Origin of the sequence: uncultured Paraglaciecola sp. (genome assembly GCF_913020055.1) — a bacterium.
In the GTDB taxonomy this organism is placed as follows: domain Bacteria; phylum Pseudomonadota; class Gammaproteobacteria; order Enterobacterales; family Alteromonadaceae; genus Paraglaciecola.
In genome coordinates this window covers 1-44465 of sequence record NZ_CAJWCF010000029.1, presented here as the reverse complement: position 1 = coordinate 44465, position 44465 = coordinate 1, and the positions used below count along the sequence as shown (strand labels likewise).

The following is a 44465-nucleotide window of genomic DNA, read 5'->3' as shown; positions in this document are numbered from 1 at the left end:
GCGGTGCCGACTGTTTGGTGCAAACACACCATGAAAGCGCGTCAGGTTAACTCTGGGTTTGGGCACCAGTGCCGCTAAACGGGCAATAAAATCCAGCGGTTCAAAGATCACATGAGTGGTGCCGTCATGGTAGGGTGTTTTTAGTTGGTAACGAACCTTACCGTAAGTCGTCATTGCCAACCTTTTTTCTGATACCCCAGAGCGGGTAATATAACGGCACAGCCTTTCGAGTTTACCCCTATCCTGTGCGTTGCTCATGACACCTGCATGGAGACTGAAGCCTGCCACGTTTGCGGCACAGCCTGCCGCAAGCCCTTGTTCTGCCATAGGTGCAATGGTTTGCAAGGTAAAGACCTTTCGTCCTTGCTGTTTGCCTGTAGCGATGCGATAAGTAATGGAATACCCGTGAATTTGCAACATCGGATCGTCTTCCAGCCCATCCAAAGCCAGGTAGTCATTGTCATCATCCCTCACTAATAAGCCCTCGCGCTCAAGAAAACCCGCCACACGCTTGCTAATGCGGTGAGTAAGACTATTCAGTTCACTTTTTGTCGGGGCTTTTATCGGGTGAAAACGTGTTTTGCCATAGTTATCTGCGGCATATACACCATCAAGGTAGAGCATATGAAAATGGATATTTAAATTCAGCGCTGAGCCAAATCGTTGGATCAGTGTGACCGCACCCGTTTGTGCCGTCTGTTTGTTGTAGCCTGCTTTTTTAGTGATATGTGTGGCAAGTGTGCGATAGACAATACCCAGTACTTTTCCCATGATCTGAGGATAGCTGGCAAACAAAAATCTAAGTTGAAAAGGGAAGCTCAATACCCATTGCCTAATGGGCTCATGGGGCAACACATCATCAACTAGCAAGGCAGCGCTTTCTGCCATTCGCCGCGCACCGCAGCTGGGACAAAAACCTCTGCGTTTACAACTGAACGCAACCAAGTGCTCATGATGACAATCTTCACAACGTACTCGCAAAAACCCATATTCCAAACGACCGCACTTGAGGTACGCTTCAAATTCTGACCGCACATACTTGGGCAGATATTTATCTTGTTGCCCCATGTGGCTCAGAAACTGCGGGTAATATTTTTCAATAATTTGATAAAGAAGGGTTTGCTCTGGTTTATGACGTTCATACTTTACCGTCCCCTCTCTTCTGGCATCCTTGACAATAGACATATATCACCCCAATCGCTGTATTTTTATACAGTATAGGTGTGTTTTTTTATTGTAGGTATGCTGATACTTTATAGCGCAAAATATGGGCATTAACTGTTGAAAAACTAATTAGCCCACCGACCGCTTTTCGCTCATTTTTTCCGTTCGATTCAATAATTCGTTTGGTCCGCTTTGGGCGTTTAGCCGAAGTAACAATCAAGGATGCCCAATGACCGCCTCCTATCTCAGTTATTAAGTCTAATTCAACACTATAGACTTTAGCTTGAAATCGAGCTTACCAATATTTATGGCTAACGGCTCAATGTTGGCAACGGATTGTGACGTTATTTCTGCCAATAATGGTGTAACACTCAAACCAGCCGTGGTGAGTTAACCTGAGCTAGAAAGTCTGTTTCAGTAGGTTCAGCATGTCATCTACCGACAGCTTAGTCACCGCTTCATTACCCGATAGTAGCTTGTCTGCTAGGTCGCGTTTGTGTTGGTGAAGTGCGACAATTTTTTCTTCTATTGTATTTTGGGTAATTAGCCTATAAATGGTCACTGGCCGCGTTTGGCCTATGCGGTGGGCGCGGTCAGAGGCTTGCTCTTCTACGGCTGGATTCCACCAAGGATCCATGTGTATGACGTAGTCTGCTGCAGTTAAATTTAAACCTGAACCACCCGCTTTTAAACTGATTAAAAATATATCACCTTCACCACTTTGAAACGCGTTCACGCGTTTTTGTCGTTGTTTTTGCGGTGTGGAGCCATCTAAATATTGATAACTCATCCCTTTGGCTTCGATGTGTTGTTTGATTAATTGTAAGTGCCCAACAAACTGGCTAAAAATGAGCGCTTTGTGATGGTTGAGTTTCAGCTCTTCTAGTAATTCATCAAGGGCGGCTAATTTGGCGCTGGGTATGTTGGCCTCTGCCATGACCAATTTAGGGTGACAGCAGGCTTGGCGTAATTTTACTAGCTCGGCAAGCATTTTAATTCGCTGTTCGCCTGCATTGGTTTGTTGGTCGTTTTGGCTAATATTGTCTATTGCATTGAGTCGCAGCGCTTCGTAAAAGTCACGCTCTTGGGGACTCATTTCTACCCGAATATTGATCTCAGTGCGGGATGGTAATTCAGTTAATACTTGGTTTTTCATGCGCCGTAAGATAAACGGTTGGATCAGCGCTTTAAGTGCTTGGCTGGCTTTGCGCGCGGCGAGTGGGTCTTCGTTTGCGTTTTCGATTGGCACTGAAAAACGCTCGCCAAAGCGTTTGATATTTCCCAGCAAACCAGGGTTAATAAAGCGGAATAAACTCCATAACTCGGTTAAATTATTTTCAATGGGTGTGCCAGTGGTGATCATTTTAAAATCGCTTTTTAATGCGATGGCAGCTTTTGTACGTTTGGTTAATGGGTTTTTTAATGCTTGGGCTTCGTCGGCTACTATACTGTGCCAGTGAACGCCTTTCAGTATTTCATGTTCCCTTTGAAGCAGACCGTAGCTTATGATCACGCAGTCAAACGGACTTAATTCGTTTAACAATTTTTGACGCTGGACGGTATTAGCTGAGTCGGAAAATATTTTGATATTCAGCGTAGGTGCAAATTTTAACGCTTCCTGTTGCCAGTTAAAACAAACAGATGTGGGTGCTATGATTAAACTGGGACCTTGGTTAGCCCGCGACAATAAAACAGCGAGCGCTTGTAACGTTTTACCCAAGCCCATGTCATCGGCTAAACAAGCGCCTGCGCCCCAATGTGCAAGACGCGATGCCCAGTCGAATCCTACTAATTGATAGTCACGTAATTGCGCTTGAAACGTCGAGGGGATCTGCGGTTCAAGCGTATTCGCTTGATGCATTTTGAGGGTTTGCTCATCCCAGGCATGAATTGTTTTCATGCGCATCCCGGTCGTGGCTTCCTCCATTTGCAAGCTAGCTAATGGGTGAAATTTACCATCATCGGTGACTTGATTGATTAATTCGAGCTTGTGGCGTAAATCATCAGACAAGGCGAGTATTTGATCTTGGCCAAGCTCTATAAAGCGACCATGACTGGTTTTGACCAGCTCCAGCAGTTTTCGTAGGTCGAGTACTTGCTCATTGTCTATTTGTAAGTCGCCAGTAATATCAAACCACTCGTTTTTATGACTAAATGTAATGTGTAAGTGCGCGCTGTCTAATTTCTTGGTTAAGCTTACTTTTTTGCCTTTTGGCCAGCGTAGCACTAAATCAAATGGCGCTTGAGTGGTGGCCACCTCTAACTGCTCTAACGCGACTAGCGCAGTTTGTAGGTCGTCTAATAGTAAGATGTTATCTGGCATATTTAAAAAAGCGGGACAAGCTTGGTCGAGTTGGTCCAATAATGTTTCTTCGCGCACTAGGTCACGTTGAGTCGCCATGCGCTTACCGTTTAAGTCAGTGGTCAAACTGGCATTACCAACCGCTGGTTTGAATGCAGGCCCTGTTTCACCAAATGGCATCACCACACAGGTAAATGTTAGCCCGTTTTTGATTGGATGAATATTCACCACTAAATTGGGATCGCATGCATGGGTTTCTAACCCAGTATCAAGCTCTGTGATATCAGATTGAATATCTAAAAATGGCGCAATGGCCGCTATGCCTGCTAACGCTTTTTGCTTGGCACTGATGGGAATTAGCAAACCTGCCTCGCCAATGATGTCGGCCACTTTAAGATGTTCAGGCGAAAACACCGTGAGCTGATATTGTGTATCAGTAATAGACCTTAAATCGTAAGCGGGCTGCCCCCCGTCACTGCTCATATCATCGGGTAAATCCGCGATACTTAAACAAAGTTGATCTCCATGCTGACTAACCAATAATTCAGGCTCGCGTTTGATGATTTCAATCACTTGGCTTAAATCATCTGATTGGTATAAGTTGTCTATTCCCACTGCGGCTTCTAGAGCTGGCAATCCTTGAAGTGTGTATTCAAGCTTTGAGTAATATCCCCAACTTTGATAAGCATCGATTGCACGACAAATGTTCTTATCACTTTCGCTTAAGTAGTCAAATAAAGCAGTTTCTTCTTTCAAACGCTTTAACGAAACGACTCGACCTTTGCTCCAACCTGATTGATTAAACTTTTGCTCACGAGCCGTCAATGAATGGCCATAACTCTTTTCAAATTCCCAAATTAAACGCACTGGCTTGATTGTCTTTTGTGCAGCCGGTGCCGCATTTTTTTCAGCATTTGGATTGAGTGCAATTAATTTATCTAGGGCTAAGTCCCACTGTGACTTGGTAACTATTAGACTGGTAACATCAATTAGTTTGGTTTCTTGCTCGGGCGGTTTATTACTGAAACTCGCCGCCATTTGTTGGCACATTTCTGCAAATAAAGGATAGCCAAGTTGCCTAAAGTTCCCCTGATATTTTAATGCTAACTTAGCAAGCGCGGGATCTTTACTTTGATTGCACCACACCTGCGCCAATAAATAATTAAAATAGCAGAGCTGATGAGAAAAAAAATCAATCTCATCATCAACGCTATTAAATTCAATATTTATATTATATTTTTCGCCCGACAATAAGCTCTGAATCGGTTTAACGACACCTTGTCCTATATAAAAAAAATCATTATCGGATTTACGGTCGCTGTCTTCAAATTCGACTTGTTGCAGGGCATTAGAAAAATAACTTACATCCCGTTGGTTACCATGAACCATCAATGCCAATTTATAGAAATACCCCAACACATCATTTAAATATTGTTTTTTGCGTTTTGTTAGTTTGTTTTTAGCGAGCATAGCTTGCTCAAAATAATCGATAGCTTGCTGGTTTTCACCGGTTAAAAAGCAATAAACACCTCGCAACTGCAATCCATAACTGCTGGTGTCTTGAATATCTTGGATACGTTCAAAATCGTCAAAACGCATTTGATATAAATACTGCTGGGCAAGTAAATGATGGCAGTCGAGATTATATCCGTGGTTTGTTCTAAGCGGATTCGCAGCGCACACTTGCTCTAATAATTGAATGGGGTAAGTACAGCTTTGCCCATGTATTTGAAACGTTCTAAAAAGAGTTGCAAACGCTTGGTATTGCAGCACTTTGGGCAATTGTAAAAATTTGCCTAAATTAAAAGGTAAAAAAAGAATCTCAACTAAAATAGTGTTTTTTACATGGTCGATAACTTGTGGGTTTTTATTGAATGTTAACTCAGCTTCAAGCTGTTCTATTTGGTTCAAATAGTAGAGGTCTCGAAAGACTCTTTGTTCATCGGCATGTTTATTCTGCCAGCTGTAACTATTTATCACTGGCACAATTTCTTCGGCAGCCTTCATTATTTCAAGTAACTTCTGGTTTGCGCTAAGCTCAAACGCTGTGCGTAATTGGCCAATTTCAGTGATTAAACGATTGGCGAGCAATCTATTGAGTTGTAAACCCTCTTTGCTAACTGTTAATAACGAAAGTGTAATGAATTGCTCTCTTTGCCTCGCAGATAAGCGATATTCTTTTTTGGGATTGGGTAAAAGGCCGCTTGTTTCTAATACTTCGATTACTTGCGCAAACTTTGTAATTTCAATAGGTTTATATATCACAGCCAATACTATCAATAGGCTCCGTTCGGATTCATGAAGTCTTAAAAAGGTTTGATACAAAGTTTCAATTTGTTGATGGATGTGTGGCTGGATTAAAGCAGCAAGCTTCATAGTTGTGGGTTTCTTAATGAACTTTGATTTTTCAATGGCATGAAATTAACAAAAATAACATGGGTAAACAATGAATCTCAAAGATACAGACCGAGAATTATTGCTTAAACTTAATGACAGTAACCTTTAAAAAAAGCCTAAACTGACAATACCTATAGACAACTTTGAAGCCTATTTATGCCTAAGCACTTTTACAAAAACATCAAACCTTACGTTGAGCAAGAGTTGATATTGGCGAAACAGGCAAGAAAACAAAATAATGCGGGTGTTGAGTTTAAACATTTAGAAAACGCCCACGTGCTTGGGCAAGCATCCACCTTGTTACACACAAAGGTGCATGTTTTGATGTTGTTTTGGGCAGTGAGGCAAGTCAATATTAAAGAAGGCTTAGGTCAAGTCATGCGTATAGTCGGCGCGGCAACAAAAACGGCAATTGGGTTTATTCCCGCGGGGAATACAGGAGGTGCAAACGTGAGCCCTTTTAAGGTGCTACCTGTGTCACCTAAACTCGCATCTATCATAACTAAGGCCAATAGTGCACAAACTGGTTAACTCAAGGCTAACCACACACCTACGCCTATCAACAAGGTGCCAGAAATACCATTCATCCAACGTATATTGTTGCCTTTGTTGAGCAGGGTTTTTAATCCCTTGCCCCCAGTTGCATAAATCATCATACAGATAAATTCGCTAAGCATGATAATGCTCACAAGGGCCAAAAGCTGAAAGGTAATAGGTCGGGTTGCATCGATAAAAGGCGGCAAAATAGACAACATAAATGCCCAGCCCTTGGGATTGGCTATAGCAGTGACAAAACCTTGTGATATTAAGGCATAACGACTAAGTGTTAAATCCATCTCAGTGGCAAGAGACAAATGCCTACCTGACCAATACATTTTGCATCCTAAGTACATGAGGTACAGCCCGCCTATCCACTTAAACCAAGTGAACACAGTGGGGTAATTCAGCATAATGGCAGCTGCGCCCATTACAGCCGAAACAGCGACTAAGGCAACGCCAAATACTTCACCAAGCATCATCCACATGGTTCTACGCAGGCCAATTTTTAACCCCAAGGTCATAGCCAAAGTCATACACATACCTGGCGTGATAGAGATAAAAAATATGGTGGGAATAAATAAGGCGAGTGTAGCTAAATTTGGCATATAGGGTATTTAACAGAGATATTTAACAAACAAACTATCCCTGTTGATACTCACTCCATTCTAACGTGTGGGGGTCAAATGCTTCATTTAACGTCGGTTTGACAATATTAAAATACGGCGACATATCAAAATCTCTAGGCACATATAAAGAATGATGACGAATTTGTAATACTTCGTTGTAATACGCCTTATTCTGCTTGCTTTTAGCTTGGTCAAAAAAAATGTTGGGCAATATAGGATAACGAATTGACTGAAAAGTTTTGGCAATAAATGAACTACAAATAGCACGCGTTGGGTCGCCACTACCAAGCACAATCATTTGTCTGCGCCAACGAGTAGGTATAGGTGGTGTTTGCACTAGGTAACGCATGAGATCAAACACGTTTTTCATATCGTACTGATGGCCAATTTGAGCCTTAGCAAACTCAATAGCAGTTTGTATTTCTTCATCATTCAGCCCTACCGGGCGACAAATTCGGGTGTGTAAATCTGCGTAATGACTCAGAGGTATAGTTCGTATGCCGTCGAGTACATCCGCTTCAACTAAGGTTATCTTGTCACAACTTGGGTTTGCACTCTTACTGTCATCGGCGATACACAAAGCGGCATGAGACCAAGTGGATTGCGTGAGGTACTTAATTGCAGTGCTGATCCGACTGGAGCCATCCACTAACAATACGTCACCCACTCTTATTGTTGAAGCCAACAAATCCGGTTTGCAGGTTGATGGTTGAATGACCCCACTTGGCTTTTCCAAAAACGCTGCTAACTTGCGGCCAATTTTATTCATTAAACTCATTCAACTCTCAGTCTGGTGTTCGTACAATTAATCATTCAATTTCAAGTAACTTGTTGGGAATTGTCGGGTTGACGTTGCTAATTTTGCTTTTACCCTCGACGTCCATGCTTTGCAGACTGGTTTGTCTGCACTCTCTGCAAAGTCTTCTTATGATATCGTGAATTGGGTTGATACAGTAGGGGCTGTTGACTCAAATCTAATGAGCAATAGCTTTTCTGGAAAACAATGATGGGGGCATACTGTACTGTTCCTGAAAACGACGATTAAAATGGCTCAAGCTTGTATAGCCTAATGAAAAACACACCTGACTTACAGACTCACCAGCGGTTAGGCGTTTGGCGGCATGTTCAATACGTAAATGTTGTTGTAATGCTAGGGGGGTGCAACCCAGTTTTTGTTTAAATTTTTGATAAAAACGGCTGCGACTCATACACGCCATTTTGCACAAAAAATCAATATCCAGATGTTCACTTAAGTGGGTTTTAATATAATGCACACAAGCCTGTAATCCACTGTTATCCGAATACTCAAGGGACTGCCTTAACACAAATTCTCGGGCTTGATGTTTGAGTATTCGCGCTACTAACTCAGACACACCAAAATCAATCGAGATATTTCGTTCACTTTCATTTTCATTTTCCACAAAACTATTAAAAAGCCGTTCGAGTAACATTTGTGTGCCATGTGAATGCTGGGTATGTAAATGCATGTTAGATAATACCTGCCAGCTATCTAATTCCAACGGTGCGCTCAGCTGGCTGTCTAATTGTTCAGCTAACAAAACAAGGTGTTCATTGCTGATTTCGACAGTCAAACAACGGGTAGGTTGGTGCATACAGGCTTCTGGAAAATCAATTTCTACCGAGGTATCAGCAGCCATCACAAAAGATTGATGTGGAATAAACTCTTGAGATTGCAGAGTATTTTGTTGTGGATGTGTGCCGTGCAGTACTTTTTTACCTTGGCTCATACCGCAATAAAATAAACCTGAAGAGCGCAGCAATACTTTTTCAGCGGGTAAATAAGTATCGTAAATACTTAACTCAGAATGGGGGCCAGCGAAACTGACGCGATTCTCTATTAACGTCTTGGGTTGATCTAGCCCTAACCGACTTGTACGCACATCATTATTCATAGTGTTTTCCAAGCTAAATTAATCATGGATTGTCAGGCAAGTGATATGCACTCCCAGACAAGTACTTCTTAACAGCCTCAGTTTATATTAACAATCAATACGAGTTTATTTAAACATTTTTTAACAAACCCAATATTGAGGAAATATTTATGATTTATGCAAATCCCGGATCAACGGGTTCACTTATGACGTTTAAAGATCAATACCAAAACTTTATTGGTGGGCAGTGGGTGGCCCCTGTCAAAGGCAAATATTTTGACAACGTTAGTCCTATTGATGGCGAAAAATTCTGTGAAATACCACGCTCTAGCGAAGAAGACATTGATCTAGCTTTAGACGCGGCCCACGCAGCAAAAAGTGCATGGGCTAAAACCTCTATCACTGAGCGTTCAAACATCTTACTTAAAATAGCAAATCGCATTGAGCAAAATCTTGAATTATTAGCAGTTGCAGAAGCGTGGGACAACGGTAAAGCAATACGCGAAACCCTTAATGCAGACATACCTTTGGCGGCTGACCATTTCCGATATTTTGCTGGATGTATGCGTGCTGAAGAGGGGACTTTAGGTGAAATTGATGCAAATACCGTGTCCTATCAGATCAATGAACCTCTAGGTGTGGTTGGACAAATTATCCCTTGTAATTTCCCCATTTTAATGGCTGCATGGAAACTTGCACCCGCCCTGGTCACGGGAAATTGTGTGGTACTCAAACCAGCAGAACAAACACCCGCCTCAATATTAGTATTGGTTGAGTTAATAGCCGACTTACTGCCAGCGGGAGTATTGAATATCGTCAACGGGTGCGGCGTCGAAGCTGGGAATGCTCTTGCGGTTAGTAAACGCATAGCCAAGATTGCTTTCACCGGTTCAACACCAGTAGGTATTCATATTTTAAAATGTGCAGCTGAAAACATTATTCCGTCTACAGTAGAGCTTGGAGGAAAGTCACCTAACCTGTATTTTAAAGACATCATGGATTTTGAAGATAGTTACTTAAGCAAGTGTGTTGAAGGGCTAGTTTTAGCCTTCTTTAACCAAGGCGAGGTGTGCACTTGCCCTTCTCGTGCCCTGATACAGCAAGACATTTACGAACCTTTTATGGAGCTAGTTTTAGCTCGCACCAATAGCATTGTTCGTGGCAACCCCTTAGATACTGATACACAAGTAGGGGCGCAAGTATCTAGCGAGCAATATGAAAAAATCCTCGGCTACATAGATTTAGGCCGCAAAGAAGGGGCAAAAGTATTAACCGGTGGTGGTCCAGCTAATTTAAGTAGCCCCTATCACAAAGGGTATTATGTACAACCCACCTTGCTCGAAGGCAATAACAGCATGCGGGTATTTCAGGAAGAAATATTCGGCCCTGTTGTAGGTGTGACTACCTTTAAAGACGAAGCCGAGGCCATTGCTATCGCCAATGACAGCGCGTTTGGTTTAGGTGCAGGATTATGGACTCGCGACATAAATCGCGCATATCACTTAGGTCGTCAGATTGAGGCAGGCCGTATTTGGACCAACTGTTATCACGCCTATCCTGCCCATGCTACATTTGGCGGTTATAAAAAATCAGGTATTGGCCGCGAAACCCACAAAGTAGCGATAGGTAACTACCAACAAACCAAAAACTTGTTAGTCAGTTATGACACTAATCCGTTAGGATTTTTCTAAAAATCCTTAGTGTTATGCACTACCCCCCCAAGAATTTGGCGGCCCATTGTTCGCCAAATTCTCTCTCCCCTAACAACTGTGTAACAACGAATAAACGTATATTACGGGTTCGTATATAACTATAATCAAGTCATAGGTGATAACTTTTCCACTATCAGTTATATTCGTTTTAAGCACATTATTTAGAGCTGTACACAACATAATAATAAGCAGCAACAATATGACACTATTGAATATAACATTATCATTTTTACTGCCCACATTATCTAAAGACATAATCTTTGTAGATAAAACGCGGGGGGAGTTTTGCTAATAAAAGATACCCGTCTTTTTTTCCTCGGAGATTGGCAAGTCAATCCCAGTACTAACACCTTGCGCCGTGGCGAGTTGATTAAGCAGCTTGAACCTAAGGCAATGGATGTATTGCTATTGTTGTGCAAACAACAGGGTGATGTATTAAGTGCCGATGAGATTGCCACCCAGTGTTGGGGCGGTATGGATATTGGTGACAACCCAGTGCATAAAGCCATTACCCAATTACGCAAAGCACTAGACGATAAACCCAGTACACCTACTTATATAGAAACTATCCGTAAACGTGGCTATCACATTATTGCCAAGTTAGATTTCCCTCTTGATGACGAGCTTAAAGCCGAACAAAGTAGCTGGCAGGGCGCTTCCCCTTTTCCGGGTTTAGTGGCATTTGAAGCCAAAGACGCGCAAGTGTTTTTTGGCCGTAACACGCAAATTTCCACCCTGTTAGAACGACTATCCAACCAAGTCAGCGCCCAACATACTTTTTGTTTAATCCTAGGCCCCAGCGGCACCGGAAAATCATCTTTAGTGAATGCCGGTTTATTGCCAGCGTTAACCAGTTCCAATGGGTATAACGGTATTGGCGTGATATCACATACCAGCATCGATTTTGCCGACATCAGCGCCGAACGACTGTTTATCGATTTAGCCTCTGCCATGCTCGACTGGGACGTAAACGATCAGCCAGTATTCGCAGGTATGAGTGCTGAAAACTTGGCCCAGCAGCTGCAAAAAGACAGCAACACGTCAATCGAACAATGTATTCAAGCACTTAAACAAACACAACAAAGTTACAGTAAACCGCAGTTTTTATTATTTATCGACCGGCTTGAAGTCCTGTTGTCGTCACCTGTTTTTAGTGATGATGAACGAGTCGCTTTTTTAGAGTTAATTGAAAAGCTCGCCACCAGCGGTGCCATTATTGTCATCAGTGCTTGTCGTAATGATTTTTATCCTTTAGTGGTGAATCACCCAAGTCTAATGGCAAATAAAGGTAACGGTGGGCATTTTGACTTATTAGCCCCTACCCGCGCCGAACTAATGCAAATGATCAGGTTACCTGCAGTAGCAGCAAACTTAACATGGTCGCTTGATGCTGATTCAGCCACACCTCTTGACCAAATATTATGTGCAGAAGCTGCCAACAATCCAGACGCTTTACCCATGTTGCAATACACCTTACAAGAGTTGTATTTACAACGCAGTGAGACTGATGAATTGCAGGTGTCTGTATATAAATCACTAGGCGGTATTGAAGGGGCGATTGGTAAAAAAGCGGAAGAAATTTATCAACAATTACCTAAAGAACATCAACCACAATTAGCCGCGGTGTTATCACGCCTAGTCACATTAAGCCCAGACGGCGAAACCATTACTAGCCGCGCCGCTCGTTGGTCTGAATTATCCCAAGCCAGTGAAACCTCTTTTGTGCAAGCCATGGTTAACAGCCGATTATTTGTGTCTCATCTGCAAAATAACGAACCTTGTTTCAGTTTGGCTCACGAAGCGTTATTAAAGCGCTGGCCCAGAGCCAGTGAATGGATCAGTGCTCACAAAGATAGCCTAACAATTAAAAGCCGCTTGCAACAATTAACCGAGCGCTGGCTCAAAGAAGACAGAAGTTTGGCTTATCTGCTACCCCAAGGTAAACCTTTAGAAGAAGCACTTAGTTTACAAAGTATGCCTATATTTACTTTGGATAAAGATGAACTAGCGTTGCTAAAGGCCTCACAACAAAAGGTTAAAACTAAGCGTTGGGTAACTCGCTCTACCATCACCCTATTATGCTTATTAACCTTTACCGCCATTTTCATGAGTATCAAAAGTCAACAATCTGAAGCATTCGCTCAGCAAAAACGTCTTGATGCTGAAAGTCTTTTAGGTTTTATGGTGGGGGAATTTGCTGACAAGTTGCGCAGTGTTAAACGTATGGATTTGTTGGATGGTATTAGTAATAAGGCGTTGGAGTATTTTAGTCAGCAGGAGGATGATTACAATGATAGTAGTTTGTTTTCTTTGTCTGACAGCTTACTTAACTTTAAAGCAAGGTTTCAGCATGCGCAGACCTTAGGGGCTATGGGGGAGGTGGCTTATTCTAGGGCTAAAAATGATGAAGCGAAGCAAGCTTTTAGTTCTGCAAAAGTAATTTTAGTTAAGCTTTATGTTGAGCGGCCTGATAATCAGGAATTGTTAAAAACGTTGGGCGCCAATGCGTTTTGGTTGGGCCAAATTGCTTATGATTTAAAGAGATGGAACAAGGCTAGATTGTACATGAAAGAATATCTGGCTTTGAGTGAACTGTTTTTTTCAATTGATCCTACCTCCTCAGATGCTTTACGCGAAATATTCTATGCACATAGTTCGCTTGGCGCGTTAGATGTTGGTGAGATGAATTACACTGCTGCTCTTGAACGTTTTCAGCAGGCGCTTCTTCTAAGCGAACAACTTCTTACTTTACTGCCTGAGGACGCGCAAACTTTGGCCGATCATGGCGACACACTTTCCTGGCTGCGCAGAATATCTTTGGCGCTTGGCGATGTAAATCAAGCAAAAAATTATATTAAAGAAATTATTACGCTTTTAGACCAACCTACAATTTTAAATACTCAGAATGTTCAAGGTCGAGTAGATCTAGCCGTTGCGTTACATAACTATGCAAATATTCTAATCACAGAAGATCGTGCCGTTGATGCCTTGCCGCTTGCGCAAAGAGCCTATGAGATATCAAATTTAATATCTAACGAAGACCCTGACAATACGTCATTACAAATGGATAGAGATAAGCATATTAATCTATTAATCAACCTTCAGGGCCGAGAGGGTATTGACATGTCTCATAATCTTAAAAATATTCTTAATACCCTACCCTCATTGCCTAAAAGTAGTCCGGACCAAAAGGAAGTGTATATAAAAAGACTTTGGGAATTTATTGGTTTGTACCGCAGAACTGGTGACCAAAATAAGGTCAAATCACTTGCCAATGAGTTGGATCGCGAGTTCATCGAACTAAATACAGGAGATGACGAACTTTTATCCATACACGCAAAACTTAAACTTATGGTATACCAATTAGGCTGGGACACCAATGGCTGTAGAAAGGCCAATGATTTACTCGCCAATATTGCAGAATCGAATTTATCACCAAACATTCAACAACCCTACCAGCAGGCCATTGCCTGTATAACTTCACAAGGAAAACACTAATGAGCGATATAAATATAGATGTTACGGTAAATAATGGCATTTTCAGTTATTCGCGGGATGGTGAACCATTCGACGGGAGTGTGGATATCAATTCTCCGACCAACATTATTTATCGACTGACTAATACTGACGGTACTGTTTTTCTCCAACCAAGAATTAGCGACGACGTCAATCACGATATCACAAGCCATCAAATCAGCGATGGAGGACTAACCTTAACCCTAGTGGATATTGATAAAAGCACCGAAACTATTTGCTTACAACTACAAGTTAAGCTTCCTGACGGTACTAGTCTTTATAGCCCAGATCCCAAAATTCGCGATAAAAACTAACCATCATTTTTGCGATGTTTTATATTTACATAGCCTTTTGTTTTTAGGTTGGAAACAGTCGATTATCGAAGGCTATGCTTATTCCTAAGTGTGTGTTCTTCTATCAATACTAGGCCAAATACTGAAGCCCAATGTTGTAGATTTAAATTTCCCCCTCCCAAACACCTAAAAACATTATTAAAACTTTCAAATAAATTCAATTAAAACAAACAGTTAAAATCAGAAGGTTACCAGAAGGTAGTTGATTGATTTTTTCTTTAGAGTGTTTGACATCAATTTGATGCCGTAAACATGCTAAGGATTTATCAATGACTCCAGCTAACAATCAAACACAAACTAACAGCCACAATCTGGACTCTTGTTCAGTAATTGAAAAATTTTCTATTTCTCTGTCTAACGAAAAAATGGGTGCTTTTATCAATATGATACATTCCATTGCGGAAGGCATATTTGTAGTTAATTCGGATGGTGTGATTGAAGTTATCAATCCAATGGCCGCAAAATTTTTTGGCAATTCCCAAGACGCGATTGTTGGACAGCGATGGTTTAACTTTTTACACGACCGTCATCGTGAACAGTATGAGTACATATTCCTAAACTGGAAGGACAACAAAAAGCAGCCATTAAGTCATGGCCCCAAAGAAGTCTTATTGACCCGTGCAGACAGCACTTGGTTAGAAGCTGACTTATCAATTTCTTGCTTGCCCGAATCATTGACTGAAGGCAATCCGATGTTTGTTGGTGTATTACATAACTTAACAGAACATAAGGCCGAATATAGCGAGCTACGCAGGCAAGCTAGCACCGACCATTTAACAGGTTTGGCTAATCGTTTTAACCTTGAAAAAACCCTGAACAAAAGCTGGAATGACAGCATTGTGAACGATCAACCTATTAGTTTGATCTTAATTGATGTGGATTATTTCAAACACTTCAACGATCAGTTTGGCCATGTTAACGGCGACAAGTGTTTGCAAAAAATCGCTACCGTTATAGATGACTGTTTACCTTCCAACGATAGTTTAGCCGCCCGTTATGGTGGTGAAGAGTTTGCAGTTATTCTGCCCCGTAGCCGTGCAGCGGATGCAGAGTTGGTGGCCAAACGCATTCAGCAGCAGATCAACATCATCAATTTTAGTGAGTTGGGTTTACCCTCGACCCTCAGAGTGAGTGTTAGCCAAGGTATTTCATGCGAACACAACGGTCAATTTCGCACGCCAGAGGCACTTATTTGCTCCGCAGATACCGCTTTATATCGCGCTAAAGCAGAAGGAAGAGACAGAATTAATCTCAGTTTGTAACAGTTGACGTTTAACGGCCAAGGGGGAATGGACTCCAAAATCACCCTTGGCCTTTTTTAAATTCACTGCATTATGAATGGACTAAATACTCACTCGCTTGTAGGGACGGTACTCTGGCATCCAAAAGTTTCGCTCTATTCGTTCTTTTAATATCTCATCAGACACTTCTAAGGCCAAATTTTGTTGCATGGCAATTTTCGCCACATCAAAAGCAATTTTTTTGCTCAGCTGGGCTATTTCACCTAATGCTGGCAATAATTCACCTTTACCGGTTGCAGCAAGAGGAGAGGCTTCGGCCAATGCGGCACTGGTTGCCATTAACATTTCGTCGCTGATCAAACTGGCTTTGGAAACGATCACGCCTAAGCCCATACCAGGGAAGATGTAACTGTTATTACACTGCGCAATGGGGTAAGTTTTGCCTTGGTACTCTACAGGTTTAAAGGGGCTGCCTGTAGCAATAATCACCTTGCCTTCAGTCCATTCAATGACTTGTTGCGGAGTAGCCTCGACTTGGCGAGATGGATTGCTCAACGGGAAAATAATCGGCAATTCACAATGTTTTTTCATGTTGCGAATCACTTGCTCGGTAAACAAACCAGCCTGCCCTGACACGCCAATTAAAATATCGGGTTTGGCGCAATTAATCACATCAAGTAATGATGGGAATTCGCTGCTAAAAGACCATTCGTTAATTGCATCGGTTGATTGAACAAGGCGCTGTTGGAAATCACGTAGACTTTGCATGCCTTCGGTAAGTAGTCCAAAGCGGTCAACCATAAATACTTGGCTGCGCGCTTGGGCATCTGAAATACCTTCTCTGCACATTTGTTGAATAATTTGCTCGGCGATACCACAACCGGCAGAACCCGCACCGACAAAGGCCACTTTTTGTTCTGACAATTTGGTATTTTTACTTTTACAGGCTGCTAATATTGTACCCACGGCCACTGCGGCTGTACCTTGTATGTCATCATTGAAACAGCAAATTTTGTCTCTGTAACGTTCGAGCAAAGGCATAGCATTAGGTTGTGCAAAATCTTCAAACTGCAGCATAACTTCGGGCCAGCGACGATAAACAGCCTGAATAAACATATCGACAAACTCGTCGTACTCTGCCTGGCCAATTCGTTTGTGGCGCGCGCCCATATACATAGGATCGGCCAACAATTTTTCGTTGTTGGTGCCTACATCTAACATGACAGGCAAGGTATAAGCGGGGCTAATGCCACCACAAGCTGTATATAAAGATAACTTACCAATAGGAATGCCCATGCCACCAATGCCTTGGTCACCCAAACCTAAAATACGCTCACCATCGGTGACTACTATGACTTTTACTTTACGCTTAGTGGCGTTGCGTAAAATATCATCCATTTGATGACGCTCAGAATAAGAGATAAACAAACCACGAGAGCTGCGATAAATATCTGAAAATTGCTCGCAGGCATCCCCTACTGTTGGGGTATAAATAATCGGCATCATCTCGTCGATATGTTCTTTAACTAATCGATAATACAAAGTTTCGTTGTTATCTTGGATCGCGCGCAGATAGATATGTTTATTTATTGGCTCAACAAAACTTGAATACTGCATGTAAGCTCGGTCTACCTGCTCTTTAATCGTTTCGTAGCGCGGCGGGATAAGGCCAGTTAAATTGAACGTTATACGTTCATCAGAACTAAACGCACTACCTTTATTTAGCAAAGGGGTTTCTAATAAAGAGGGACCAGAATGGGGGATATACAGCGCACTCTTGGTTGCAAAATTTGACATTAACGTATTGTCCTATTAATTCGTGTGTTATTGCATTTATCACTGACAAATTTGTTCAGTGAAGGAATAATTTTCTAAAATATATCTTCAATTTGTTTTTGGCTTTGCTCGCCTTGGTCTGCAGCCTCAATAATTTGCGCATCAGCAACAAACGTTTGTGGCTCAGTTCCCTGAGTAAAGTATTCAAACATAGATGTGTTATCTGTTCTATTAGTAAGTTTACCTGTGCCCCTATCTATACGCATCGTAAGTAGATTGGTTGGCATAGGTAATAAATGTTCAGGTTTATCAGCTAGCGCATATTGCATAAACCTTATCCAAGTAGGTTGCGCGGCATGGGCACCCGATTCACTGCCAAGTAACGCATTACCAATGTAATTAAATTTTTCCGGATTTTTATTAACTAAATTTTGATTGCGCGTAGTGCGCCCTAAACGACGATTGTTATCATCAAAGCCAACCCATGCTGTGGCCACCAAGTCTGGTGTAAATCCACTAAACCAAGTATCACGTACATCATTGGTGGTACCCGTTTTACCAGCGATGTCACTACGACGGTTCATCAATAAAGCCGCGCGCCAACCAGTACCACGATTATCCCAAGTGCCATTAATTTGCACTGCTGAACGCATCATTTCTGCTACTAAAAATGCATTTTCGGCACTGATGACTCTGGGCGCAGAGAGAATATTTTTAACAGGTGTTTCAACCTGCTGGGCTAAATCAAACTCAGCAGCTAACAAGGCCTCAATATCCTCAGGGTCAACTTCAACTTGATTTTCTTGTACATCGGTAACACAAGGATCGCACGCTTGTACTGGATTGGCTTTCCACAATATGTCACCCATTTCGTTTTCGATACGTTGAATAAAATGAGGTTGAATTAAAAATCCTCCATTGGCAATGACTGCCATGGCGGTCGCCACTTCAAGTGGTGTGTGCGAGCCAGAACCCAAAGATAGGGTTTCATCTAAAGGGATATCATCTTTATCAAAGCCAAAACGGGTAAGATGTTCTGCGACGTTTTCTAGTCCTACTGCCCTTAACAGGCGCACAGACACCACATTTTTCGATTTGCTTAGAGCCACTCGCATACGAATAGGCCCGTCATACTCTGCAGGCGAATTTTCTGGTCGCCAAGCGTTGCCTGAGCCAGATTGCCATTGAGTTATTGGTGCATCGTTTATTACACTGGCTAATGTGTAGCCATTTTCTAGTGCCGCAGAGTATATAAAAGGTTTAATGTTTGAACCGACTTGCCTTTTGGCTTGCGTGGCTCGGTTAAACTGGCTTTGATAAAAACTATACCCACCGACTACAGCTTGTGCCGCACCATTTTTAGGATCTAACGCCACAAACGCCCCACTCGCTTGGGGATATTGGGTAATTTGCCAATGTAAGTCGTCTTCCCTTTGCCGAATTAAAATCAGCGCCCCTGCTTGCACTATGTCGCTAGCAGTTTTGGGATCAGGCCCTTGTTTAGCATCATTAATATAAGGTCTTGCCCAATCTAAGCCATCCCAATCAACAATGCTGTATTTTCCTTGTTGGTTGAAAATGATGATGTCTTTCTCATTCACTTTAACAACAATAGCGGGGTGCATCGATTCAAAGGTTTGTACACCTTGCAGGTAAGTTAACATTTTTTCTTCAGGCCACGGGGAGACGCTATTTAACTCAGATTGTTCAGGCTGTGAAAGCGTCTCCTTTTGGTCATCAGTAACACCTACTGACCAAAGTTGTGCAACTGGCCCGTGATAACCATGGCGCTCATCGTAATCATGTAGATTTCGACGTACTGCCTTTTGTGCCGCAGCTTGCAAGTCAGATGTAGCGGTAGCATAAATTTGATAACCGCCAGTTTCAGCTTCGTCTTTGCCATACAGTTCGATCATTTCGCTATAAATAATGTCTGCTAGGTAAGGTGCATCTAAGTCTATTTCCGCGCCGTATTTTTTAGCGGTTACAGGTTCAGCAACGGCCTGTTCAAACTGCTCTTGGTTAATATATTCTTCGTCCAACATACGTAACAAAACAATACGTCTTCTGCCCAATGAGCGCTCTGGCTGACTAATAGGGTTAAGGGCTGAAGGTGCTTGAGGTAATCCTGCAATAGTGGCAATTTGCGCTAATGTCAGTTCATTCAGTGCTTTACCATAATAAACCTGTGCGGCGGCGCCAAAACCAAAGGCTCGATGGCCGAGTGCAACTTTATTTAAATACAACTCTAGTATTTCTTGTTTGCTCAATAGTTGCTCCATATGCCAAGCTAGGATGATTTCTCGTATTTTACGGATGTATTTTTTTTCTCGAGTAAGAAAAAAGTCTCTCGCCATTTGCATAGTAAGGGTACTTCCGCCTTGCCCTTTTTCACCGGTGACGACTAAATTAACTAATGCGCGCATCATGCCGATAGGATCTATACCTGGATGATCGTAGAAGCGACTGTCTTCGGTAGCGATAACGGCTTGTTTTAATTGTTCAGGAATTTGCTCAAGAGTAAGTGGAATACGGCGCTTCACCCCATATTGGGAGATGAGTCTGCCATCTTGCGTAAATATTCGCATAGGTGTTTGTAATCGAACATCTTTAAGCACGTCGACGCTAGGTAAGTCAGATTTGATATAAAAATAGGTACCTAATAGGACGGCGATACCAATAACAAATGCGACAGAAATGGTTATTAATGCGGGTTTAAGTAACTTCACGGATAGATAATACCAAGGCAACTTCTAATAAATGATCTACATTTTATACCTATGTACAGTTATTAGAACCATAAAACACAAAAAATTACGTAATAATGATGGCGTGGATTTATTCTCATTCAATCGGATGTCTAACAATTGAAAAACTTATTTGGCTCTAAAGCACAAAAAATGGTTGGCCTTGATATAGGTACACGGTTTATTAAAGCCGTGGTACTGGAAAAATCAGGTGAACAATACAACTTGCAAGCCTATGCCTGCGAGCCGATTCTGGGCAATGCTTTTGCAGAGCGTGAAATTAAAGATTTCGAAGCGGTAAGCCACGCACTCAAAAAAGTAAAACTTGCATTGAAAAGTAAAAATAAGTTAGTTGCTATAGCGGTATCAGGTTCGACAGTGCTAAATAAAATAGTCTATATGGAACCAGGACAAACCGACCACGAACTTGAAAGCCAGATTGAATTAGAAGCTGATAGTTTGATTCCATATCCATTGAATGAAGTTTACATTGATTTCGAAGAGATAAGAGACAGCCAAACCGCTAACAATAAGGTAGAAGTTTTATTAAGTGCGGTGCATAAAGAATTAGTCGATCGCAGGATCACATTATTAGGTGAAGTAGGTTACGAAGCCAAAATTGTTGATGTTGAAAGTTATGCATTAGGAGAAGCTGTCGCATCTTTCTATCCAAGTGAAGCTGAGGAAACCGTTTGTTGCATCAATATTGGCGCCAGTCATTTACAAATGTGTGCAGTAAAAGATGGAAAGGTTATTTATACCAAAGATCACAACTTTGGCATGGACGCATTGATTCAAGATTTGACCATGCTTTATAGTCAAGAACGCTCTCAAATTGAACAACAATTAACAGATGGCACCTTACCAGAAACATGGAAACAAGACGCTTACCCTATGTTTTTGGCTAATCTCCAGCAAAATATTAATAAAGCATTACAGGTTTATATCAGTACTTCTGGTGAAACTCGCCCTACCTCTTTATTAATATGCGGAGGCGGTGGGTATCTAACATCCTTACCTGAAGACTTAACTGCGGATTTAGGTATTGAAGTCATTTGTTTCAACCCATTTGCCGACATGGTGATCGCAGACACTGTAAATCAAGCTGATTTAGAACAAGTCTCTGGACAACTTATTATCGCTGCGGGTTTGGCAAGTAGGAGTTTTCAACCATGGCACATATAAATTTACTGCCTTGGCGCGAAAGTCGCAGAGCAGAACATAAAAAAAATTACCTTACTTTACTAGTAGTGCTCGGATTAAGTGCAATCGGCTTAATGTTTGGTGCGGGATATATATTGGATAAGATGACCGAGAATCAAAATTTTCGAAACAATTTTATCGCACAACAAACTGCCTTGTTAGATCAACAAATAGAACAAATTAAAAATATCAAAAAAGACAAAGAAACAATTGAACAAAAAATGGCATTGATTGAACAACTCGAGTCGAGCAGAAATGCGGTGCCAATAGTGTTGGATGAGTTAGTAAGATTGGTACCACATGGTTTGTCTTTTCGAAGCTTTTCTCGTCAGGGCAATCTAATTGAAATATTAGGCGTCAGCGAATCAAACAACAGGTTGGCCGATTTCATGCGTCAGTTAGAAGAATCAACTGTTTTTAGTAGCGGCGAATTATCTTCAATAAAGGCTGATACCTCTGCTTTAGAAGCGGTCAGTGATTTTAAGCTCACGTTTACTATTAACCCTAGTGTTGCACCGGATTTCTCCGTCATTAACGAGGAGCCAAGCAAATGAAATTTGATTTTAATAAGTTAAAAGAGATCAATGATTTAGATTTTGAACAAGTGGCCACTTGGCCCTTTGAAGTTAAGTCTTTAGTTGCGTTATTTGTAGTGATAATTGGTTTGGTTGGTGGATACTATTTTATTGTAAAAGACAAATTACCGATTCTAGCCACGGCGCAAAGTAATGAAATAACGCTAAAACAAACTTACCAAGGTAAATACCGTATTGCGGTTAACTTGGAAGCTTATGAAGAACAATTGGGCAGATTGAAAAGTGACTTTTCATCTATGTTAAAGTCGCTACCTACTAGTAATGAAACGCCAGGGTTATTGGATGACATTACATTAGTGGGCACGTCAGCTGGGCTAACGTTTAGATTGTTAAATTGGCAAAGAGATATTCCAAAAGAATTTTATTCAGAGCTGCCTATTGAAATGGAAGTGTATGGTGGATATCACAACTTCGGGCAATTCGCTTCAGAAATAGCTGGATTGCCGCGAATTGTCACAGTGCATGATTTTGAAGTCACCCAAGAAGCCAATACTCTGAAGCTTAAAGTACAAGCCAAAACGTATAGAACATCAAATGAACAAGACGATGCGACAGCGGGGAAAACACAATGAAACATCTTAAGATTGTGTTTGCTGCAGCACTGCTAAGTGGTTGTGAAGCTAAGGTCGACGATTTACAAGTGTTTATCGCAGAAGTAAAACAGACTACGACTGTCAATATAGAGCCCTACCCTGAGTTTGAAAGCAAACCTACTTTTATCTATTCTGCCGACACACTACGCAGCCCATTTCAACGTCCTAGAAATACAGGCGCGGGAGTTGAAATAAAAGTCGCGGCACAACCAAATTGTGCTCAACCAGACTTTAATCGGAGCAAACAACCTTTGGAAAAATTTGGTATCGATGCGTTATCTATTACTGGCGTATTTCAATCTAATGGCAAAAAATGGGCACTAATTCAGTCTAATACCGGTAGTTTATATAAAGCTACAATTGGCGATTACCTCGGATTGTTTTTTGGGAAAATCGATTCTATTCAAAATGGCACAGTTTCTTTTACTGAAATGCTGCCCGATGGCGCTGGCTGCTGGCAGAAAAAACAAGCCACACTCACCATGATTTCGAAGGCAGGAGAAAATAATGTCTGAGCGTTTTATTTTTAACAAAAAACTTAATCGAACTAATCCGACCTGGTATTGGTTAATTGCAGCAGCGGTAAGCTTATTTGCATTTAAATCATTTAGCCAAGAAGCATCTCCGGTATTAGTCGATCCCGAACCTCAGATTAACAACATGTTTCTCTCTGAACTGCAAGACGTGCAGTTTTCACGCTTGCCCAGTGGTGGAGCTAAAGTGTTAATGATGTTTAGTAATGAAAATTTTCAGTTGCAGTTGAGTGAAAGAGGCAAAACTTTAAGTTTAGTTTTACCCAAAACAAAACTAGCAGATGAACAACTGTTTACACTTCATGTGGTAGATTTTGCCACTCCAGTCAATAGTATCGAGACTTTTCAAGATGAAGAACAAACCAGAGTAGAATTTTCAACTCAGGGAAAAATTAGTTTTCGTCATCAAAAAAGCTCTAACAGTTTGAGCATAGAAATTGAAAAACGCCTAAAAGATGCGCCAGTAGATGACCAACAAAGCAATTTTTCTGGAGAGCCTATTTCGCTTGATTTCCAAGACGTCCCGGTTCGCCAAGTATTGCAAATTATTGCTCAAGTTAATGATTTCAATTTAGTGACTACAGATACCGTAACTGGCAATGTGACTATTAGTCTATCTGGTGTTCCTTGGGATCAAGCATTAGATATGATTTTAAAAATCAAAGGCTTGGACAAAAGACTTGAAGGAAATATCTTACTTATTGCACCTACTGAAGAATTGACAGCCCGCGAAACTCAGCAACTGCAATCTAAACAACAGGTAGCTGAACTAGCCCCACTAGTTTCAACTAATGTGCAAATCAATTATGCAAAAGCGCAAGATATCGCAGCTATTCTAAAAGGGACTGAAAACAGTATTTTAACCCCTAGGGGCAGCGTAGCTGTTGATGAAAGAACCAACACACTTTTACTTCGAGATACACAAACATCAATCGATGAAGCTAAATCTCTAGTCGATGCCTTAGATATTCCAATTAAACAGGTGCTGATTGAATCTCGCATGGTTACCGTAAGAGACAACGCAAGCGAATCATTAGGTGTGCAATGGGGATTAAGCGATACCATGAATAATGGTGCAATATCAGGTTCATTGGCGGGTGCTGATTCCATTGCAAGTGGTGTTGTTCCTTCGATTACAGACAGATTAAATGTAGCGTTACCAGTGAGTAATCCTGCTGGGCGTATTGGCATACAAATCGCTCGACTACTAGATGGCACTATCATCGATTTGGAATTATCAGCCCTTGAGTCTGAAAACAAAGGTGAAGTAATCGCCAGTCCACGTATTACCGTAGCTAACCAACATGAAGCCTACATTGAGCAAGGGACAGAAATACCTTATGTTGAAGCAACATCAAGTGGCGCCACTTCGGTTGAGTTCAAAAAAGCAGTATTAAGTTTGAAAGTAACACCACATATCACCCCAGATAATCGGATCATCATGGATTTGGTTGTGACCCAAGATACCCGAGGGGATACTGTTTCAACGTCAACCGGCGATGCAGTGGCAATTGATACTCAAGAAATCAGTACCCAGGTATTAGTAGAAAATGGCGAGACCATAGTACTAGGCGGAATTTTTCAACAGAGTTCTTCAAACGATGTGCGAAAAGTACCTCTTCTAGGAGATTTACCTTTTGTCGGTTACTTATTCAAAAATTCATCAGAAGTAATAGAGAAACGCGAGCTACTAATCTTTGTTACACCTAAAATTTTAACCGATGAATTGAGAACCAACTAAAATTTGGTGGTTCAGCCGCCTTAATTCGATGCAAAAAAGCAGCCTAATCACTTGATTATGCTGTTTTTTTATTATTACTGGCGCATAAACCTTACAAAGCTTGCAAAATTCACTGTAAAACTGAGATAATCGTCGCCTCGAAATTTTCGACGAGGTCTGGTTAATCCATAAAAGGGTAGCCGCACGAACTTTCTACCCCTTAAACATAGTTGTGAAATAAGCAAAAATGGCTGAAAAACGTAATATATTCCTTATAGGCCCCATGGGTGCTGGTAAAAGCACTATTGGTAGGCACCTTGCAGACGAACTTCATTTAGAATTCTTTGACTCCGATCAAGAGATTGAGAGACGATCGGGCGCAGATATCGCTTGGATATTTGATCTTGAAGGTGAAGAAGGCTTTCGTCTACGTGAAGAAAACATCATTAACGACTTAACCGATAAACAAGGCATTGTTTTGGCTACAGGTGGTGGTTCGGTGGTCAGTAAAAATGTTAGAAACAGGTTATCGGCGAGAGGCATAGTTGTTTATTTGCAAACTACGATCGATAAACAAGTTGCTAGAACTCAGCGTGATAAACGTCGTCCGTTGTTACAAAAAGATGATCCAGAAACAGTATTGCGTAATCTAGCTGAAGAACGCAATCCACTATATGAAGATGCAGCCGATTATATTGTTGATACAGATGATCAAAGTGCTCGCGCTGTGGCAAATCAGATCATTGGAAAAATAGGTCTGTAACACTCCTTTCTTATATAGCAATTATAGGGCTAGCTACTTATGGCAACACTAACAGTTGAGTTGGGTGAGCGTAGCTACCCTATATTAATCCAAGCAAATCTACTTACCCATCCTGAGGTTTTAACCAAACACCTCACTACAAAAAAAGTAGTTGTTGTGACCAATGATGTGGTCGATCCGCTTTATTTCCCCATTGTCAGTCAAGCCTTAACAGGTTATGACGTGAGTAAAATTGTTGTACCTGACGGAGAACAACACAAAAACCTGCAAAGTTTTGAAATGGTCATTTCCAAGTTGTTAGAAATGTCTGCAGGGCGTGACACTACTTTAATCGCTTTGGGCGGTGGTGTTGTCGGCGATTTAACTGGGTTTGTGGCTGCTAGTTTCCAGCGTGGCATGCCCTTCATCCAAATTCCTACCACTTTATTATCTCAGGTTGATTCATCTGTGGGCGGGAAAACAGCTGTTAATCACCCTTTAGGTAAAAATATGATTGGTGCTTTTTACCAACCTAAAGCGGTACTGATCGATACCAATAGTTTAAGTACTTTACCTCAACGTGAATTTGCTGCTGGCATGGCAGAGGTAATCAAGTACGGAGTGATTTACGATCCAGAATTTTTTATCTGGTTAGAAGAAAATCAACAAGCAATCAAACAGCAAGATCTCGCAGCAATGCAGCACATGATTGCTCGGTGTTGTGAAATAAAAGCAGAAATAGTCGCTATTGACGAAAGAGAGTCTGGCCTAAGAGCCATACTGAATCTAGGCCATACATTTGGTCATGCGATTGAAGCTGAAAAAGGTTATGGCAACTGGTTGCATGGCGAAGCTGTGTCAACAGGCATTGTTCTTGCTTCTGCAGTAGCAACTAAGATGAATTGGCTCGAAGCGTCAGAATTCAGTCGCATCGAATCTTTGCTTAAAGCATTTGATTTACCAACGCTTGCACCTAGTGATATGACTTATGACGACTTTATTCGACATATGCGCCACGATAAAAAGGTCCAAGCTGGTCAACTGTTCTTTGTCATTCCAAAAGGGATTGGTAAAGCGGTTGTCACAAATGAAATTTCTGAAGAGGTGTTACGCGCCATTCTTTCTTAGGATTAAATTTTTGTTTATTGCATTGACGCAATAAACATCACTACCTAGGTATATGAAAATGGCAGCGTCAGAACTGAACAACCGATTAGACTATCTAATCAGTTACTCTTCACAACTTGTGTTTGTGTGTAGCGACAAAATTCAGCAGCAATCACAAGTTGTAGAAAGTTTTCTTGAACATCAAAATGAACAAGCTGACCTAGCCTTGCTCACTGCAAATGAATTAACCCCTTTAGTCATCTACCGAGAGAAGTTATTTCGGCAACTCATCAGTCAAAGCCAAGATGCTGACTTTAATCGACCTCTGAACCAGTTACTTGCACCTCTGAATAATCATAACGGTCGAATATTGATAAGTATTTTTCACGCTGAAAAGCTGCCTGAAAAGCTGGTTAAAGAGCTGTGGGATTTGGTCTTACAGAGTCGATTTGCCAACAATAAACAACATCTCAACGTACTGCTAATGGGTCTCTCTGATTGGGCTGAGTCTGCCAAATTGGGTTTAGGGGCTAAATCTAAAGATCAACCGATAGTATTAAATAACCAAAATTATCAGCAACAATCTGAAAGTCATGAATTTTCTGATTTAGAGTCGTTTATACAAGATAAACGGAAGAAGTTTGCCCAACGTATAGAAGGTCGTCATGTTCAATCTTACGTTTCCCCACCTATTTATAAAAAATGGTGGGTAGCCACATTGTTCGGATTGGTTTTCTTGGCTGTTTTTGCTGGGATTTTGAGCTGGCAGTATCCTGAAAAAGTGAGCTCAATGGTGTCATATATTACTGCTCAACTATCGACTCCAGAGCAATCCGCAGAGACCTCTGATGTTTCCATAGTGGTCGAATCAACGCCCGTTACAGTAGCTCAAGAAGCACCTCTACCGATTGAAGAGCTCGAACCACCAGCCTATGCACCTATCACGACGAAAATTAGCACTAAAGACAAGCTAGTTACTGATTGGAATACAGCAAGTACTAAATTTGAAGAGCAGTCAAACAAAATACTTTCACAAACTAGTACGATTGAGCCACAAGCTGAAGTAAAGGTGGAGTTATTAGCATTCCCAGAACCGCCTATTGAAATTAAAGAAGTCGAAATACAAACTGACACCGTCAATGATTATCAAGTCGAAGACAAGGTCAGTTTTGAACCGGTTGTCGAACAGAAAAAATTGCAGTCTAGTAGCCTAGAGCCCACTCAATCTGACAATCCTCTCACACTCAAACATGATGTGTTGTTGGCATTACCTACAGAAAACTATCTAATTCAAATCGCTGCGATGGCTAATATTAGTATATTGCTCGATTACATAAAGGATGAGCAGCTAGACCAGCAACTTTGGTTATATAAAACCCGTCGTTATGGAGCAGATTGGTATGTGTTATTAAAAAACCAACATTTTCCTTCAATTGAAGATGCAAGAACAGAAATAGCCACTTTAATGAAGAGCAAATTAACAAATAGTCCATTTGTTAAGAGTGTTAAGCAAGTCAAACAAGAAATAAGTAACTCTTCGCCCTAAGCTAATTGTTGTTTATGCTCAGTGCCGTTACAATTCGGCCTGATAAATTAGCGGCTCGACTTGGTTGAAACATTGGCAGTAACGACAGATAAGAAAAACAGGGCCTTTTTAAAATGGGCTGGCGGAAAATACAAGCTAATTGAAGACATCAACGCGAAACTTCCAGAAGCTAAAAAGCTGATTGAGCCATTTGTTGGCGCAGGCTCGGTATTTTTGAACACCAATTATTCTAAATACCTGCTCAATGATATAAACCCCGATTTAATTAATTTATACAATATTGTCAAACACCAACCTTCTGATTACATTAAGGACAGCGCTAAGCTTTTCACTCCAGTTCATAACGATGAACAACTTTATTATCAAATAAGACAAAAGTTTAATGACAGTAATGATGTCTATGAGCGAGCACTATTATTTCTTTATTTAAATAGGCACGGCTACAACGGTCTATGCAGGTATAACAATAGTGGTAAATTTAATGTGCCTTTTGGCAGATATAAAGCGCCCTACTTCCCAGAAAAAGAACTGTGGTACTTTGCAGAAAAATCTCAACTAGCGACTTTTACCTGTGACTCTTTTGAGAAAGTATTCGCCAGGGCACGAAAGGGCTCAGTGATATATTGTGATCCTCCCTACGCACCCATAAGCAAAACGGCTATGTTCAATAGTTATGCTACTGGAGGCTTTACTTTGGACAATCAGGTTAAGTTAGCATCTTTGGCACATCGTGCTGGTTACACTCGTAACATTCCAGTTTTGGTTAGCAATCACGATACTGAATTTACCAGAGATATATACCAAGGCGCGCATATGACTAAACTTCAAGTCAGTCGCTTTATTAGTCAAAATGGCAGTAGTAGATTAAAAGTGGCTGAATTGTTAGCCCTCTATCAGGCTGACTAATTCAAATTATTTTGTTTTGGGGTTTAGGTTTCACTACTTCTTGAGCGAGATAACAGCTCGAGTAAATCGATAAAATGGAACTGGTATGAGCTTGAACGCCCAGTGAACCATTCAGACCAACTCACACCTTGTGAATGCTCTGTGGCGCATCTATTTGCAGGATGACTAACAGGTAGCTCATGATCAATAACAGCTTGTTCTAAATTTCCACAAAACATATTTCGATTATCTAACGACACCTGAGAAAAACTTAACATAGCCACTGCGGCTATACCGGTTAAGGATATTCCAGTGAAAGTAAACAACGATTTTGACTTCCTATTCATAATGTTATCCAATTTGACATACTTTGTTGCATTATACCTGTAATTGAATAAGCGACAACTGCACTTCACCTCATTTGTTAGGCACTTTGTCGTTATTCTTTGGGTATAAAAAAAGGCGCAATCAATGCGCCTTTATATAAATTGACTGTTTAAATCAATTTTATAGATCGAATGCTTTGCTTAGTGAGAAGAACATTGCTTCATCATCATCAAGGTCAGAACCACTGAAGATTACACCTACACCCACATCGAAACCACCAATCTCAGTTCCGTATCCCACTTCAAAGTATTCACCTTCGGCATCTGCACCATAAGTACCAAAAGTACCACTAAAACCATTGCTTTCAAGAGAAACCGTTAAGATAGAATAGTCACCTTCAGTTGCGGCTTCATCACCCACTACGCCGTCCCATTTACCTTTACTGTAACCAACACTGACTAAACCGTATCCTGCGCTTAAATTTACTTCGTTGTAAGCAGAGTCAAAATCACCTGTATATTGATAAGTAGTTACCCCAAGACCTAGAGAAAGGCCACTGTCCAGCTCGATTCCATAACCACCATAAAGATCAATTTCTAAACCATCAGCGACATCTGCTGCCCAAGTACCTACATAGAACCCACCATTTTCATAATCTAAACCAGCGCTAGCAGATCCACCACCAGTTTGCTGGATACCACGGAAATGATATTGAGAAACATAGCCGATATTAGCACTTACACTACCTTCAGCTAATGCTACTTGGCTAAAACTAGATGCAGCTAAAACAGCGGCGGCAATTACAGTAATTTTTAAAGTTTTCATGTGTATACTCCGATTGTATTTATTATATTTTTTCAGTAATTAAATTAGGCTTTCTGGCATATTATTTTTATTTTGTTTACTACTTAACGCAAATCTGATGCCTAAATGCAGCAAACAAAACAACATACCACGACAATAACTTAAACCCATGTTTTTATTGATTATTTTTAAAAAATAAATATCTGCAGGCCGATTAACTTTCTATTTATCGACATGCCAATCGCACCATAAGAGTGCGAGACAACATTGTTGGTGCAAAGAGGGTGCTTTTGTCTATTTAGATTTTTCTGTAAAGTATCGGCTTTTGCAAGCAAGGAAAATAATGAAACCTTATTTAATCGCGCCTTCTATCTTATCAGCAAACTTTACTAAGTTGGGTGAAGAGGTAGACAATGTATTGGCTGCCGGCGCTGATGTTGTGCACTTTGATGTAATGGACAACCATTACGTGCCAAATTTGACTATAGGTCCATTAGTTTGCAAGGCATTGCGCAAACACGGTGTAACGGCGGACATAGATGTTCACCTTATGGTGCAACCTGTAGACGATATGATTAAGCAGTTTGCCGATGCTGGTGCTAGCTACATAAGCTTTCATCCTGAAGCCTCACAGCATGTAGACAGAAGTTTGCAGTTAATTATAGATTCTGGATGTAAGCCTGGTTTAGTCTTTAACCCTGCCACTCCTTTGCAGCATCTCGACCATGTGATGCATAAGTTGCATCATATTTTGTTAATGTCTGTTAATCCTGGATTTGGCGGCCAATCTTTTATTCCTCAAAGCCTAGAAAAGCTAAAGCAGATTCGTGCGTTAATTGATCAATCGGGGTTTGATATTCGATTAGAAATTGACGGCGGCGTAAAAGTCGATAATATTCGCGCCATTGCAGAAGCAGGAGCAGATATGTTTGTAGCTGGTTCCGCTATTTATGACCAAGCTGACTATCACGAAGTGATCCAACAAATGCGCTCTGAACTTGCTTTGGTTAAATAATCTTTCTTTCAACACTATGTAATAAGTAGAAACAATCAACATGACAAAACCAATTGTACTTAGCGGCTGCCAGCCTTCAGGACAACTCACCATTGGCAATTATATGGGTGCACTTCGTCAGTGGGTCAATATGCAAGATGATTATGACTGTTTGTATATGTTGGTTGATTTACATGCGATCACTGTAAGGCAAGACCCTAAGGCACTGCACCAAGCTTGCTTAGACGGATTAGCTCTGTATATAGCCTGTGGAATAGATCCCGCTAAGAGTACTGTTTTTATGCAGTCTCATGTGCCAGAGCATGCACAATTAGCTTGGTTGATGAATTGTTATACCCAAATGGGTGAGCTGAATCGCATGACTCAGTTTAAAGATAAGTCTGCAAAAAATGTGTCTAACATCAACGCCGGGTTATATTCTTACCCAATATTGATGGCGGCCGACATCTTATTGTATCAAGCGAATCAAGTGCCAGTGGGTGATGACCAAAAACAACACCTTGAACTTGCAAGAGATATCGCTACACGTTTTAACAACGTTTATGGCAAAACCTTTAGCATACCTGACCCTTATATTCCTGAGTTTGGCGCTCGGGTGATGAGTTTACAAGACCCCACAAAGAAAATGTCTAAGTCGGACGATAACGTTAACAACTTTGTTGGTCTGCTAGAAGATCCCAAAAAGATTGCCAAGAAAATTAAACGTGCGGTAACAGATTCTGATGACCAAGCGCGTATTTACTTTGATACCTCGGAAAAACCAGGGGTATCCAATTTATTGAGCCTATTGTCCTGTGCCACTAACACTTCAATTGAAGCCCTAGTGCCAAGCTATGAAGATAAAATGTACGGTCACTTAAAATCTGATGTAGCTGATGCAGTAGTGGCGCTGATTGAACCGATACAAGAAAAGTTTCATGCGTTACGTGACGATCAAACTGAGCTAAACAGAATAATGCATGAAGGTTCAGAAAAAGCCAGCCAACGAGCAGCAGTCACACTAGCAAAAGCATACGAAGCGGTAGGTTTTGTTAAACGTCCTTAAATTAGCCAGTACTTAAGCTCAACAATGCTTCTGTTGATAGACAACTATGATTCATTTACTCATAATTTAGCTCGTTATTTTGAGGAGTTGGGACAAGAGGTATTAGTGGTGCGCAATGATGAAATATCTTGTGCAGAAATTAACGCAATAGGGCCTGATTATTTAGTCTTCTCACCGGGCCCTTGTACGCCGCAATCAGCAGGAATAACCCTTGAAGCTATCAAAACCTTTGCCGGTCGGATCCCCATTTTGGGGGTGTGTTTAGGCCACCAAGCAATCGGCTTAGTTTTTGGTGCCAGCCTAGTTAACGCCAAACAAATTAGGCATGGAAAAACCTCCGTAATCCATCACCAAGCATCAACCTTATTTAAAAATATTAATCGGCCTTTTACCGCAACGCGATATCATTCGTTGGTGTTGGAAAAGGCAAGTATTCCCGAAGACTTTAAAATAACCGCTTGGTGTTTTAACACTATAAAGGACAGTACTGCGTCTGAAGAACTATCAGAACAAATTGAGATCATGGCGATTGAACACAAAACCTTAGCTATCTTTGGCGTACAATTTCACCCTGAATCTTTATTAACAGAGTTTGGACATCACATCCTAAATAAATTTATTAACAGCCAAATTACAACTAAAGCACTATAGCTTGACTATAGAAATTTTCCGGTATTAATGTAATATTAAGGACTAATATTAATTATTGTCCTATAAAGATAATTACTTTCTAAAAAATCCTTCATCAAAGCTATTTCATAAGAAAAATATAATTAATGAGTGCAACCACAAACGTAGAAGAACTAGTTAAGCAGCGCTTTGAAGCGTTATTTTTGGATGCCAAGACTGCACAACAAAGTGTACTCAATGAGGGGAAACCCGCTTTAAATGTAATCGAGATTGAGCAAAGTAAAACTGCTAGGTCCTTATTACGAGTAGAAAAACAAGCGATTCGAGAAAAAGACTTAAATACTAAATCCGATCTTAACTTTCTTGGTGAAATAGCTGAACAAGTAGATATTGAAGTTGCAAAACGCCTAGATGAAAGCCTAAAAGATACAGACCACCTTTATTCCAAAATAATTGGAATAGATAGGGTCCTACCAGAACTACTCGACTTAGTGTGTATCAAAGCCGCCACTATTTCAAAAATTGAACCCCTTGCCACTGAATTACCTTGGTTCTTCAATGATTTAATGAAATTGGTTAACCAACCAAAATATAGACGTTTGGACAACAAAGGCAATGTGGTATTAGTTGAATCTATGCGTGTAGGTCTGAACTTTTTTGGCTTAGAAAATCTAATTATTGTTCTCACATCCCTTGCTTTCAAACGTTCATTACCTCAAATAACCGACCCTTATCCGCAAATAAAACTAAGAATTTGGGAAGAGGCACTAGCCACTGCGATTTCATGCAAACAAATAGCCTCAGTGTCGGGAGTGAATCAAAACAATGCATTTTGCCTTGGGATGTTTCAGATGATGGGTAAAGTAGTAGTGACAAAGTTGTATTTCAGACTTTTCGAAACAGTGTTGCGGGAAGCCTTAATGGAATCTCAACAAGCTCAAAAGCATGAGGAACACTCTGCCTTGACTAGAGTTACGCCATCAGGTTCATTTTTGAATCAGTTAATCGATAAATACGCACTCAATATTAGTGCAAACTTAATTGATAAAATGGCCATGCAAAGAGTCTTTATCGCCAATGCGATGTTTGAAGTTGCAAATAATGAACCTGCAAAAGACATGTCTCCCCTAGGTTTAGTATTAAAGCAAGGTAAAGCCTATACTCAATATCGCATGCTAAAAGGGCATAAACTGATTGATTTACAACAATCTAAAGACTTTGTTCGCGCACTACGTATGCCAAAAGGCTCACTTGAGATACTTAAAACAACGGATATGCGCTCACTTGACCTGAGTATGAACAACGATTAATTTTTTTAAGCATATTCATGCAACATCATCAAAATCACTAAATATACCAATTCTGGTTTGCAGTATTGGTATTACATGACACTACCAGTATCAACTGTATTCTCATTAATTAGATAGTTATTCACTATTCATGCAAAACTAGGTGAACCCCTTTAAAAATGGCGCTTTGCATTTCATAAGCATAAAGACAAGAGCCAAACCTTCTGCCATACTATCGCTCCTTTTGTAACCAAAATATGACACTTGTAAGGCAATAGTATGAATGTAACTCGCGACTTGTTTAATGAAGTAATGGTTCCCAACTATAATCCAGCGGCAATAATTCCGGTAAAAGGATTAGGCTCTCGCTTGTGGGATCAAGCAGGTACCGAATACATCGATTTTGCTGGCGGTATTGCAGTCAATGTATTGGGTCACTGTCATCCTGAGCTTGTCTCAGCGCTCACAGAGCAAGGTGAAAAACTTTGGCACTTGAGCAACGTGTTAACTAATGAGCCGGCACTGCGCTTAGCCAAAAAGTTAACCGACGCCACTTTTGCTGAAAAAGTATATTTTGCCAACTCTGGGGCTGAAGCTAACGAAGCGGCATTAAAGCTAGCTCGTCGTTTTGCTCTTGACCACTTTGGCGGACAAAAAGATCAAATTATCGCTTTTAAACAAGGTTTTCATGGTCGTACCTTTTTTACCGTTACTGTTGGTGGACAACCAGCCTATTCAGACGGTTTTGGGCCTAAGCCTGGTGCTATCGAACATGCAGATTATAATGATTTAGCTAGTTTTGAAGCATTAATATCCGACAAAACATGTGCGGTTATGATGGAACCATTACAAGGTGAAGGTGGTGTAATTAGTCCAACCAGTGACTTTGTTAAAGGCGTGCGTGCTTTATGTGATAAACACAATGCACTACTTATTTTTGATGAAGTTCAATCCGGAGTGGGCAGAACAGGTGACCTTTATGCTTATATGGGACTCGGAGTAGTGCCAGATATTCTCACAACGGCTAAAGCACTTGGTGGCGGTTTCCCAATTGGTGCCATGATTACAACCACTAAAATTGCTGAACATTTAAAGATAGGTACCCATGGCAGTACTTATGGTGGTAACCCACTTGCTTGTGCTGTAGCCGAAAGAGTGTTGGATATTGTGAACACACCAGAAGTATTGAATGGTGTAAAACAAAAAGAACAACTTTTCCGTAAAGGTCTGGAAGCAATTAATGATAAATACCATTGTTTTGCCGAAGTCCGCGGTCAAGGCCTACTTTTAGGTGCAGCATTAAGTGAAAACTTTGCTGGAAGAGCCCGTGAATTTTTAGTGGCAGCCGCAGAAGAACAATTAATGTGTTTGATTGCTGGTGCTAATGTTGTGCGTTTCGCCCCCTCTCTGATTATCCCTGATGAAGATATTCAAGAAGGACTTGCTCGTTTTGAAAGAGCAGTAGCGAAAGTAGTTAACGGCTAAGCAACCTATAAGTGAGTAAGCGAACATGAAAATCATTCGCCCAATCCAGCGCGACGATTATTCGTCGCTGTATGAAATTGCCCAAGAATCTGGGGTTGGTTTTACCTCGTTACCCGTTAACGAGGTATTGCTTCGAAGTAAAATAGACAAATCGGTTCAAGCCTTTGCAAAAGAGGTAGTTGAGCCAGGTGACGAAAGTTATTTGTTTGTCATGCAAGATCAAGATACCAAAGAAGTGGTGGGTACAAGCGGTATTGCATCTAGCGTGGGTTTAGACGACGCCTTTTATCATTATCATTTGAGTAAGGTTGTTCATGCTTCTCGCGAACTGAATATTTACAATCCAGTCGAAATTCTTACCTTATGTAATGATTACACTGGTGTGTCTGAAATATGCACATTGTTTTTACGACAAAATGCTAGAGAAGGCTTAAACGGAAGATTATTATCCAAATTTCGCTTTTTGTTTATGATGGAACACAGACAACGTTTTGCTGAAACTATTATCGCCGAAATGCGCGGTATCAACGACGAAAACGGCCAGTCACCATTTTGGCAATGGTTGGAAGAGCATTTCTTCTCGATGGATTTCCCTACTGCCGACTACCTCACAGGTATAGGTCAAAAACAATTCATTGCTGAGCTTATGCCAAAGTATCCCATTTATGTGAACTTACTGAGTAAACAAGCTCAAGCAGTAATCGGTCAAGTGCATGAAAAAACCAAACCGGCGTTACAACTTCTCGAACAAGAAGGTTTTAGCTGCAGAGGTTACGTCGATATTTTTGATGCAGGTCCAACTGTTGAAGCGAATTTAAAACATATTCGTAGTGCACAAGCTAGTAGAAAAATGCAGGTGAAAGTAACTGATGAGATTACTGACAAGCAAAGAGACTTTTTTGTCATAAATACCAAAGTTGAAGACTTTCGTGGAGTGTGTACATCACTCTCTATAAATGTCGATTTAGAGCATGTCACTATTGGTCAACAAGCCGCCGATGCACTCGGTATAAGTGATGGCGACAGTATTCGCTTTGCTCCTACCCATTTCAGGACATAAACATGAATAATCATACACATTATATTGCAGGAAACTGGCACGCCGGTGAAGGCCACGACATTCAGTCAATTGATCCTGCTAAGAAAAGTACTATTTGGCAGGCGAAGTCAGCTTCTCAAGAGCAAGTAGATTCAGCAGTAAAAGCGGCCCGTTCGAGCTTTGTCGCTTGGAGTAATCTCTCTTTTGAAGCGCGTTTAGCCTTTGTGAAAAAGTTTGCTGAATTGTTAGCTGAAAATAAACAAGCACTTGCTTTGAGCATTGCTCAGGAAACCGGTAAACCACTATGGGAAACGGCGACTGAAGTAGGCGCCATGATAGGCAAAATTGCTTTGTCTGAAAAAGCGTACCACGAGCGTACAGGCACAGTAGAAAACGCCATGCCATTAGGCAAAGCATTTATTAGACACAAACCTCATGGCGTTGTAGCCGTATTTGGCCCGTACAATTTCCCTGGGCATTTACCAAACGGACATATTGTTCCTGCCCTACTGGCTGGTAATACTATTGTGTTTAAACCGAGCGATCTTACCCCAGTTGTTGCTGAAAAAACTTTAGAGCTATGGCAGCAAGCCGGTTTGCCTGCTGGAGTATTAAACATGGTTCAAGGTGAAGTAGAAACAGGTAAAGCACTTGCTGCGCATAGCGGATTAGACGGTTTATTTTTCACCGGTAGCTCACGTACTGGTAGATTGTTACATGAACAGTTTGCTGGTCATCCTGGAAAAATTCTGGCCTTGGAAATGGGTGGCAATAACCCACTCATAGTCAAAGACGCAGCTGATACCAATGCGGTAGTGCACGATATCATTCAATCTGCCTTTGTCACCTCAGGTCAACGTTGCACTTGCGCACGCCGCTTGTTTATTCAACAAGGTGAGGCTGGTGATGCAATTCTTAAAAAATTGATTGAAGCGACCAACAACATTCAAGTGGGTATGTATGATGCTGAAACACAGCCTTTTATGGGCGCTATGGTTTCACAACATGCGGCGTCTTTAATGGTTAAGGCACAGCAACAGTTAGTTGCACTTGGTGCTACCCCACTAGTAGAACTGAAACACCTAGACATTGAGTCTGGTTTTGTTAGCCCAGGTATTATTGACGTAACCGACATTCTTAAAGATATGCCTGATGAAGAACATTTTGGCCCGCTACTGAAAGTCATTCGTTATAGTGATTTTGACCAAGCCATAGATGAAGCGAACAATACCAGCTTTGGATTATCGGCTGGTTTATTAGCGGATAACCAAGCGGACTACCAACATTTCTACCAACGAATTCGTGCCGGTATAGTCAACTGGAATAGGCCAATTACTGGCGCTAGTGGTGCCGCACCTTTTGGTGGAATTGGCGACAGCGGCAATCATAGAGCAAGTGCTTACTATGCTGCTGACTACTGTGCATACCCAGTTGCATCTGTCGAATTAGAAAAAACAACATTGCCTGGTACCTTAAGCCCTGGGTTAAGTATTTAATTTTAGAACAAGAGTTTTAGCGCTATGCACAACAAAATAGATAGCTTGTTTAGCCATTTATGGCAAGACTATTTAACCATCACGCCTTCGGCAAAAAAAGTACATGATTTATTGGAAGGATATGAATCTGAGCATTTAGGTAAAAGCGCTAAGTTAGGCAATGACCATATTGCGTTACGTTCGTTTAATATCGAAAAAATCAACCTAGATAAACTTGCAGCGCATTTCCTAGCATTAGGCTATACAGAGCAAGGTCAGTATGACTTTATTGAAAAAAAGTTACGTGCCAAACACTTCGAACATGCTGACGAAACTCAGCCAAAAGTGTTTATCAGTGAGCTAATTGTCGAAGAAATGCCGCCAATTGTTCAGCAAATCATCCAAAAAATGACTGATGACATGGATGACAATGTAGCGCAGCAAGATAACTTTTTGTATTCAGGTACACATTGGCAAATCAGCACACAAGAATATGAAACCCTTGTGGCACATTCTGAATATGCGGCTTGGATGTCAGCCTGGGGATTTAGAGCCAATCATTTTACCGTGAGTTTAAATCACATGGGCCATTTTAAATCACTGGCACAGATGAATACCCTATTGAAAGAATCTGGCTTTGTTTTAAATAACTCAGGTGGTGAAATCAAAGGTGGACCAGAGGTTTTATTGGCCCAGTCATCTACCATGGCAGATCAGATAGAAGTTGAGTTCAGCAACGGCAAAAAACTAGTGCCTAGCTGTTTTTATGAATTCTCTCAGCGCTATAAAATGCCAACAGGTAAATTATACCAAGGTTTTGTTGCTGCATCTGCTGATAAAATATTTGAAAGTACTAATACGCAATAGATTCAAGATTGAATTAGTTGCATTAAAAAAGCCAGCTATCCTCAGCTGGCTTTTTTCTGTTTACTATTTACTTGAGTTGGTGCTAAACAGTAAAAGAAGCACCGCAACCGCAAGTGGTGGTTGCGTTAGGGTTAGTCACTAAAAACCTAGAACCTTCTAGCCCTTCAGTATAATCCACTTCACCGCCAACTAAATATTGTAAACTCATAGGGTCGACTACTAAAGTCACTTCGTTTTTATCAATAGTGGTATCGCCTTCATTCACTTTTTCATCAAAAGTGAAACCATATTGGAAACCAGAACAGCCACCACCAGTGACATACACTCGTAGTTTTAAATTTGGATTTTCTTCTTCTTCTACCAACGTTTTTACTTTTCTAGCGGCAGCATCAGAAAATTCAATCGGTAACGCAATTTGCACTGTCATAACTTGTCTCGGTATAAAAAGTAAAATAACTCTTAATTAGGCGGATTATCTAATACTTGACTAATATGGTCAACTATTCACTAAGACTAATTAACTTGAATTCATGTCCCTTACTTCTAGTTGGGGTTAATGGCCCAATCGAAAATAGTGGTTAACTCGCCTTTCTTACGTTTAAATTGGAAAATATCCGCATGTACCGATACTTGTTCTGGTTGAAAACCTTCTGGTAATCTAATTTCACCCTCAACCACCTGAAAATATTTAAAACCAAAGGTCAGACTTTTCTGCTCTTGATCAGCTAACAAAGAATCAATCGAATATTGTTTTGCTTTACCTGCTTCACTGCCAATCAAAATAACCTGCAAATTTCCCCTTAGAATATTCTTAGTCTTATTTTGCTGCATCAGGACTAACTCAAACCGATAAGAATTATCACTCAAGGCTGGTTCAAGATTAAATCCATCAATCAAAAAACCCTGCTCATTTAGTTCTGGTGCCATTACCTGCTGATAAAAAGCGAGTTGAGTGCGTAACTCTTTTTCCGTATCGATACTTTTGCCAATTTCTACAAAATGTTTTTGCTGAGTCAGTCTTGCTACTTCAAGTTCAACACCTAAAATATTTAAATTTTTAGTCAGTTTCTCATTTTCTAGTTTGAGGTTTTGAATGCTTTTTTCATGAGTGGATAACATCATTTTTTGTTGCGCATAATGCGCGTTCCCCCAGAAAAAACCTGCATACAAAGTGGCAGCAATCATCAATAAAAAAATCAAATAAAACTGAAATGCGCCAAATTTTTTCTTTAGTTTAGAAATTATCAATGGATGCCCTTTAAACCTACAAAGCGTTTCTAAGTGAGCCGGATATTATCATTTAGTTATTTGGATTGGTCGAATGATTTATCAAACAATTGAATTTTTTAACCGTACCCAAAAGCTTAACTCTATAAAATACAAAGACTTGTGATAAGCTGAAAACCATCTCAGTTATCAGTCAATTTTATAATTGTGAACCTCAACGCTTTTAGACAAGAACTTGCGACTCCACGTACCTCAATTCAGCTGTGTATCATCGGCATTGTGGGCGGAATTTGTGCTGCATCTTTAATTATTCTATTTCGCTTAAGCGTTGAATGGCTGCAGAGGTTATTCTTACCAGAACTCAATGATTTTGCCTCTTTAGAGCCATATATGCGTTTTCTTCTTCCGTGCGTAGGCGCATTAGCCATTGTATTAATCGCTTATCTTACCGGCTTTAAACACTATCGCATGGGTATTCCATTTGTTATTCACCGAGTTAAACACTACTTTGGACACATTCCGTTTAGGACCGCCATAAACCAATTTTTGGGTGGCACTTTGGCCTTAGTCTCTGGTTTTTCAGTAGGCCGAGAGGGCCCCTCTGTTCATTTAGGCGCATTCGGCAGTAGCTTTTTTGGTCAGTGGTTGAAGTTTCCACACAACAGTATTCGTATTTTGTCTGGTTGCGGTATTGCAGCGGGTATATCTGCTTCATTTAACACACCTTTCGCAGCGGTGATTTTTGTTATGGAAGTTGTATTACGAGAATACAAAATCCATATTTTTATACCTGTGATGCTGGCCGCCGCTTGTGGCACTGTTTTAACTCGCATCGTATTTGGTGAAGCACAAGAATTGTCTTTTATTCAATTTCACGAGTTTAGTCAGTGGATATACTTATATTTAATCATCTTTGGCATTTTACTTGGTTGCCTAGCCACGTTATTCAATAAATCATTGATGCTGGTGATCAGCGGATTTGGCCGTATCAATATGGCTCGCCGATTGTTAATTGCAGGCCTAATTACCGGGGCAGTTGGATATATATTACCAGATGCCTTAGGTGCACATTTCCACTCAGCTCACCTATTAATCGCACAAAATGAAAATATTCAATTACTTATCGGAGTGATAGCGGCAAAATTTCTATTGACCATTTTTGCACTTGGGCTTGGTATCCCCGGCGGTATAATAGGTCCAGTGTTTGTTATTGGCATGCTAAGTGGTGTGGTACTTGCGTATCCACTGGGCTTTTTCATTGATGATGTGAGTAACTTAAATGGTAGTTTTTCACTTTTGGGCATGGCTGGATTAATGACCGCAGTTATTCATGCACCTTTGGCGGCTTTGTCTGCCGTTATGGAGTTATCCTATAGTCCAGAGTTAATCCTACCCACAATTTTGGTCATTGTTCCTGCCTATGTAACTTCCACACAATTTTTAGGTAATAGCTCTATTTTCACTCAACAACTAGATTACCAAAAATTGCCTTACACTATTTCGTCAGTCATGGAATCATTACAAAAGACCGGTGTGTTAGCTGTAATGGATAAAAATTTCAAGCTGTTAAAAGAGGGCAATGAGCAACTTATCAGTACCTTAGATAACGAGCAGGATAGCGCTATAGTGCAATTTTCTGTTGGCAAAGAAGGGGCAACTGAATATTCGTTAGTAAATTATGACAAAGGCAAAGACAGTGAATCAAAACGTTTAACCTTCACGCCAATGCAAGGGGTCGACTTTCAAGCTACGTTAGCCGAAGTGTATCGCATACTAGAACTTAACAGAGACGGTGCAGTTTATATTTTTTCGACTACTTCAGAGCAAATAGTCGGTATTATTAAGTGGAAAACACTCAGACACCATTTACATAAAGCTAGTTACTAGGAACAAAAATGACCTTACTTTGGATAAAAGCGCTGCATGTATTTTTTATGGTTGCTTGGATGTCTGGGCTATTTTATTTGCCTAGGTTAATGGTTTACCATGCTCAGACTGATGTGCAGGCAGTGAAAGATCAGTTTAAGATAATGGAGAGAAGGTTATGGTACTTTGTCACCCCTTTTGCCTTATTGACCTTAATATTTGGAGTGTGGTTAATAACCTTGTATGGCAAAGAGTGGTTTGTGACGGCCAAATGGCTACATATTAAACTGATATTGGTTTTGGCTTTATACGTTTATCATTTCTACTTGTTTGTATTAGTACGAAATTTTGCCAATGACCAAAATACCCATTCGTCACGTTTTTATCGATTTTTGAATGAAGCGCCGGTGTTAGTCGTTTTGGCTATTATCCTTCTAGCAATTGTAAAGTTTCTATAAAACAATAATCGAACATTAAATTTTAATTAAAAATCTGGAGAATCGATATGGATATCAACCAACAGCGCTTAAAGTCATTAATAGACCAGACTGACTCAGCCTTTGAAGAATATATACAACACCCCGCATCTGAAGGTTATGCCCAAGCCTATGAGGAAGCCAAAACGGCTCTTGATCACTATATGATTGAATTTCGTTTATCCTTGCAACCAAAAGGAAAAAGGGTGTAAACCACGGCCAATTCACAACTGCTAACCTAATTATTTAGCGATATATAATTGGACTGGTACGAGACATAAATGTAACGACGGTATTTAATACTCGATGCAGAAAATGTTATCATCCAGTAATCTAATTTTGGGTTATTCCTGTAGTACCTATACAAACTCAATTCATATCACTCATCGAAGAGTCAAATTACATGTCAGATAAATTAGCCGGCCATTACACAGATATTCTTTCAATTTTAGGGGAAGACGTCAGCCGTGGAGGGTTGGTAGATACACCCAAGCGCGCAGCGAAAGCAATGCAGTTTTTAACCGACGGTTATGAAAAAGATTTAGACAGTGTTGTAAATGGTGCAATTTTCGAAGCAGACACAGATGAAATGGTCATTATACAAGACATCGAGTTTTACTCATTGTGTGAACACCATATTTTGCCTTTTATAGGACGTTGCCATATAGCCTATCTACCTAATGGGAAAGTTTTGGGCTTATCAAAGTTTGCCCGTATTGTAGATATGTATTCTAGACGCCTACAGATCCAAGAAGGTTTAACCAAACAAATTGCCGATGCTGTGCAAGAAGTGACAGGGGCTACTGGTGTAGGTGTGATTATGGAAGGCAAACACATGTGTATGATGATGCGCGGTGTACAAAAGCAAAATTCTTCGATGATAACTTCTGTTATGTTGGGCTCTATGCGTACATCTGATGCCACCCGAAATGAATTTTTGCGCCTAATTGGCAAATAAATTTCTAATAGGATAAAGCCATGCCGACAACTATTGGCATGGATTTCCCATACTTTACTGTCTGAGAAATAAAGCTCTCTAAGCTGGTGCAGTCAAGGTTAAATAACCAGGACTTAACCCAATATTTTTTATTGCTTTGCACTATTAACGAGCATTAGCATGTTTCATTAACGAGAAAGTTATTATGTTTAAAAAACTCCGCGTCCAATGTTTCTTTATTTTTGGCATCTTACTAAACGCTTCAAGCTCCTATGCAAAAGATATTAGCGTTTATGGGCCAAAAGAATTTACAGACAAAAACAAGTGGACTGCGATTGTTGCCGCCTATGCACCAGAAATTAAAGCCATTGACCAAGCGTTCGCGCAACTAGCTGATGCAGAAATAAATCAAACTCTGACTATCAGAGGGGTCAAGTACCAACTGGGTACATACAAAGGCGAGCCGGTAGTTATATTTACGACAGGCATAAGCGTACCTAATGCCGCTATGACAATGCAGATGGCACTAGATTATTTCCCTATTGACCGAGTAGTGATGATGGGCATTGCCGGTGCCGTCAATCCTGATTTTCGCCCTGGCGACATTTCTGTCCCAGAACGTTGGTATTTCCACGATGAATCTGTTTATGTCAATCCTGATCCAAAGAATGCTGGAAGCTTTGTCTTACCTGATTATTATGAAAATGCATTGAAACAATACCAACAACGAGAAAAAGCTGATCCTCATGCCCCTCGATATGAAAACTATGGTTTTATTCACCCAGAGGAAAT

General features: G+C 40.7%; 37 protein-coding genes and 1 pseudogene. 27 read left to right on the top strand and 11 right to left on the bottom strand.

Translation table 11 applies throughout. The features are described 5' to 3' along the window. Both QZ488_RS08365 and QZ488_RS08360 read right to left on the bottom strand, forming a co-directional pair. The coding region (locus tag QZ488_RS08365; protein ID WP_293747507.1) for a transposase at positions 1-1185 on the bottom strand (1185 nt) is incomplete at its 3' end. A 379-nt stretch (positions 1186-1564) separates the two neighbouring features. Continuing rightward, the gene (locus QZ488_RS08360) at positions 1565-5842 is read right to left on the bottom strand and encodes a DEAD/DEAH box helicase (RefSeq protein WP_293747505.1); all 4278 of its coding nucleotides are present in this window, start codon (positions 5840-5842) and stop codon (positions 1565-1567) included. Positions 5843-6019: 177 nt separating this feature from the next. Between QZ488_RS08360 and QZ488_RS08355 the strand changes: the two genes are divergently transcribed. Beyond that, a complete protein-coding gene (locus tag QZ488_RS08355) occupies positions 6020-6394 on the top strand; it encodes a DUF3703 domain-containing protein (RefSeq protein WP_293747503.1) in 375 nt (124 codons plus the stop codon). On the opposite strand, the gene QZ488_RS08350 is transcribed toward QZ488_RS08355, so the two are convergent. From QZ488_RS08350 to QZ488_RS08340, 3 genes are all read right to left on the bottom strand, one after another. Further along, entirely contained in the window at positions 6391-7008 is a 618-nt protein-coding gene (locus tag QZ488_RS08350; protein ID WP_293747501.1) for a LysE family translocator, read from the bottom strand. The genes QZ488_RS08355 and QZ488_RS08350 overlap by 4 nt on opposite strands. Positions 7009-7042: 34 nt before the next feature. Beyond that, the gene (locus QZ488_RS08345) at positions 7043-7807 is read right to left on the bottom strand and encodes a YiiX/YebB-like N1pC/P60 family cysteine hydrolase (protein ID WP_293747499.1); all 765 of its coding nucleotides are present in this window, start codon (positions 7805-7807) and stop codon (positions 7043-7045) included. 196 nt (positions 7808-8003) lie between these two features. Beyond that, the gene (locus QZ488_RS08340) at positions 8004-8942 is read right to left on the bottom strand and encodes a helix-turn-helix domain-containing protein (RefSeq protein WP_293747497.1); all 939 of its coding nucleotides are present in this window, start codon (positions 8940-8942) and stop codon (positions 8004-8006) included. Positions 8943-9091: 149 nt separating this feature from the next. On the opposite strand from QZ488_RS08340, the gene QZ488_RS08335 reads away from it, so the two are divergent. The 4 genes from QZ488_RS08335 (at position 9092) to QZ488_RS08320 (ending at position 15764) form a co-directional block, all read left to right on the top strand. After that, the gene (locus QZ488_RS08335) at positions 9092-10612 is read left to right on the top strand and encodes an aldehyde dehydrogenase family protein (RefSeq protein ID WP_293747495.1); all 1521 of its coding nucleotides are present in this window, start codon (positions 9092-9094) and stop codon (positions 10610-10612) included. A 306-nt stretch (positions 10613-10918) separates the two neighbouring features. Then, positions 10919-14131, top strand: coding sequence for a winged helix-turn-helix domain-containing protein (locus QZ488_RS08330; protein WP_293747493.1), 3213 nt, complete (start codon positions 10919-10921; stop codon positions 14129-14131). After that, complete coding sequence (locus QZ488_RS08325) at positions 14131-14463, top strand: DP-EP family protein (protein ID WP_293747491.1); 333 nt, start codon at positions 14131-14133, stop codon at positions 14461-14463. The genes QZ488_RS08330 and QZ488_RS08325 overlap by 1 nt, the downstream gene beginning before the upstream one ends. Before the next feature lie 308 nt (positions 14464-14771). Then, positions 14772-15764 (top strand): diguanylate cyclase, encoded by a 993-nt coding sequence (locus QZ488_RS08320; RefSeq protein WP_293747489.1) that lies wholly within the window; start codon positions 14772-14774, stop codon positions 15762-15764. Between the two features lie 81 nt (positions 15765-15845). Here QZ488_RS08320 and QZ488_RS08315 read toward each other — a convergent pair whose 3' ends face one another. Next, positions 15846-17540: an NAD-dependent malic enzyme gene (locus QZ488_RS08315; protein ID WP_293747487.1), complete on the bottom strand. Its 1695-nt coding sequence runs from the start codon at positions 17538-17540 to the stop codon at positions 15846-15848. Positions 17541-17614: 74 nt separating this feature from the next. Further along, the gene (locus QZ488_RS08310; RefSeq protein WP_293747485.1) at positions 17615-20248 is read right to left on the bottom strand and encodes a penicillin-binding protein 1A; all 2634 of its coding nucleotides are present in this window, start codon (positions 20246-20248) and stop codon (positions 17615-17617) included. A 138-nt stretch (positions 20249-20386) separates the two neighbouring features. Between QZ488_RS08310 and pilM the strand changes: the two genes are divergently transcribed. The 9 genes from pilM to QZ488_RS08265 all read left to right on the top strand — a co-directional run bounded on the left by pilM (position 20387) and on the right by QZ488_RS08265 (position 29212). Beyond that, positions 20387-21451 carry a type IV pilus assembly protein PilM gene (pilM, locus tag QZ488_RS08305; RefSeq protein ID WP_293747483.1) on the top strand — a complete coding sequence of 355 codons (1065 nt, stop codon included), beginning with the start codon at positions 20387-20389 and terminating at the stop codon, positions 21449-21451. After that, a complete protein-coding gene (locus QZ488_RS08300) occupies positions 21439-22023 on the top strand; it encodes a PilN domain-containing protein (RefSeq protein WP_293747481.1) in 585 nt (194 codons plus the stop codon). Before pilM ends, QZ488_RS08300 begins: the two co-directional genes overlap by 13 nt. Further along, complete coding sequence (locus QZ488_RS08295) at positions 22020-22637, top strand: type 4a pilus biogenesis protein PilO (protein ID WP_293747479.1); 618 nt, start codon at positions 22020-22022, stop codon at positions 22635-22637. Before QZ488_RS08300 ends, QZ488_RS08295 begins: the two co-directional genes overlap by 4 nt. Then, entirely contained in the window at positions 22634-23173 is a 540-nt protein-coding gene (locus QZ488_RS08290) for a pilus assembly protein PilP (protein ID WP_293747477.1), read from the top strand. Before QZ488_RS08295 ends, QZ488_RS08290 begins: the two co-directional genes overlap by 4 nt. Further along, positions 23166-24932, top strand: a complete 1767-nt coding sequence (locus tag QZ488_RS08285; protein ID WP_293747475.1) for a type IV pilus secretin PilQ family protein — start codon at positions 23166-23168, stop codon at positions 24930-24932. Before QZ488_RS08290 ends, QZ488_RS08285 begins: the two co-directional genes overlap by 8 nt. A gap of 226 nt (positions 24933-25158) precedes the next feature. Next, a complete protein-coding gene (gene aroK, locus QZ488_RS08280; protein WP_293747473.1) occupies positions 25159-25674 on the top strand; it encodes a shikimate kinase AroK in 516 nt (171 codons plus the stop codon). Between the two features lie 39 nt (positions 25675-25713). Beyond that, positions 25714-26781, top strand: coding sequence for a 3-dehydroquinate synthase (gene aroB / locus QZ488_RS08275; RefSeq protein ID WP_293747471.1), 1068 nt, complete (start codon positions 25714-25716; stop codon positions 26779-26781). Positions 26782-26839: 58 nt separating this feature from the next. Further along, a complete protein-coding gene (locus tag QZ488_RS08270; protein ID WP_293747469.1) occupies positions 26840-28306 on the top strand; it encodes a DamX protein in 1467 nt (488 codons plus the stop codon). 72 nt (positions 28307-28378) lie between these two features. Beyond that, a complete protein-coding gene (locus QZ488_RS08265; RefSeq protein WP_293747467.1) occupies positions 28379-29212 on the top strand; it encodes a Dam family site-specific DNA-(adenine-N6)-methyltransferase in 834 nt (277 codons plus the stop codon). A gap of 23 nt (positions 29213-29235) precedes the next feature. On the opposite strand, the gene QZ488_RS08260 is transcribed toward QZ488_RS08265, so the two are convergent. Together QZ488_RS08260 and QZ488_RS08255 are read right to left on the bottom strand one after the other, a co-directional pair. Continuing rightward, positions 29236-29538, bottom strand: coding sequence for a hypothetical protein (locus tag QZ488_RS08260; protein ID WP_293747465.1), 303 nt, complete (start codon positions 29536-29538; stop codon positions 29236-29238). Positions 29539-29698: 160 nt separating this feature from the next. Then, on the bottom strand, positions 29699-30343 hold the full coding sequence (locus QZ488_RS08255; protein WP_293747463.1) for a TorF family putative porin: 645 nt from the start codon (positions 30341-30343) through the stop codon (positions 29699-29701). A gap of 322 nt (positions 30344-30665) precedes the next feature. Here QZ488_RS08255 and rpe point away from each other — a divergent pair, with 322 nt between their 5' ends. The 8 genes from rpe (at position 30666) to QZ488_RS08215 (ending at position 39167) form a co-directional block, all read left to right on the top strand. Next, positions 30666-31337, top strand: a complete 672-nt coding sequence (rpe, locus tag QZ488_RS08250) for a ribulose-phosphate 3-epimerase (protein ID WP_293747461.1) — start codon at positions 30666-30668, stop codon at positions 31335-31337. Positions 31338-31377: 40 nt separating this feature from the next. After that, positions 31378-32382 carry a tryptophan--tRNA ligase gene (gene trpS / locus QZ488_RS08245; RefSeq protein WP_293747459.1) on the top strand — a complete coding sequence of 335 codons (1005 nt, stop codon included), beginning with the start codon at positions 31378-31380 and terminating at the stop codon, positions 32380-32382. Positions 32383-32406: 24 nt separating this feature from the next. Further along, positions 32407-33033: an aminodeoxychorismate/anthranilate synthase component II gene (locus QZ488_RS08240; RefSeq protein WP_293747457.1), complete on the top strand. Its 627-nt coding sequence runs from the start codon at positions 32407-32409 to the stop codon at positions 33031-33033. A 125-nt stretch (positions 33034-33158) separates the two neighbouring features. Next, positions 33159-34322 carry an HDOD domain-containing protein gene (locus QZ488_RS08235; protein WP_293747455.1) on the top strand — a complete coding sequence of 388 codons (1164 nt, stop codon included), beginning with the start codon at positions 33159-33161 and terminating at the stop codon, positions 34320-34322. Positions 34323-34580: 258 nt separating this feature from the next. Beyond that, the gene (locus QZ488_RS08230) at positions 34581-35786 is read left to right on the top strand and encodes an aspartate aminotransferase family protein (RefSeq protein ID WP_293747453.1); all 1206 of its coding nucleotides are present in this window, start codon (positions 34581-34583) and stop codon (positions 35784-35786) included. 25 nt (positions 35787-35811) lie between these two features. Then, positions 35812-36846, top strand: a complete 1035-nt coding sequence (astA, locus tag QZ488_RS08225; RefSeq protein ID WP_293747451.1) for an arginine N-succinyltransferase — start codon at positions 35812-35814, stop codon at positions 36844-36846. Between the two features lie 2 nt (positions 36847-36848). Further along, entirely contained in the window at positions 36849-38321 is a 1473-nt protein-coding gene (gene astD, locus QZ488_RS08220; RefSeq protein ID WP_293747449.1) for a succinylglutamate-semialdehyde dehydrogenase, read from the top strand. A 24-nt stretch (positions 38322-38345) separates the two neighbouring features. Next, positions 38346-39167 (top strand): DUF1338 domain-containing protein, encoded by an 822-nt coding sequence (locus QZ488_RS08215; RefSeq protein WP_293747447.1) that lies wholly within the window; start codon positions 38346-38348, stop codon positions 39165-39167. 82 nt (positions 39168-39249) lie between these two features. Here the strand turns inward: QZ488_RS08215 and erpA are convergent, their stop codons facing one another. Both erpA and QZ488_RS08205 read right to left on the bottom strand, forming a co-directional pair. Continuing rightward, positions 39250-39594: an iron-sulfur cluster insertion protein ErpA gene (erpA, locus tag QZ488_RS08210; protein ID WP_007641372.1), complete on the bottom strand. Its 345-nt coding sequence runs from the start codon at positions 39592-39594 to the stop codon at positions 39250-39252. Between the two features lie 116 nt (positions 39595-39710). Continuing rightward, complete coding sequence (locus QZ488_RS08205) at positions 39711-40415, bottom strand: DUF6776 family protein (RefSeq protein WP_293747436.1); 705 nt, start codon at positions 40413-40415, stop codon at positions 39711-39713. A 186-nt stretch (positions 40416-40601) separates the two neighbouring features. Between QZ488_RS08205 and QZ488_RS08200 the strand changes: the two genes are divergently transcribed. The 5 genes and pseudogenes from QZ488_RS08200 to QZ488_RS08180 all read left to right on the top strand — a co-directional run. Next, entirely contained in the window at positions 40602-42281 is a 1680-nt protein-coding gene (locus QZ488_RS08200; protein ID WP_293747434.1) for a chloride channel protein, read from the top strand. Positions 42282-42289: 8 nt separating this feature from the next. After that, positions 42290-42718, top strand: a complete 429-nt coding sequence (locus tag QZ488_RS08195; protein ID WP_293747432.1) for a CopD family protein — start codon at positions 42290-42292, stop codon at positions 42716-42718. A gap of 47 nt (positions 42719-42765) precedes the next feature. Continuing rightward, complete coding sequence (locus QZ488_RS08190) at positions 42766-42948, top strand: hypothetical protein (RefSeq protein ID WP_293747430.1); 183 nt, start codon at positions 42766-42768, stop codon at positions 42946-42948. Positions 42949-43139: 191 nt separating this feature from the next. Further along, positions 43140-43694: a GTP cyclohydrolase I FolE gene (folE, locus tag QZ488_RS08185; protein WP_293747428.1), complete on the top strand. Its 555-nt coding sequence runs from the start codon at positions 43140-43142 to the stop codon at positions 43692-43694. Positions 43695-43878: 184 nt separating this feature from the next. Next, positions 43879-44465 (top strand): annotated as a pseudogene (locus QZ488_RS08180) (purine phosphorylase); the annotation flags it as partial.

Excerpts from the sequence above, each read along its gene's own strand:
- astA (WP_293747451.1), top strand. The coding sequence starts at position 35,812 with ATGAAAATCATTCGCCCAATCCAGCGCGACGATTATTCGTCGCTGTAT.
- QZ488_RS08345 (WP_293747499.1), bottom strand. The coding sequence starts at position 7,807 with ATGAGTTTAATGAATAAAATTGGCCGCAAGTTAGCAGCGTTTTTGGAA.
- QZ488_RS08325 (WP_293747491.1), top strand. The coding sequence starts at position 14,131 with ATGAGCGATATAAATATAGATGTTACGGTAAATAATGGCATTTTCAGT.
- trpS (WP_293747459.1), top strand. The coding sequence starts at position 31,378 with ATGACAAAACCAATTGTACTTAGCGGCTGCCAGCCTTCAGGACAACTC.
- QZ488_RS08350 (WP_293747501.1), bottom strand. The coding sequence starts at position 7,008 with ATGCCAAATTTAGCTACACTCGCCTTATTTATTCCCACCATATTTTTT.
- QZ488_RS08320 (WP_293747489.1), top strand. The coding sequence starts at position 14,772 with ATGACTCCAGCTAACAATCAAACACAAACTAACAGCCACAATCTGGAC.
- QZ488_RS08190 (WP_293747430.1), top strand. The coding sequence starts at position 42,766 with ATGGATATCAACCAACAGCGCTTAAAGTCATTAATAGACCAGACTGAC.
- QZ488_RS08230 (WP_293747453.1), top strand. The coding sequence starts at position 34,581 with ATGAATGTAACTCGCGACTTGTTTAATGAAGTAATGGTTCCCAACTAT.
- QZ488_RS08215 (WP_293747447.1), top strand. The coding sequence starts at position 38,346 with ATGCACAACAAAATAGATAGCTTGTTTAGCCATTTATGGCAAGACTAT.
- QZ488_RS08335 (WP_293747495.1), top strand. The coding sequence starts at position 9,092 with ATGATTTATGCAAATCCCGGATCAACGGGTTCACTTATGACGTTTAAA.
- QZ488_RS08235 (WP_293747455.1), top strand. The coding sequence starts at position 33,159 with ATGAGTGCAACCACAAACGTAGAAGAACTAGTTAAGCAGCGCTTTGAA.
- QZ488_RS08255 (WP_293747463.1), bottom strand. The coding sequence starts at position 30,343 with ATGAAAACTTTAAAAATTACTGTAATTGCCGCCGCTGTTTTAGCTGCA.
- astD (WP_293747449.1), top strand. The coding sequence starts at position 36,849 with ATGAATAATCATACACATTATATTGCAGGAAACTGGCACGCCGGTGAA.
- QZ488_RS08340 (WP_293747497.1), bottom strand. The coding sequence starts at position 8,942 with ATGAATAATGATGTGCGTACAAGTCGGTTAGGGCTAGATCAACCCAAG.
- erpA (WP_007641372.1), bottom strand. The coding sequence starts at position 39,594 with ATGACAGTGCAAATTGCGTTACCGATTGAATTTTCTGATGCTGCCGCT.
- QZ488_RS08295 (WP_293747479.1), top strand. The coding sequence starts at position 22,020 with ATGAAATTTGATTTTAATAAGTTAAAAGAGATCAATGATTTAGATTTT.
- QZ488_RS08300 (WP_293747481.1), top strand. The coding sequence starts at position 21,439 with ATGGCACATATAAATTTACTGCCTTGGCGCGAAAGTCGCAGAGCAGAA.
- QZ488_RS08360 (WP_293747505.1), bottom strand. The coding sequence starts at position 5,842 with ATGAAGCTTGCTGCTTTAATCCAGCCACACATCCATCAACAAATTGAA.
- QZ488_RS08355 (WP_293747503.1), top strand. The coding sequence starts at position 6,020 with ATGCCTAAGCACTTTTACAAAAACATCAAACCTTACGTTGAGCAAGAG.
- QZ488_RS08195 (WP_293747432.1), top strand. The coding sequence starts at position 42,290 with ATGACCTTACTTTGGATAAAAGCGCTGCATGTATTTTTTATGGTTGCT.
- QZ488_RS08290 (WP_293747477.1), top strand. The coding sequence starts at position 22,634 with ATGAAACATCTTAAGATTGTGTTTGCTGCAGCACTGCTAAGTGGTTGT.
- rpe (WP_293747461.1), top strand. The coding sequence starts at position 30,666 with ATGAAACCTTATTTAATCGCGCCTTCTATCTTATCAGCAAACTTTACT.
- QZ488_RS08285 (WP_293747475.1), top strand. The coding sequence starts at position 23,166 with ATGTCTGAGCGTTTTATTTTTAACAAAAAACTTAATCGAACTAATCCG.
- aroK (WP_293747473.1), top strand. The coding sequence starts at position 25,159 with ATGGCTGAAAAACGTAATATATTCCTTATAGGCCCCATGGGTGCTGGT.
- QZ488_RS08270 (WP_293747469.1), top strand. The coding sequence starts at position 26,840 with ATGGCAGCGTCAGAACTGAACAACCGATTAGACTATCTAATCAGTTAC.
- QZ488_RS08315 (WP_293747487.1), bottom strand. The coding sequence starts at position 17,540 with ATGTCAAATTTTGCAACCAAGAGTGCGCTGTATATCCCCCATTCTGGT.
- QZ488_RS08260 (WP_293747465.1), bottom strand. The coding sequence starts at position 29,538 with ATGAATAGGAAGTCAAAATCGTTGTTTACTTTCACTGGAATATCCTTA.
- QZ488_RS08240 (WP_293747457.1), top strand. The coding sequence starts at position 32,407 with ATGCTTCTGTTGATAGACAACTATGATTCATTTACTCATAATTTAGCT.
- folE (WP_293747428.1), top strand. The coding sequence starts at position 43,140 with ATGTCAGATAAATTAGCCGGCCATTACACAGATATTCTTTCAATTTTA.
- aroB (WP_293747471.1), top strand. The coding sequence starts at position 25,714 with ATGGCAACACTAACAGTTGAGTTGGGTGAGCGTAGCTACCCTATATTA.